This is a genomic window from Niallia oryzisoli (assembly GCF_036670025.1).
Classification (GTDB): Bacteria; Bacillota; Bacilli; order Bacillales; family Cytobacillaceae; genus Bacillus_BD; species Bacillus_BD oryzisoli.
Window position 1 is genome coordinate 5183700 of record NZ_CP137640.1, and the last position, 57671, is coordinate 5241370.

Here is a 57671-nt window from a genome sequence, read left to right on the forward strand (position 1 = left end):
CTCTCCGCTTCCTTCCTCATCTAAGGTCTTTTTTAGGTTGCGGATTATACCTTTATTTCTTATTATTTAAGAGATGTTTCTTTTTAACGTATTTAGAGGTTTCAGCATGTACAGTTCATCTATATTGAATTCATAGGATTTATTTTATGTTTGTAGATGAAGAAGCATGGTCTTGTTTATTGGAAGGTAGGGAATTTTATTGAAGTTTGTTATTTCTGGATTTTATGGACTTGGCAATACAGGAGACGAGGCGATTTTGGAGGCGATTATTTATAACCTGCGCGACCAGCTCCAAAACCCTGATATCACGGTATTTTCCTTATCACCGGAAAAAACCGCAAAAGAACACCAGGTTAAGAGCGTCTACAGAGGCTGGAAACAGCAGCTGAAGGAAAAGGTCCAAGCCTTGAAGAGAGCGGATCTGTTGATCAGCGGCGGCGGCGGTTTGCTGCAGGATACCTATCCGACGCGTTTTCTTTTCGGTCCCCTTCCTTATTATTTATTGATTGTCTTTCTGGCAAAGCTATGCGGGACAAAAGTGATGTTTTTCTCGCAGGGTATCGGACCGGTTAACTCAACCTGGGGAAAAATTCTCATGAAGGTATTTGCCAATATGGCTGATTTTGTCACGGTCCGTGATCAATATTCGAAGGATTTATTAAAAGAACTTGGTGTCCGCCGCCCTGAGGTTGTCGTGACTTCCGATATTGTGTTCGCTTTTCAGCCTAGAAAGGATACTGCCTGTATGGACAGCCTCCCGCCGCAAAACCGTGATTCGCTTGTTGCGGTATCTGTGCGCCCTTGGTTTGATCAGGTAAAGCAATTTGAACAAATCGCGAAGATACTTGATTCGCTTATCGAAGAACGCGGGGTTACACCTGTATTTGTTCCAATGGAAGGCCATCATGACGCGCAAGCCAGTGAAAAGGTATTGGCACATATGAAATACAGCAAACACTGTCATATCTTAGGCACTGATTTTTCACCAAACCAATATGTGAATTTTATCGGTGAATGCCAACTGACAATCGGCATGCGGCTCCATGCATTAATTTTTTCAACCATAAAAGGCGTGCCGCATATTGGTTTAAGTTATGATAAAAAGGTTGAAAGTCTATTAAAACGAAACGGAATGTGGGAGTTTTCAGCCATCCTCGAAGAAATGGACGTTGAAGAGCTCACAGAGAACGCACTGCATTTGTTGAACGAACGGCAGCAGTATAGTGAGATTGTCAGCCGGAATGCTTTAGAATTGAAACAGGAAGCGTTGCGAAATGTTGAACTGCTGAAAGATAGGTTTCTGTAATTGATTTAGGGGAATGACGGGTGAATTTGTTGGACATGCTGTTGGTTCTTTTATAAAAAGATGACTGGACCTGTGGTTCGATTTATTTTAAAAAATTAGTTGGACTTATCGTTCGATTTTTTTATAAAAAAAGTGGTTAGATATTTGTTCAATTTTTTATAAAAAAAGAACCCCTGCATGTTTCAGCTATAAAACGGAGGTAACAAAGGCATGAAAATTTTGATGGCCACAGCGTATGAATATCCACATATCGGCGGTTTATCGACCCATGTAACAACCTTGAAAGCTGGTTTAGAAGCTAGAGGACATGAAGTAGATGTTCTTTCCTTTTCCAATATCCAGCCGGTTGTCAGGAAGCTTTACGCACAAGGCCCGAGTTTTGTAATCAATAAAATTAAAAAGGGCCAGGGGATTTTGTGGACCCATCGTGTTCGGCAAAACTGTTTGAAATCGTTAATTATGAAAAATAAACATAAGAACTATGATATTGTTAATGCGCAGGATCCTTTTTCCACGCTGGCGGCAGTTGAAGCCGGCCTTCCTGTCGTATCAACCGTCCACGGCTATGCGACGTTTGAATCGATTAGTAAAGGGTCGATGATCGAAGGAAGTCCTGAAGCGAAGAAATTTCAAGAAACCGAGATTAAGGCATACACCAGTACGAGAAAAATTGTTACCGTCGACCAGCGGCTAAGAGACTATGTGAAGAATGTATCAGGTGTCGAGGGACTAGCGATTCGGAATTTCATTGACATCCATAGTTTTAAGCCTGATAAAAATAGAAAAAATGAACTACGCGTTCAATACGATGTATCTGTTGACGAGCATGTATTGTTTGTACCGCGAAGATTAGTGAAGAAAAACGGGGTGATCTACCCTGCACTAGCGCTTCCCGCTGTTTTAGAGAAATACCCAAATACGCGCTTAATTTATGCCGGGAATGGCAATCAAATGCCGGAAATCAAAAAAATTGTTGAGGAACATGGACTCGAGGAAAAGGTAACATTACTTGGGGATGTTCCGCATGAAAAAGTGAAGGACTATTTTGCACTGGCTGACGTCGTCATTGTGCCGAGCATCCATTCTGCCGGGGTTGAAGAAGCGACATCCATCTCCGCGCTTGAAGCGATGGGTTCAGGCACTCCGTTGATCGCCTGTGCTGTCGGGGGCTTAAAGGAAATCGTTAATCCTGGAGTCGACGGCCTGCTAATCGAGGAACAAAACGTGGAGCAAATGTCAGACGCCATCATTAAGTTGCTCGATCACCCGGATGAAGGCGCCGAAATGGCCAAAAAAGCCAGACTAAAAATCGAACAACAATACTCCCACATTGCTGCTGCAGAAAAGTATGAAGAAGTTTATATCGAAGCATTGAAATAAGAAAGAACGACGGTTTTAGCGCAGTACAGCGCGGGGTGTCTTTCCCCCGATGCTTTAATGTGGTGACGTGTTGGGGGACAGTCCCCCAGCGCTTTAATGTGGTGCTGTGTCGGGGGACAGACCCCCGGCGCTTTAATGTGGTGACGCACTAGGGGTTTTTCCCCAGTGCGTTAATTAAACAGAAAGTGAATGAATTTTATGTCAGGATTGAAGAGGACGGCTATTTGGATTACGTTGCTTGCACTGGTTTTGAAGCTTTCGGGGTTTTTGCGTGAGAGTATTATTGCCAGGCAGTTTGGGGCGAATGAGTATACGGATGGTTACTTGCTTGCCTTTTCTTTTATAACGTTAGTAATCGCGATGATTTCCGGAGGCTTTAATAACGTATTCCTACCGTTGTATGTGAAGAATCGGAAGGAACACGAAGCGGAGACGGAGAAAAATGCGAATGGGATTATGAACGCCACCGTCTTGATCTTTTTTGTCTTGACGATTGTGGGGTACTTTTTCGTTCCTGACTTTGTTCCGTTTATTTACGGAGCGATGACGCCGAATACAGAGAAAATTGCAGTTGAGATCACGCAATTCTTCTTTTTATTTTTAACAGCGATTGCCTTGAACGGCATTTTAGACTCCTATTTACAGGCAAGAAGAGTATTTGTCCCATCACAGATTTCAAAGCTGCTTGCAACTTTAATGGGTGCCGTGTTTGCCCTGCTTTTTTCCGATCAATGGGGAATTAACAGTTTAGCTTACGGATTTATCGTCGGTACACTAATGGGAACTGCTCTTCAGCTGTTTTATTTGCAAAAAAGTGAATTCCGATGGAGTCCTACTTTAAAAGTGGAAAAGGATTTCCGCTCTTCTTTTATCGTATTATTGATTCCTTCCCTGCTAAATTCAGTTGTCGGCCAAATCAACATGTTCGTTAATAAAATGTTTGCTTCTGGCACAATCGAAGGAGCTGTCACTTATTTAAACAATGCATCACTTTTAGTCAGTGTTCCGCATGCCATTTATGGAACCACGATTGCTGCGATTATTTTTACCTTATTATCCGAACAGGTTGAACAGCAAAAAAAGTTTCAGGATACCTTCTTCATGGGCATGCAGGTTTCGCTTGTCACGTTAATGCCTATCGCGGTCGGGCTGGGACTGGTTGGCCAAGCTGCTATATCTTTTGTGTATGAAGGCGGAGCTTTTACAAAAGCAGACACCCATAACACCTATTTGGCCATGCTTTACTATTTGCCAATGATTGTCACACAAGGGCTGCAATATATCGTCTCGAAATCGATGTATGCAAAGGGCAAAACCTCTACAGTGTTTCGAATCAGCGTGACCACCATCCTTTTGAACGTCTTATTGAATTGGATATTTGTCAAGCCATTTGGATATGCAGGATTGGCTTTAACGAGTTCTGTCGTGTCGGTGTATTTTCTAGCCGTGTCCACCATTGTTGTTTATCGAGACTTTGAACGCGGAGAAGCACGGAGACTAGCCTCGTTAATTATAAAAGTAATCATTCCGACTGCTGTTATGGCAGTGCCTTTAGTGATATTGAATGAGTTTACACCAATTGCGGATTGGCATTCGATCATACAGCTGGCAATCCTTATCCCGCTAGGAGTGGGGTTTTATGCGGTGGGACTATATGTCTTTTATCGCGAAGCCTTCCAACAACTGCTTCGTACAGTACGGAAGAGATAATTAAGAAAGACTGCTTTAGTATATTAAAGGAGTAGGGATTTAAAGCGCTGGGGGACAGTCCCCCAGCGCTTTAATGTAAAAAAGGGGCAAACCATAGGCTTGTCCCCTTTTTTAATAGTTATCTATTTTTTCATTTGCTCATATATAGATAGAATGTGAGTCCCGTAATTTGGATTCATCGCCCATGTCATGCTTAGGTCTTCCCAGTGCGGCGCTTTTCCTCGTTTTACCCATTTGAAACGCTGGTCAACGAGTTTCTCACCTTGTGGAATATCATTTGTCGACGCATATGCCATCAGATGCTGGATTTGAGCCGTAACGCCCTCTCTTACTGTCGTAAACTCATTTCCCTTCACACCATTACTTGTGACACCAAGGCCGCCATAATTATGCTGGTCTGGAGTTACCGCTGAACCTTCAAACTTAAACCATCCTGTTTCAAGAATAGACTGAGCGAACGCTACGTCACCGCGGACACCGTATATTTTACCTACATCAATAAAGGCTGCAGCAATTTCGTCTATGTCCTGGGCGTTCGGATTCTTTGCTTTTACAAAAGCAGCCATTTTCGCTGCAGATACCTCTGAAGTTCCCATGATGCCTAAATGACCCTCATGTGGATCAACTGGAGGCAGCTCCGGCTCCGGCTCAGGAGCGGGCTCTACTACTGGTGGTTCTTCTGCTGGAGGAACCGGCTGATTATCCAGCCCTTGTGCTATAAAATCCTCATGTGTATGTATCATACGTGATATAAAAGCAGCCGCTTCTGCGCGTGTAGCTGTCTTTTTTGGTTTAAATTCATATGTACCACTCTCAGTTTTATAACCTCTAACAATTTCATCATAAACTGTTCGTGCAACAGCGCGCTTAAATGTTTGACCAATTTTTGATTCATCTGAAAAATCAAGCGGTGCCTCTGTTCTTTTTACATCCAAATACTCTAATGCATTGTCTATCATTTGAGCCATTTGATCACGCGTAATCTTATCATTTATCCCGAAATTACTGTTATCGTACCCTTTTACAATCCCTGCTGAACTTGCACTGTAAATTTCATCAGCAAGCTCTGAGGTTTGCGGTACATCTGAAAACTTTGGAGTTCCTTCAGGCAGCTTAAGTGCACGCGCTAAAAGAGCAGCAAATTGGCCTCTCGTAACCTCTGTGAAAGGTTTATAATTTCCCTCTCCATAGCCCTGCATTATGCCGCGGTCCACTACCGAACGCATTTCTGTTTCTAAGGTTATCCCCGTTATGTCATCACTTGCCGAAGCTGATATTTCGGTAAAATAAAATAAACTGCTTGTCGCCAGCAAACAGCCAAGCAAACCAACCTTCTTCCTTTTCATTACTGTCCTCCCAACTTCTACAAACATTAGTAAAATATCACTACCATTCTACCATAAATTTCCCCATCTTTTTTGTCTACTTTCGTCGTAAACTATATATTTTTATCGAAAAATAAAAATAATAGACATGATTGATAGATAATAAAAGGTTTTGTGGGTGCTTTAACGCTGTAAACAAACGGGGGACTGACCCTCAGCGCTTTAGAGCGTTGAAGGATAGTCCCCCTTTTACTTGTAGTTTTATTTTTCTTTTGTATAACTGTTTATTGTGCAATTGGCATGTCTTTTACATGCAGTGAGTAGATATATGCTTCGTTGTAGTCGATGTGGTCGGATACAATTTTGTACCAGATAGAACCGGTTGGTTGTGTGGTTGATTCTAGGATGGCGACCGGCATGCCGAATTGTTTGTAGGTGAATTGAATATTTGAATCATCTTTGTCATCAGGTGTACTACGGACATTTAGACCGTTGCTGATGGTTTCACCAATTTTGTACCGTCCGAAATCTTTTCCGCCAAGGAATTTATCGACACGGTACATGTGACCGGCGATTTTTTGGCCCCAGTATGGATCGGAGGCATATTTTACATTAAAGCCTTGAGATTTATTTCCCAGCACTGCGCCATTTGCGTAGCTACCTAATGGATTAATGTAATTTTTATTTAAATATGCAGTTGCTAACGCATCTATAGAAGCATTCACGTTGTCAAAAAAGTCTGCTTCATCCGGATTGCTGTCTACTGCATTTAAGCCAAACAAATTGTTTCGCTCCTGAGCATAGGCACTCATGCCATATTTGCTTTCATGCATAGCGATGGACAGGATTAACAACCCATTTATTTTGTATTTCGATTCAGCTTCTTTTATATACGAGCCAAGACCTATAATTTTACTAATCTTAGTAGCATCCTTGTAATCCTTATATTTTACTGGATTGCTATTATAGGAAGCTTCAACTTCTGCCAAACGATTATTGATATAACTGTCAAGCTCCTCTGCCGTATAGTTTGTTACGGTTCGAGCTGGCAGATAGTTGAAATATTGATAGGCTGCCCCTACCTCTGTTCCATTCGCGTCGTAAAATACACCGCCATCCCAGCTGTAATAATGATTTCCAGCCGTTAAAAAGGATGGTGCTTTCCCGCTGATATACGATTCATAAGAATGGCCTGCAGGGTTGTATACGTAGTGATTTAAATTTCCGGCTTGATCGACCTCGTAATAGCTTCTGCCTTTGCTTTGCTGCTTAGGAATTAAGCTTACTTCCCGATGCTTCACATATGCAGTTGTTCCGGCAATGTTTATTTTTACATACTCATCTGTTGATTGCAGATATTCCAACTCTTGATTAGCATTTACATAAGTAATCGCATTGCTGAAATTTTGATCCTTGTAGATGTTTGTGATTTGACTACCAAACGCTGGACTCGAAATAACCATCCCCGCAGCCATTTTAACAACTTCATCATTACGTGTAACGACCTGGTCAGGGCTTGTTACCGCGTTATTTGCCTCAGCAAAACTCGAGTAGATGACCGGCCCTGGAACTAGATTTTGATTGGCATCAATCGTTGCGACATTGTATTCAGGGTATGCGGTTCGAAGCATGCGGTAAATAAAAGCAGCTGCTTCCGCACGTGTGGCTGTTTTTTTCGGGGCAAAATTATACACTCCGTTTTCAAGCGGAATCCCTTTGACAATTTCATCGTAAACCGCACGGGCAACGGCCTGCTTGAACGTGCCGCTAATATCACTGGCATCTTTGAAGCTTAATGGAGCTTCTTTTCTAGCAACATTTAAATAGACTAGCGCATTATCAATCATTTTGGCCATTTGGTCTCGGGTGATAAAATCACTCATTTTAAAGGTCCCATCTGTATAACCATTGACAATCCCAGCTGCGCTTGCGCTGTTAATTCCGGAAGCTAGTTTCGAACTGCTCGGAACGTCCGGAAATTTTGCCGGTCCCTCCGGTAGTTGCAAGGCACGAGAGATCAGGGCAGCGAATTGTCCCCTGCTTACATTTGTAAATGGCTGGTACGATCCATCATCATACCCATTCATTACACCCCGATCGATCATCGCCCGCATTTCTTTCTCCAATGTAATACCTGTAACATCATCAGCAGCGTAAGCAGTCGACTGCTGATTTAAATTAAACAAACTACTAGTCGCTAAAAGAAAACAAAGTAATCCTCCGACAAGTTTCTTTTTCATAACTCCCTCCTATTCTATGAACCTGACAAGCCCTTCTATCATTCTAACATATAAATAACTAGTATTAAGGAACCTGCAAGAATAGAGACAAGTTTATGAATGAATGTTGAGTGCTTTAACACTGTAAACTGCCGGGGGTCAGGCCCCCGGTGCGTTAATACGGCACACTACCGGGGGCCTGTCCCCCAACGCTTTACTGCACTACAACAACATAGCGATCGCCCTCTAACGCTCAGCTTTCGTTTCCTCCACAAATAATCGATAGTTTTCTATTTTTGGTTCTGGAAAATAGAAGAGGACTTTTTCAGTAGTAACGAGTGGGTTTGGATGATTAGAGGAGATATATGCATTGTAGCTGCTCCAAGGATAGCTTTCTGGCGAGAGAGCTAAACCAGATTCGACAGGATTCAAGTGAATATACTTACTCACTTCTAAGAAATATTGAAGAGAATCTATGAGACTAGCTTTATAGCGGCCCTGAAAAACATGACCAATAAACTCGTAGCGTCTATTAAAATAAATGGCATATTGGGTGTTAATCATACTCATAATTTGTTGGGGATGATGGTTGATGGTTTCTAATAGAAGATGAATGTGGTTTGACATCAGGCAATAAGAGTGGAGATGAAACGGATATTGGGAATGGGCTTCTTCAACAATGCCTAAATATTTTTTTCTATCCCTGTCATCATAAAATAATGCGGCACAACGATTGCCTCGGTCCGTAATATGATAAATTGCCCCGGGAAAATAAATTCTTGGTTTTCTTGACACAAAAACACACCTCCGAATAATGGAATTACATTTATACACGTCCATAATTCGACAAACCCTTTTGTTTTCCTTTGTTTTCCTTTATAAAACTCAAAAATATTTACATAGAAATATGCCCGTGCTTTAGTTCTTTAAAGGAGTGGGGGTCTGTCCCCCACCCCTTTACCGCGTTAAACGGACAAGGGACTGTCCCCCGGCGCGTTAATGCGCTGGGGTGGCAGTCCCTTGGTTTTGGGCCATGGCTTTGGATAGGAAGACGCTGAATTGGGCTCTGGTGATGTTTAGGTCTGGTTTGAAGGTGCCGTCTGAGTATCCTTTGGTGATGTTTTGTTCGGCCAAACTGTTGATTGAGTTGAAATAATGTTTCTGATCTGAGACGTCAGCAAAATGACTTGAGGCGGCATTCGGCAGTCCGAAGGCCCGCTGCAGAATGACGGCGACATCGCCTCTGATAATATTAAGATTCGGTTTAAACGAACCGTCCGAATATCCTTTGATAATTCCGTCATCCGTCGTACTGGTAATATAACCTGAAGCAAAATGCCCAGCAGGAACATCAGAAAACTTCGTAACTGTCTGCGCACCGGAATACTTTAGAGCCCTGCCGATCATCGTCACGGCTTCAGCACGGGTAATGGGCTTGTATGGATTAAAATTCCCGTCATTATCCCCGCTGATGATTCCCTTCATAAAAAGATCGCTTACTTCTTTTGTATACCAGGTATCATCCGCCACATCCGAGAATACATTCACCACTTCCTTACTCAAAGGCGGCTGAACCAATCCGTATCCGTACTCCATGTCCTTTCCAGGCGCACCTAAATCCTCAGCTGATTTTTCCATATGAACCTTGATTTGCTGTGAATTCAAAGTAGGATAGGCCTCCTTATACAAGGCAGCCATTCCGGCTACAAAAGGGGACGCCATGGAAGTACCTGTTGAGTATTCATACTCCAAAGCGCCCGTTCCATTATAGGTGCTGTAAATCTCTTCCCCAGGTGCAACAAAATCCAAATCCTGGCCAAAATAAGAAAATAATGACCGGGAAAAATGATTATTCTCCCACGTGACGGATCCAACGGCCAGCACCGAAGGATAACGGGCAGGATATAAAACATTTAAATTACGATAAAGCGCTGTAGGATAATTCCCTGAAGCTGCAACCGTGATAATTCCTTGACTTTGGGCCTTTTTTAACGCTTCCTCTAATAAATAGGATCCATTTTGGGACGTAATACTTAAATTAATAATATCCAATCCCTGATCCATCGCCCATTCAATCCCTTTTACCACATCGGACTGATTTCCTTCTCCGTTTTTATCAAGAACCTTTACCGCATAGATTTCGGCACCTGGCGCAACTCCGACTGCGCCGATGTCATTATCCTGGGCCGCAATAATTCCAGCCACATGGGATCCATGTCCATTATCATCATTATAAGAGGCTGCACCTTGAACAAAAACAGCCCCGCCGGCAATCCGGAGATCAGGGTGATCAACGCGGACACCGGTATCAAGAATTCCGATCTTAACGCCTTTCCCTGTGTAACCCGTCTGCTTAAAATCCGCTAAGCCCAGCGCATGGTAGCCCCAGCTCATTTCTTGAGCGGTCGTTTTCACTTCAGAGTCCGGCTCAATTAACTGAATATTGGCACGATCAAGAAGGTCATCCTCCCATTCAACCGGAATGGTGACAGAAGCGGCATCCAAATCCTCAAACACATGATGTACTTCAATCTCTTTATTTTCTAGTAAACTATAATCTATTTCATTTTGAAAAATAATAATAACCCGTTCAGTTAGCTGCTCACCGTTTGCTTTAAAAGGAATAAGCACTAGAAACAAGAATAGCAAAATCATAAAATATTTTTGCTTATACACGCCAATCCCCCTTTCTATCTATTTATCTACCAACTTTAGCTAATTATACACTATTCCTAGAGGCAATTGAGCCTTCTATGAAAATATCAAGCAAAATAATTTTAGTAAAATTTTTACAAAAAACACATACATCTTTTAACATATTCTGCTAAAATAATTTCCTGTCATTCGACTCCATTCAACATCCTCCATCCTATTTTTAGTAAAAAATTGACGGTTTCATATATTAATACGGAAGATACTAGTATCAGTGTTTAACTTTTGATAAACTGATAGATGATATTTGATGAGAGGAGCAGGAAAATGTCGAAGTACGGCAAAATATTATTAAGCGTCAGCATGTTTATTTTGGCTATTGTTGGTATGTTTGGCTTTCAAAATGGCCGCACCGTTCAGGCCCAAACTACCTTTGCTGACGTGCCCGATGATTATTGGGCGAAGGCTGAAATTGAGTACTTGTATCAACGTCAAATCATTAATGGTTATGAGGGGAATCTTTTTAAACCAACAGATCCTGTCACACGGGGCCAAGCGGCAAAAATGATTATTAATGCCATTCAAGAAACGGAGTATCACCCGGCGTCAGCCACATTTAATGATACTTCTGAAAATCTCTTCTCAGGCTATATTGAGCGCGCTGCCCAGCTTGGCATTATCAACGGTTATCCAACGGACAATACCTATCGACCTGATACGTATTTGACAAGAGGACAAATGAGTAAAATCATTGTTGAAGCATTTGACTTGGAAATATCTCAAAATTCACAAACAGTCTTCACAGATGTTCCTTCCACCTATCAGTTTGCTTCATATATTCAAACCCTTTATAATGAGCGTATTTCAAATGGGAATGGTAATGTTTTTGAACCAGGTAGAAATGTCACAAGAGCTGAATTATCTGCTTTTATCAGCCGCGCAATGGATGATCAATTCAAAATAACAGCACAGGAACCTGCACCTGAGCCAGCTCCAGTAACAGGATTAACGGGGGAAGTAACGGCTGATGTATTAAACATGCGTTCAGGTCCAAGCAGCAGTTATGGAATAGTTATAGCCATCCCGCAAAATGCAGTCGTTACTGTTAACAGCATCAATGGATTTTGGGCAAAAGTAACTTATAATGGTAAAACCGGTTATGTACATAAAACGTACTTAAAGTTGAAAAATACTTCCGGCAGTGTCCTGCAAAACAGGATTATTACGATTGATCCCGGACATGGCGGCACTGATCCAGGCGCAATGAACGGAAGTATCAAGGAAAAAGATATTGCTTTAACTGTTGCAAAGATATTAGAACAAAAGCTGAAGAATGCCGGTGCAAAAACGGTTATGACAAGAACGGGTGACACCTACCCAACACTTGACGGCCGTGTTCAAACATCCATTAACAACTATTCTGAGATGTTTGTCAGCATTCATAACAACGCAGCCACTCCAAGCGCTTCCGGAACAGAGACATACTATGACACGTCTGAAAATGATAACGGCGCCGAAAGCCGAGAGCTTGCGATTGAAATTCAAAAACAACTGATCGCCTTGATCGGAACAAAGGACCGAGGTGTAAAGGATAACGATTACCTCGTCATCCGCGAGCAGCATATTCCAAGCGTCCTTGTAGAACTAGCCTTTATCTCAAATTCTGACGATCTAGCCAAACTAACATCAGCAGAATACCAAGAATTATTTGCAGAAGCTATTTTCAGAGGAATCCAAAGCTACTATAGTAAATAATAACAAAAAGTCCCGCACAATCCATGCGGGACTTTTTGTTATCTTAAAATCAACAGAAAATATTACTCATCAACAAAGGGACAGACCCATCAGCGCTTTAAAGCGCTGGGGGTCTGTCCCCCAATGGTTTAATGCACTAAAGCACACACACCACTTACTTCTTATTTACATCCACAATTCTATCTTCAATTTGCGGGTTAACGGTTTTTAGTTTTGCCACATAGTCTCGCAGGTTTTCCCAGTCAGCATAGCCTAGGTCGGTGACAAGACCTTGTTCATAGACCTCTTTGAACACATCATAGCCATCTCCACCTTTTGCTGTAAAGGCATTCGTAGCAACGGCATAGCTTGCCTCAGGATCCAACGCTGTATAAGTACTGTTCTCATTCTTCACTTCCACTGCGACCACTCTGCTCCCCGCAGCCTTTGAACTATCATATGTAAATTTCATACCGGATACATGTAAAAATCCACCGCTCTCCTTTGGAGCCTGACTGACACTATGCTCGAGAGCTTCCACAATCTGCGCACCCGTCAATTCCATCGTTGCAAGTGTATTGCCAAATGGAAGCACCGTCAAAACATCCCCAAGGGTAATATCCCCCTTATCAATCGCTGCCCGGATTCCGCCGCCATTTTGCAGGGCAATGACAGTATCTGGATTATACTCCTTCGCTTTATCAAGCATTCCATCCGTAATTAAATTCCCTAATGCGGTTTCACTGTTTCGTACGCTGACAGTCGCACCTTCATCGGAAAGACGAGGATTTGGCAATTCAACGGCAGTCTCAGCACCTGTTGAAGTATTTTTTACCTCTGCAATCACATCTGAATACTCCTTCAGCATCTCAGCCGCCACAGCATCTTCTTCTTTATCTGCAATCTTGATTAATTCCCCCGCCTGTCCAACCACACGGCCATTTTCATCAAATTCAACATCCAACGTTCCCAGGTAATCATTATATTGATAGGCTTGGACTATAACTGTCGGGTCCTTCGCTGCCCCATTCTCGTCCTCAGCAACGACAACCGGCTCATCTAACTTTGTATGACTGTGACCGCCGACAATCACATCGATTCCATCTACATATTCAGCAAGCAGCTGGTCATTATCCTTTTCCGGATTGTCATCGAAGCCTAAATGTGTAACAGCAACGATTTTATTAACACCTTCTGCTTCAAATGCTGCGACAGTATTTTCCGCTTCTTCGATATAGTTTTCAAATTGAACAGAGCCCGGGCTTGATAGATCAACGGTTTCCTCTGTTGTTAGACCGAAAATCCCAACCTTCTCTCCCTCTACCTCTTTTATAATCCCGTTATAAATTGTACCTTCCTCGGGCTTGTCTGTGATTTCATTTTTAAAAAGACCTGCCAAATCACTGTCGCCAGTAAAATCAATATTCGCACTTACAAATGGGAACGAAGCACCGCTGATAAAATCAGCCAAACCCTTATGCCCTTCCGGTGTAGAGCCTAAATCGAATTCATGGTTTCCAAAGGTCATGACATCGTAGCCTACATAATTCATAAACTCTAAATCTGCCTGTCCATGAAACTCATTGAAATACAATGTACCAGAAAATACATCCCCGGCATCAATTAAAAGGGCATCCGGCTTTTCGGCACGCACTTCTTTAATCGCTGTAACCTTTTTAGCTACCTTATCTACATTGGCGTGGGTATCATTTGTATGCATGATAGAAAGCTCAAAGTTGTCGTTATCTTGGGCTTGGAATGCTTTGTATAGAAAAACTGCATAGTCACCGCGTTTAGCCGGCTGATGGACACCAAATTCAGTTTTTGAAATACCTTGAGTGATCTCATGAGCGAGCAGCGCCTGAACAGCCTGCTCATAACGTTCGGAGACATCTGTAAAAGGCAGCGTTGTTTTTTCTTGTAAATCAAAGCCTTTTTGGATCCAAATCGCTAATTCCCCGCGGGTAATGAGGTCTTGAGCTCCGAATGATTCTGTTGATTTCCCATTTGTAATGCCCGCCTCTTTCAGCGCATTCACAGCACCAACCGCACGTTCCGGTACATCCTTAAATCCTGAATCCGCGGCATTCTCTATGTCCAAACCCAATACATTCGCTAATAAAACAGCGGCATCCACACGTTTAATATTTTCATAGGTTCCAAATGAAGAAGCTGTTGTTCCCTTTGCTCCGGTTGAGATGAGGAACTCTACCGCCTCCTGATAACGCTCTGGTACGTCTGTGAATGGGTTTACTGCTGCCGCCCAAGGAGCAGCCGCTGATGTCACCACCGCAGCTGCTGCCGCAGTTGTCATAAATTTTTTATATAAAGCAGACTTATTTCTCATTCTTTACATCCTTCCTTTCGTTGCTGGTCTTTATTCTTCGAAAAATTCCCAGGACATGAGCTGGAAATTTGTTTCTTTTAAAATACTCAAGCCTAAACTATTAAATAGAATGACCTAGAGAAAGTATACTAGAGAACAAGACCTATACTCGTAAATTTTCAGTATTTTTACATAAATTTTAACTAGTTTACAAAAGTTTTGGAAAGGTTTTAGAAACGGAGAGAATTTGTATCACGAATGGGATTTGGAAAAGTGTTTAAGACAGGACGATTTGTATCTATTAATATGTTGTTTAAAACAAAAGGATCTTGTAAGTACGAATTAGTATAGAAGAAGTTTGTCCGCAGCTGCAAGTTACTTTGTTACTAAAAAAGCCCCGCAGAGACTTACCTCTACAGAGCTTATCATTTTATCGATTGATTTGTGCCATCTTAATTTTGGCACCAACGACTCTATCCGCTACACCTTCGTATAAAAGCTTTCCTTTTTCATCATAAACAGCCACATCCTGAATTCCAGCAGCTGGCAGTGCTGTTGTAACTGAAAACTCGCCATCCACAACATCAGCCTTTAATTCGATTGGTTCTGTTCCATTCGGCAGCGTAACAATTACTTTTTCCACACCTTCAGCTTTTCCTGTAATCGTAACGGTGTTGTCATCATTTAACAATCCAGCCACGTCGGAAACAAGTACATCCGGAAGCGTGACTTCAAATTCCTCTGCTTTTTTTATAAAAATAGCAAATTCACCGCGTGTGATCGGGTCATTGGCTCCAAAAGCAGTTTCACTCTTACCATTGGTGATTCCTGCATTGTATAAAGCTTTCACATAATCTGTGAAAGTGGCACTGACATCTGTGAATGGGTGTGCCTCGCCTTCAAGCGGAAGGTCATAGGCCATAGCAATGATTTTCGCCATTTCCGCACGTGTCAACGAATCATGTGGCGCAAAAGTATCAGCTGTTTTACCGTTGATAACACCAAGATCCTTTAACACATTAATGGCTTTCACTGCGCGTTCTGGTACGTCCGTAAAGCCGGAGTCTGGAGCACCAAAGTTCTCAAAACCTAATGCTGTTGCAACTAATACGGCAGCGTCGGCACGTTTGATCTGAGCGTGAGTACCAAATGTACCATCTGCTAAGCCCTTTGTTATATCATTAGCTACTAAATAATCTACCGCCTCTTCATATCGGTCAGATACATCTGGAAAACTTGCTGCTGAAGCTGCAGGTACAACAGCGGTTGCGACCATCGCAGCCGTCGCAGCTGCTGCTAGAAATTTACGATAAGAACGAAATTGAAAATTCATACTTGAATATCCCCCTAAGATGTGATTTTTCTTGCCATTTTCAACAGGAGAAACTTGTTAAAACTAGGCAAATTATCCTATCAGTCATTCTATCAAACCAGTAAGAATTTTCTATACTATTTTAAATAACTTAATAGTATCTTTACGTTCTTTACATTTTTAACAATTCCAATGTAAAAGAAAAGCTCGTACATGATAATTTTGGAAATCATTCCCTATTTTTATAGTCTTATTTTCTCATAAATTACTAGGAGGATTTTGTTACTTTACAGCGAATGTAATAACGTTATTTATTCAAAAAATCAGGTGGAATTCAATTGAGGAGTAAACGTACGAAACTCGGTTTATCTATTGCCATGGCTTTGTCTATGCTGGTCGCTCCAGTGGCTTCAGCGGAGAGTGTTGACACACAGAAAGTAGATTATCTTGCACTTGGAGATTCGCTTGCGGCTGGGCAGTCATATAATCAAACAATAGGAAAAGGCTACACGGATTATATTAGCAGCCAGTTAAATAAAATTGGCGTGTTGTCCAGCTTTAATAAGCAGTTTTCTGTGTCTGGATATACGACAACTCAGATTTTAAATGATATCCAAAATAATACGGTAAAAAATGGAGTTTCGATTCAAGAAGCGATTAAGAATGCTGAAATCATTACGATTGATGCCGGGGCAAACGATCTTTTACAACTAATAAATTTTGATCGTAAAGAGCTAAAAGTGACATATGATCAAGAAAAGCTTACTGCTGGAATGACTGCAGTGGGGCAAAATCTAACATCTATTTTTACAAAAATTAAAGAACTTAACCCGAAAGCAGAAATTTATGTGATGGGCTATTATAATCCATTTCCGATTCTGCCTAGCCAGTATAAAGAACAGTTTTTACCTTTGTTGGATGCATTAAACAAAATTATCGCTGATACAGGAAAACCGTTTGGCGCAACTTTTGTTTCTACAGCGGATTCCATTGCAAAGAATGCTATTAGCTACCTGCCGAATATTCAGGATATTCATCCAAACCAAGCAGGTTATCTTGCGATTGCCAATGACTTCTGGAAGTCAATTAATGTGGGGAAAAAAGCAAGCTTTAACGATGAAATTCCAGAAGTTGCACAAGATGAGATTAAGTATTTAGTAGAAAAAGGGATTATTGCAGGATATGTGAACGGAAACTTCGGTGCAAATGATCTGATTACACGTGTCCAAAGCGCGATCATGCTAAACCGTGCGATTGTATACAGCGATGATGCAGCGCCAAATCCAAACTATGCTGATGTAACAGAAAGCACTTTTGGCTATGATGTGATTGCAAAAATGACGCAGGAAGGCGTTTTTGCAGGAAACAATCAGTCATTCAATCCGGGAAATACTTTAACTCGTGCTGAAATGGCTAAAGTTTTAGTCCTAGCATTTAAATTGAAAGGCACTGGAAGCAAGAGCTTCAACGATGTCGGCAACGACTACTGGGCTGCATCCTACATCAGCACCCTTGCCGAAAATGGCATCACCATCGGCTACAGCAACGGATCATTCAAACCAAATGACCCAATCACAAGAGCCGAATTCTCCATCATGCTTTCTCGTGCATTGAATGACAGCTTTAAATAAATAAAAGGGTGATTTACCCCTTTAAAGCAGTAGGGGACAGTCCCCCAGCGCGTTAAAGCGCCGGGGGACTGTCCCTCACTTATGCACTGCGTTAAAGCAGCAGTGATGTCTTCTTTAATTAACAAATATCATTTTACCTCAAATTAATTAACAAAAATGATGTTTGTTAATTCAATTAATGTTTCTTCACCGTTCACAGCTTTAATGATTCCTACCTTTGGCGAATAATAGGTTACTATGCCATCTTGGTCTGTCACTTCGACAACTTCTAAGAAAGTACCTGCAGGTGTTGTGAGCGTCAAATCTGTTGCTGTAATTTCGTAGGAGGCCAGAATTTCATCTCCATACTCGATATCCCAAGTGTGACCAGTTTCAATAGGATTCGCAAGCATTAATCGGTATTCAGAATAAGGAGCACCCAGCTTATATCCTTCCTCATCCTGTCTTTCGACAACCTGATAGGAGCCTCCAAATTCGTCATTTACATTCCAAAGATTCCAGTCCGGATAGTCTTCACCGGCATAAACAAACGAGAAGTTGCCATTTTCATTAGAGTGGTATTGATAGATATTCCTCGTATCCTTTAGATAAGAATCCGGCAAACCCACTTTAAAGTCATCATTTAGTGCCCTTGCTAAGAAAGCGGAAAATTGAGCTCTTGTTACTTTATCATTCGGACGGAATGTGTTGTCTGGATAACCTTGTGTTATATTTTCAGCAAAAATTCTTTTTATATGCGGATAGCTTGCCATCGAAGACGATATATCTGTAAAAGGTGCATCTACTTCCATGTTCAGGTCGAAGGCTCTTGATAAGAAGATCGCCATTTGTCCCCGTGTGACTGTTTCATTTGGCCGATAGGTTCCATCAGGATATCCCTGAATAATTCCCTCCGCAACCGCTGAAGCAATATATCCGCTGGCAACCTGGTTTGCTCCCACATCAGAGAACTTCGTCGCCCGCTGCTCACCATTCAAATCCAACGCCCTGCCAATCATAATCGCAGCAGAAGCCCTTGTCACTTCTTCATTCGGTCGAATGGATCCATCAGGATAACCCTTTACGATCCCTTCAAATGCTAAATACAAGATTTCATCATAGAACTGATGGCTTGTATCGAGGTCTGAATACACAGGTGGTGTCGCACTTACACCCATGCCGCCACCCAAAGTTAACACAACCAACAAAAATAGCAGTCTTAGTTTCTTCAAAACTACATCATTCCCCCTCTTTGATTAAAAGGAAAAAATATCCTCCAGATTGATTATATTATAGAGATGAACATATAAATTAGATTTCTAACGACAATATTCTTATTTAGCGCATTAAAGCGGCGGGAGACAGTCCCCCGCCGCTTTAATGTGCTAAACAAACAAATTAGGACAAAACTGAAGGGAAGTATGCCGCTCCAATTTTATCCTTAATAAATTATTTATTGTTGATCTTCTATATCAAATAACTCTTTTACGTTAGATCCTTGAGATATCTCAAAAAGAAGCGTCTGATTCCACGCATTAGGGGACAGTCCCCCAGCGCATTAAAGCGCTGGGGGACTGTCCCTCACTTATGTACTGCGTTAAAGTAGCAGTACTTTCTATCTTTATTATTCAAATTAATTAACAAAAGGCACAATAACTCTTGTTACTTCAATTAATGTTTCTTCGCCTCTCACTGCTTTGATAATTCCTACATTTGGTGCGAAATAGGTGACCAAGTCTTCTTGATCTGTCACTTCTACAACATTTTTAAATGTACCCGCAGGAGTTGTAAGTGTCAGGTTTGTTGCTGTGATTTCGTTGGAAGCAAGAATTTCGTCCCCGTATTCTATGTCCCAAGCATGACCAACTTCTACAGGATTCGCAAGCAGCAGCCTATATTCAGAATAAGGCGCACCCAGCTTATATCCTTCCTCATCCTGTCTTTCAGCAACCTGATAGGAGCCTCCAAATTCATCATTCACATTCCAAAGATTCCAATCCGGATAATCTTCATCGGCATATACAAATGAGATGTTGCCATTTTCATTTGTATGGTATTGATAAATGTTGCTAGTATCCTTTAGGTAAGAAACCGGCAAATCGACCTTAAATTCATCGTTTAGTGCCCTTGCTAAGAAAGCGGAAAACTGCGCTCTTGTCACTTTTTCATTCGGACGGAACGTGTTGTCCGGATATCCTTGGGTAATATTTTCGGCAAGGATTCTTTTAATATGCGGATAGCTTGCCATGGAAGACGATATATCTGTAAAAGGTGCATCGACTTCAACAGTCAGGTCGAAGGCTCTTGATAAGAAAATCGCCATTTGTCCCCTTGTGACCGTTTCATTTGGACGATAGGTTCCATCAGGATATCCTTGAATAATTCCCTCCGCAACCGCAGAAGCAATATACCCGCTGGCAACCTGGTTTGCTCCAACATCAGAGAACTTCGTAGCGCGTTGTTCACCATTTAAATCCAGTGCTCTGCCGATCATAATAGCAGCTGCAGCCCTGGTTACTTCTTCATTCGGCCGAATCGTTCCATCTGGATATCCCTTAACGACACCTTTAAATGCTAAATACAAGATCTCATCATAGAACCGGTGGCCTCCATCGAGGTCTGAATACACCGGTGGGGTCAACGCACTCACACCCATGCCACCACCCAAAGTTAACACAACCAACAAAAATAGCAGTCTTAGTTTCTTCAAAACTTCATCATTCCTCCCCTCTAACCTAAAGGAAAAAATATCCTCCAGATTGATTATATTAAAGAAATTAACATATAAATTAGATTTTTATCGACAATATTCTTGTTTAGCGCATTAAAGCGGCGGGGGACAGTCCCCCGCCGCTTTAATGCGCTAAATATAAAACGGACAAAACCAGAGAGTTGTATGCCGCTCTGGTTTTGTCCTTTCATTTTTATCAGTTATTATTTATTTTCTATTTGAGTTAATTCTGTTACGGTATTCCCGTCATACACTTCTTTTATCCGGCCTACATTCGGAGCAAAATAAGTAATGAATCCATCATTTCCAGTTACTTCAACTACATTGTCGAAAGTACCGGCAGTGGTGGTGATGGTTAAACCTGTTGCGGTAATGACGTATTGATATTCGTATTCATAACCTGTACCCCAGGTTTGGCCAACATATACTGGATATTTTAAATCCATATAATATTCGGACTCGGGATATCCTAAGTAATACCCTTCGCTGTCTTGCCTTTCTAGCAATGAATAGTCATATTCATAGCCGTAACCATAGTCAGAGTAAACATCCCATAAATTCCAACCATCATATTCTTCATTCGGGTATTCCATATAATAACTTCCCATATAATCAGACTCATAATAGTACACTTTTGCTGGATCTTTTAAATAGCTCATTTGTGCAGGGATTTCAACTTTAAACTCATCATTCAATGCCCGTGCTAAGAATGCAGAAAACTGGGCTCTTGTAACCTTTACATCAGGACGGAATGTGTTGTCCGGATAACCTTGGGTTAAATTTTCCGCAATTATTTTCTTAATATGTGTATAGCTCTTCATAGATGGTGAGATATCTTTAAAAGAAGCATCAGATTCAACTGTCAGTTCAAACGCTCTTGATAAAAATATCGCCATTTGCCCTCTCGTCACTGTTTCATTAGGACGATACGTATTATTCTCAAAACCTTGAATAATTCCCTTTTCAACAGCCGACGCAATATAACCGCTTGCCTTTTGATCTGCTTTAACATCCAAAAACGCAGTATCCCGTTGTTTCCCATCTAAATCTAACGCTCTACCGATCATTATCGCTGCCGCAGCTCTAGTTACTTCTTCATCAGGACGAAATGTTCCGTCTGGGAAACCGGTAATAATCCCTTCACCTTCCAAGTAGACCATTTCATCATAAAAGCGCTTGCCTTCTTGAAGATCTGAAAATGTGGATGCCAGGGCACTTCCACCAAAACTGCTTAAGGCGAAAATAAATAACACAAATAACAAACTTACCTTTTTCAAAAGCTAATCCCCCTAAATAAAAAAATATTAAAATATAATTTTATACTATATCAAAATTCATTTCTATTAAATATAAAAATTATCTAGAAGCATTATTATATCAATAGTCCAACAAATGAATCATAGCAAAAGTTAAAGCCAAAAAACACGCGTAAATATTGCCTTTTTATCGGTGCATCTTTACCACATTAACGCAGTGGGGGACAGTCCCCCGCCGCTTTAACGCGGCGAGGGAACTGTCTCTTTCTTCTTCAGGGAAATGACATTAATCACCCTTATGAGAAGCTTTTTTAATTATTTTTTGTTAGAATTAAACTTAGATTTTCATCAAAAGGAATCCAGCTTCCTACAATATTATTGCAAGGAGAATCAAAATGAAGTTTGTGAAATGGATTATAATTCCGGTCGTTATTCTAATTGCTGTCGGGTTTGGTGTTTATCATTTTGGGAAAGACTATGCGATTGATAAGGTTACTGAAAAATTGGAGTCTACCGGCAAAATAGATGAAGTAAAAGAGATGGTTAAAAGTAACCCTGAACTTGTGTCATTTATAAAAGAGATTGAAACAAATCCTGAAGCTAAACAATATTTGAACAATCAAGCTTCAACGGAACAACTACCTTTTGATACAAAAGAAGAAGCAGTTGAAGTAGTCGTTGATCGAGTAGGTGTTACCAAATTAAACGATGTTGTACAAAGAGCACAAAATGGAACTGCCACACAAGAAGAAATCATCCAGGAATTATCAGGTGACTTCTCAGAAGAAGAAATCATGGCTCTCAAAATCATCGCATACAAAGAATTATATGGAAATCAATAAATCCATCCTTATTAAAAAAGGACTTTAATCCTTTAAAGGAAAAGGGGACAGTCCCCCAGCGCTTTAACGCGCCGGTGGACTGTCCCCTTTGTTTTGAATCATATTATTTTAGCAATTAGTTATTTACGCTAATGTTCTTTACTTGGTTATTATTTGCATCAGTTAACTCAGCATTGTTAAATTCAACAGTTACTTTATCAGTAGTTGTGATAGCGTTTTGTAATGCTGCGATTAGTTTTCCTGACTCGATTGAATTAGTAGTTGCAACAGTTGTACCATTGACTTTCACTGTGATTCCTTCTAATGCATTTGTATCTTTATCTAAGTCATTAGAAATGACTGATTCTGAGAAACTTACAACCACTTTATTGCTGCCATCAACAGTTAATGTATCCGCTGTTGGAGCAACGTTTTCTGTTAAACCTAACTCGGCTGTGTTTTCACCTTTTGCAAGAGTATTACCAAATGCATCTTCTAAATTAGAAGCGACAAAAGTGTAATTTCCATTTACTGATACAAATGATTCAGGTAGTGTAATTCTTACTTTGTTTTTGTTATCAATAAAATCAATATCAGTACCAGCTGGTAATGCCTTACCGCCGATTGTGTAGTTTGATGCTTCTTTTACTGAATCACTCATACCATCTTCATCTGTATTAGCGAAAACAATCTCAATAACATTATTTTCTTCAGAAATTGTTGTAGTGATCACTTCACCCGCTTCAACACCGGCTGCAGCTGGGCGCACGACACTAAAGTTCATAACATTTTTATTCACATTTTCGTATTTATCTGCTACTACATCTTTAGCTATTTCAATTACATATTTTTTATCAACTTGTAATTGAGTTTCATTATCTAAAGTTAGTTCTAATTTATTTAATACTTCTTCTCCATCCACTACAGGATGAACAGCAGATGTTACGTCTAAAGTTGTAGCGCTTTGGGTAATTCCATCAATTGTCTTAACTGTCAACGCATCGATAGTTTGCTCAGACACTTCTTCATTGAATTCAAGAACAATTTTTCCATCCTCTGTTGCAGTTGCACGTGCTAATGATGCAGCTGTTCTATCAGCAGTGAAAGTAGAATTAAATTTTACTTCTTTCATGGCATTTTCTTCATCTGTAAAACCATTTACAACAACTTCAGTAGTAAAGAAGTTTGTATTGTTTACAAAAAATGCACCATCATTGGCTTTTTGAACATCAATGACAAATGTTTTATTATCATCAGTTGTAATATTAGCTGCTTTTACTGGAGTACCACCAATTGTAACATTTCCTTTTGTTACTTCTTCAGAGAAAGTTAATGTTAATTTATTTCCATTCGTTGAAGTGGATACTGTTGGAACTGTTGAATCAACCTCTTCTGCTGGTACAGTAAATGATAATGTTAAATGCTCTGCTTTGTTAGCTGGAGATGCAGAATCCTTCGCACCTACGATATCAATTGTATAAGTTTTACCAACCTCTAAACCTTCCAAAGTAAATGAATCTGTGCCTACTTTAGGAGTTATTTGAACACCATTTACTGATACAGTTCCAATTGTTGATAATTCTTCATCAAAAGTAATTGTAGCATCTGCAGTAGTACCAGCTTCATTATAGTTATCAAATGAAGTTTCTACTACAGAAGGGGCAACAACGTCATCGAAAGTTAATAGAGAAACAAATTTTTCAGTTTTAACAGGTTTGTTGTCATCATCTTTATTATCTGTATCTAAAGGTAAAACTGTTACAACTGCATTGTCAACTTCTGTACTATTTAGTGTATAGATAACTGTTGTTCTATCTTCTGACAGCTCAGCTGCAACGATATTTTTACCTTCTAATGAGAAAGCAGCTTTTAATTCTGCAGCAGTTGTTCCTTCTGCAAGAGCAGTATTAAACTCAACAGCAATTTGCTTCGCATTTAGCGCATTTACACTATCAACAGCAGGAGTTACTTCTACCTTTTTAAGGTTTTCCGCATTATAAACCATCTTAGCAAAGTCACCGCGTTTAAGCTGATCGTTATAACCAAATCGACCATCTTCATAACCGCTTGCGATGCCTGCATCAGCGATTGCATCAACATACTGCGCTAATTTAGCATTTTCAGCTACATCAGGGAATTCTGTTTTTCCGTCGCCTAATTCAAGTCCATACGCATTGGCAATGTATTTTGCCATTTGACCGCGTGTGATTTTTTCATTTGGAGCAAAAATTCCATCTCCAAAACCACTTACGATATTTAAATCAGCTAATTTTACAATTGCTTCATATGCTTTTGAGTTTTCACCAACATCGGAGAAAGTATTGTCTGGGATATTTTTTCCGTCTAATAAACCAAGCGCACGTGCAATCATAATCGCACCTTCAGCACGAGTGATTACCTTGTTTGGTTGGAATGATCCATCCTCATAACCAGAAATTATTCCCTTTTCTACTAAAGCATTGATTGCCTCCTCATGACGATGTCCATCAATGTCAGTTAGGTTAGCAGCAAATGCCATAGGAGCAACAGCGCCAGCTACGATTGTTGTTGCAGTTGCAGTTGCTAGGAATTTTTTCATTGATTTTGAGTTTTTAGTCATTAATATGATTCCTCCAATGTGTTTGTTAGTTTTAGTTTTTAGTAGATTTAAAGCTTAATTAACTTGTTAAGTTTTTGTGTCAATCAAGCTATGAACCAATCATAACAGGAAAATAGACCTATGTTTTTGGAAGCTCTTGTCGCTCATCCTATTAGTTGGAATTAAATCCATTATCCCCCAAACAAATTGCATACAACCCTTGAAATAATAAGATTTACACTATATTTCCCTATTTGTACCATGTATTTTTTTAAAAAAATCTAATGGTGCAAATCCGACTTTCTTCTATATAGCATATTGCGATTATCCTAATGTATATATTCTTTGTCCATTTCATTTATTAATTGTTAGTTTCTGATTAAGAAGTTAATTATATAAAAAATCATTATAGGTACATAGGGCTATTAACCTAAAGATATTTTTGGTAAAATTATACTATATTAGTGTTTCGATGCTGCGAAGGAGAGGACACATCTATGTCAATAAAAAAGGGGATTAAGCTAAAATTTGCGATTAGTTTATTAGCGGTGTTTATCGTTTGCAGCACAACTATTGTGAACTGGTATTTATCTGTTCATGCATTAAAAGACACCTTAACTGAAAATTACCTTAAAAATAACTATCGTTATGCGAAAAAAGTTTCATTAAGTACAAGTGACCTATTTTTCAATATGCAACAAAATCTTGGGACCTTAGCCAAGATTCTCGGCAGCAAAGAATTTAGTCAGGAGGATTTAGATAGCTGGAAAGAAGCCAATGCCGGATATTTTAACTCTCTTTTTACTACAGACGAAACCGGTGTTGTGCAGTTAATGACCCCGCCGGCAATATCGAATAATAAAGGTGGTGTAAAGCCTGGAGTACAAATTACTTCAGATCTTATGAAGCAAGCTTTAAAGGAGCAAAAGCCGTTTGTCTCTGATCCCTATACGGCGCAGACCGGAAACTTAGTCGTTCTCATTTCCTATCCTATTTTTAATCAAACAGGGACATATCAAGGCGTTGTGGACGGAACCATTTATTTAGAAAGCGACAGTTCACTGAAACGGATCCTGAATCAGCACGAGTTTCATGATGAATCCTCTGTTTTTGTTGTTGATCGCTCCGGCAGGATTATTTATCATCCTGATTCCAGCCGCATTAATGAATCGGTTGGAGATCATCCACTTGTACAAGCTGTCCTTCAAGGAAAAAGTGGTTCAGCCGAAATCGTCAATAGCAGAGGAATTGAGTATTTTTCGGGATATGCCAATGTGGAGCAGACAGGATGGGGGATTATCGCGCAAACTCCTACATCTGTCATTGAACAGCCTCTTAAGGAACTAACCAAAAAGATAATTATTCGTTCCCTCCCGCTTCTATTATTAATCTATTTGCTCGCCTGGTTATTTACCAATCACCTCGCGAAACCAATTAACCGACTAGCGAGATATTCGGAGGAAGCGATTCAGTCGAATAAACCTGATTACTCGATTAAACATTTAGATATCAAGTCCCAAATATACGAGGTAAAGCAGCTATACCAGCATGTTCAGAAGCATTTTCAATTATTGAATACACAAATCCAACAGGACGGTCTCACTGGGTTAGGCAATCGCAGGTCATTTGATTTAGAAATAAGTGATTTGAATTTACGGAAAATATCGTTTGCATTGATTATGATTGATATTGATAATTTTAAAAAGATCAACGATAAGCACGGTCATTTAGTCGGTGATGATGTATTACGATTTCTTTCCTCAATCATGGCTGACGTGACCAGAAAAGAAGACCTATGCTACCGCTACGGCGGAGAGGAATTTGCCATCCTTTTGAGAGATAAAAAAGTGGAGGATGCCTACGCATTGGCAGAACGCCTGCGCCTAAAGCTTTCCTACACACCAAGCCCGGCCGGCTACCCAATGACCATTTCTCTAGGAATCTCCACCCGACGAAAAGAAGACAAATTTCCAGAAGACATCATCAAAAGAGCAGACAACGCGCTCTACCAATCCAAACGAACCGGCAAAAACAAAACGACGATTTATGAATAAAGTTAGGAAGCAGGGGGACGGTTCTTCTGCTTCTTTTTTGATGCTTACTCTATGAAAGGACAATCTGTTGTCTCGTTATCATAGTCAAACGGGTAAAAGAGAAAAAGCTCACAACCTTAAAAAAGGCTGTGAGCTTTTCTTGTATTTTTTCACTGAATCTGAGAAATTTATACACCGGTTTCACTTATTCAAAGTATTTTTTCTCAATGATTCCCACTTGTCTTATTGAGCAGCTCTATACAAGAAAAGAGCAAAGTCACCACGTTTTGCAAGATCACGGGTTCCAAATGTTGTGTCTGATGTTCCATTCGTTACATTGTTGTTTACAAGCGCTGAGACGGCTTCTTTATAACGATCCCCTACATCATTGAATGATAATTCATTTTCACCAGCCTTAAGTTCAAACGCTCTTTGAATCCAGATGGCAAGCTCACCACGAGTGATTTCACTCTGAGAATCAAGCGTAGTCTCTGTTTTTCCACTTGTGATACCTTCTGCCTTCAGTGCATTTACATGTTTGACGGCACGTTCAGGGACGTCTGTAAATCCAGAAGCAGGTGCGGAATCGATGTCAAGATCAAGCACCTCTGCAATCATAACAGCAGCATCTACCCGTTTAATGTTTGCTTGTGTTCCAAAAGTGTTGTCTGACATCCCTTTTACACCTTTAGAAACAACAAAGTTCACTGCATCCTGATATTTTGCCGAAACATCAGTGAAGGATGTGGACGGCAAATCGTCTACTTTTTTGATATAAGCGGAGGAAATGTAACCTTTATTTTTTTCATCAGCTGTTTTTACCGGCACCCAAACAAATTGGTTTTTACTATTCGTGTCTTGATCATAGAGAAAGTCTCCTGTAACAATCAAAGAAGTGTTCTCGGATAACGAGATGCCGCCTTGTGTACTAGGCTGTGGGCGTAAATTGGTATTTCCCACCGTTTCAACTTGATCTCCTGTTTTTAATGAATAAACAGAGTCATGAGTTTCCTTCAATGTATACTCTTCCGTTAAAAATTTAATATTTTCATCACTGGTAGGATCATATTCAAAATCAGCGGCGCTGAATGGAAAGTCACCCAATTGAGTTTCGCCTAAAAAGCTGTTTTTTTCTATCAGAGCAAAAACCTGTTCCTGATATGCGTCATGATTTACCTCATTCGTCGCTTGATAAAGCGGGCTGTTAACCGGTTTTGTTCCATTATAGGCCATCACCGGGAAATACCAGTTTTCAATAACTTGCTTATCGGCTCCTTTGATTTTTGGCAAGTCAGTACGTTCATACATACTATTTAGGATCTTAACACCAGCGTTAATATTATAGGCAATATCCATTTTCAATTTCTCTTTGTCATAGCCTGATTGATTGGTAATTTGCATGATACCAATCCCACCATCTTCAGAAACAATAGGATTCCCATTCTCATCAAATTGCTTCCAACCAGACTCTTTTTCTGCCACTGCTTTAACCACTTCAGGTGGAATCCCTGCCTTTAATGCAGCACTCGTCAATAATTTGTTAATTTCTTGCAAAGAAGGATTCACATGCTGATCCACTTCATTATAAGATGATGCAGATTTCAATGTTTGCCCTGTCTCTGCAGAAGCTACATCATAAAACAAACCTGTTGCTAAACAGGTAACAACCCCAACCTTTAAAACCGAAAACTTCATTCCACTATTCTCCTAACTCTTATTATACTAATCTATCTATATAGTACCATATCAAGTACACTTTTACCCTCTAAAGCAGCGGGGGACAGTCCCCCGGCGCGTTAAAGCGCTGGGGGACTGTCCCTCATCACTTTACATCGGTAAAATTAGAATCTAGTGTAAAAATTATTCTCTTATAAAAATATTATCCTTACACTTTATTGTGTGTTCCCTAAAAAGAACAATTAATCTATCATTATTACATATAGGTCTTTATAATCACTACTTATCCATATAAATTCTATCAATAAAAGGTATTTAAATATTCCGACAAATTACCCATGTGTTCTTTATTAAGAATATGTATAATAATATAAAGGATAAAAAGGAAAAGATAGTATTGAATGGAAACTGTGGTTGGTAAGCCATTGAGATATTTCTTCCTTTTTATTCTTTTTTTCTTGTTCACCTTCGTAATTAAACCAACAGCCTATCTACTAAATATAAGCTTTCCACCAATAATATATAAAAAAAGCCCGCAGAGATTTCTCCACGGAACTTTCAATCGTCACACAAGTCCATTCCTATTATTTTATATTGAAAACCTACTTCTCCTTCTATTTAAATTGGTCATCGATTGCTCTGGCCATGAAGGCAGAGAATTCAGAGCGTTTTAGTGATCGTTCGGGTTTGTAGGTGCCGTCAGGGTAACCGTTTGTGATCCCCTCTGCAAGAATTCTTTTAATATAAATATAAGATGCGCTGTTTTCACTTATATCTGTGAAGGTCAGTGGCACCTCTCGTTCTAGTTCAAAAGCTTTTGCCAAGAAAATTGCCATCTGACCTCTCGTCACTGGTTCATCAGGACGAAACGATTTATCCGGAAACCCTGAAATGATTCCCTTTTCTACAGCAGATGCAATATATCCGGATGCTTTTGACGCTTCTGGGACATCTGCGAAAATCGTATCCCTTTGGGTTCCATCAAGGCCTGCAGCTCTCCCAATCATAATCGCGGCTTGGGCCCGTGTTACCGTTTGTTCCGGACCGAAATTTCCATCCGGGAAACCAGTAATGATATTTTTCTCTAATAAATAAGCGATTTCTTGGTAAAAACGGTAATCCTCCCGAACGTCTCTCATGCCAGGGATTCCGATTGTGTACTCTGTTATCAGCTCTGTTCCAGGATAATAGAATCCAAGAATCTGCCCCACGGTTTGTCCGGCATCTGCCCGTTTCTTCGCTCCCCATTGACTTAAACCAACACCGTGACCGTCCCCTCGGCCTTGAACTTTAATGATATCCGTTGTATTTTCCGTTTTTTCTACTAAATAACTAAGCATCGTACGATTCCCGACCATTGCCCGAATTTTCGAAGCTGACCCGTTCATCACTTCGAATCTTTGCAGTATTAAACCACCGCTAGAATCAACAAGATCCTTTACTAAAAATTCAATGGTAATCGATCCTTTTGTTACCCGACCTCCGCTAGAAGGTGCGGAAAAAGACAATTCAGGAATGGAAACAATTTTCAATTCTTTCCCCATATAGCCATTATTCTTTAACCATGTTTTGATTTGATCAGTAATTACCTTATCCTTTTCATTGACAGTGCTCCACCATTGACGATAGTCTGAGAGACTTTTTCCAGTTAAATCAATTTGCCTTTTTTTCAATTCAAATGACCATTGTGTCTTTGGGTCAAAATCGTCAATTTTTACATTAAAATAAGGAACCTGGGTGCCTCCCCAGGCATTTGCATTTGATTCGGTCTTTCCGCCGTTACTGGCTGAGAAAACGGCATCGATCAGCTTTCCGTTATATTTTAGGACCTGGCCTTCCGTTTCCATGATGGCTGTGTCTGAATTCGGATAGCTTTGGAACCCTCCGTATACTTGGAAAGTAATCGTATCATCGATTATCCCAGTTGCATTATGTTTGAATGCATATGTCCTTGCCGCGACCGCCTGTGCCTTTAAAGCCTCCTTCGGCCACGTTGAAAACATCTCAGACGGCACAACTCCTCTTAAATATTCTTCCATTCTTATACTGTTGATCGGCCGGATAACTTCTTTCTTGTTCACCGTTTCGCGGACAAATTGAAAGGAACCGCTGTAAGGACGTTGGTTGATAAAAAGAAGGTTACCTTCAGCAGCCGGATTCAAGATTAACGAATCGAATTGTCCAATATAAGTCGACCCTTGATTTAATTTAATCTTTCCATTTTCAAGCTTTAATGTATACTGATTGTTGTTTTTCAATAAAGTTTTATGTTCAGATGTAACATAATCCCCTTGTACCCGGAGATTTACTTGGGTTTGATTACCCAAATAGTTATTAAGCTTCACCTGCATAACAGGCTCTGATGCAGCTTCACCATGAGGAATTGGAATGAGAGAAATAAACAAAACGAGGAATAGAAATGATGATAAAATTCTACGATGCAGCAAAAAATCCCCCCAAGAATAAAAAATGATAAAAGCAGGAAATGACAAAAATATTTCATTTATTACGATTGTATGACCTTTTTCTATCAATATCTTAAACTATCATTCTCTATTTGGCTTTAGAAAAATAATGGAAGCAGGCGGTTCTCTTGTTTCCTTTTAATCAAAAAAAAACCTGTTAAGAATTCTCTCTACAAGGCCATTTTATTTAATTACACGCACTTCACATGTTCTCCATCTGGAACTATAAACCATTTGATTCTTAATTGTAGTGCGAATCTAAAAAGGTATTGTTACGTGAGAAAATGATGAGGAAATAAAACCTATTTATATAAAAAAAACCCTGCAGAGTTCTCTCTACAGAGTTAGTAACTGTATCCAATCAAAGATTTGGAAGCATAAGAACCGTCCCCCTGCTTCTTATGCAGCTTTTCTTGTCCCTTTTGTATTTTGTTTTATAAAGATACCAAACGGTTTTCCGACTGGCAGGACGACTTGGCCGAAGTGCGCATTTAATACAGCTGCCGCTGAGCCGTAAAATGACAGCAAGGCAATTAGAAGTTCTGAGATGGCTGCGAACATATGGGAAAATTCATATGCGATGTGGAATGAACTTAAAGATAAGCCAATAAATAAGCAGTCTATTAAAACAAAAATAAAGAATAATACCTTATGTGTTTCCATAGCTCCAATGGTCATAAATACACTGAAGATTAAATAACCGATGAATGCAACACCAAGTTGTTTGGAGTCTGCATTGGCCAGCAGAATTTCACCGAAAGCGCCCATTTGAACCAACCAGGTTGTACCGACACCGAACCAAAACAATCCGAATGCACTAAAAGCAGTTGTTCCAAATACGTTATTATGCTTTGAATCTAACCAACCTGCGATCAATTGAGCAATGCCGCCTAAAAAGAAAGCCCATGGAAGGATTAAGGATGTTCCTTCAGTTAAGCCTAATTTTTGGGATGATGCAACAAGCGTTACCATCGCCAAACCAAAAAGACCAAGTGCTGATGGATCTGCTACTGTTACTTTTACCGAAGTATAATTTTGATTATTCATAATGATGCCAAATTCCTCCTTAGTTATATGCTTCCTAAGGATACATAAATCTACTTCGTTTGTCGATAGCTAAAAACGACATTTCCCTGGTGAGATTGACAAATAAATGACTCTAGTTACCAGTTTTACAAAGTAAGATGCACCATTTTTAAATTAATAAGCAAAAGAACCGTCCCCATGCTTCCGGAGCACGGGGACGGTTCTTTTGCTTCTATTTGACGTTCATTGCATTGTAGATGGCTGTGGTGTAGATGGAGCGTGATGCCTGGCTTGTTGCGTAGTAGCGGTCGCCGGCAAATACGGTTGTGGTGTCGATTTTGCTCATGGTAACTATTGCGTCATGAGCCCAGTAATCAGGACCAACATCGCTATATGGATGACTGGATGCTGCGGCAAATGCTTTGTCCTGTAAGTTAAACGCTCTTTCAACAATCACTGCCATTTGTGCTTTAGTCATGTTGTCATTTGGACGAAACGTTCCATCCGGAAAACCGTCAATAATACCAAGTTCTTTGATGACAGCAATATCTTTTGCAAATCTGTTTGTTTCCGGTACATCGCTAAAATAATTCAGGCTTGCTGGCTGCTTGTTTAATACTCTGTTAATAATCGCAGCAGCTTGTCCACGTGTTACATTTGCATCCGGACGGAAGGTACCGTCACCAAACCCTTGAATAACCCCTTGCTTAGTTAACGTTGCAATGGCGGTATAAGATGGGCTGCTTGTGTATACGTCATTGAATTCTCCAGAGGGACTACCTGTAATAACGCGTGTTGCGCCATAATATTTTGGTCCCCAATAGGTACTGCTCAATGAATCAATTTTGATTCCCTTACTACTCGTAGCACTGATAAATTCATTATTACCAATATAGACGCCTGAATGAGTAATGCCGGCTTTATTATAGGTTTTCTCAAAAAATACTAAATCTCCCGGCTGTAAATCCGCTTTGGAAACCTTTGTTCCAGCATTGTATTGATCAGCCGAAACTCTTGGCAAATTAATTCCTACTTTTTCAAAAACAAAGAGTATGAATCCGGAGCAATCAAACCCGCTTGGAGTCGTGCCCCCGTATTTATACGGAACTCCTATGTATGATTTAGCAATTCTTATTACATCTTCCTGCTGTGTTCCCGCTGCCGAAACAGACTGAAAGGGAAGAAGTGCTAAAAAAAGTCCAATCATTAAAATACGTGTAAAACGCTGTCTCATACTGCCACCTCATAACATTTTCTATCAAATTATCTCTAAAATTATCAAAATATGGTTTAAATGTTTCTGTAACCCTATTCTACCAGATAAAAATATGTTTTTATTTTACTATTTCATTACAAGACCACATGAATATTCACAAGATTATAATATTTCTTCAATAGATACGTCGAAAACCCTGCAGTAAAGCGCTTTCTATTTTCATTAAACAAGCTGTTGTATATACAGATACTTTCTTCCAGGAAGCATGGGGACGGTTCTTCTGCTTCCAAATTTAAATTACTGCTTGAAAAAGAAAACCCAGTCCGTTCTTATCAGTTATTTTTCAGGAACATCCTTTACTCTAAAAATTATAATTCTTTTAAATAGAAAGGATGTTTTCCCTTATGAAATCTATTCAACTATTCATTGCGATTCTTTTTGTCTAGCTCATGAGTTTTGATTTTGTTGCAAATAACCTTGTTTCAGCTGACGATTTTGATGACCGAGAATATGAACACTATAGTGAGCATGGTGAGGGACATGATGAGGATGAAGGGTCTTATGAAGAAATCGGTAAAATGGCTGGTTGGAGAACGGCCATTCTAATGGGGAGTGCCGGATTACTGCTGCCAATCAGAAGATCGACAAAAGTAATAATCAAAACACTTCCAAGTGCAAAGCAGCTGATTATATCCTTTTCAAAAACACTTGGAAAATCTCATATTATGATTGGCATTTTGGTATTGGCAGCAATCTTAGCACACGGAATTCTCATGTTTATTAATGAAGGCGAATTGGAATTGGAAGGTATGATTGGCTTGGGGTCAATTATTTTCATGGCAGTCGCTGCATTATTAGGAGTTTATTTAGCTAAAAACAAATCAACACGAAAGGTTCGAACCATTCATACCACGTTAATGGTGCTCGCTTGTTTAATCGGTGTATTTCATATTTTTATCTCATAATTCATAAGAGGCTGTCCCAAAACAAAAGTGTCAGACACCACTACACCATATCAAGTATCACTTTGCGTAAATTGGCAATGGATACTCCAATAAATGGTGGATACCTGACACATTATGGGACAGCCTCTCCTTTTTTGACGAAAAAAGCAGTTATTTGATTAATTGTTTATGTAGGAAGTCTCTAGTTTATGAAGAATTTATTAAATATTCAAAAATATACTTTTCATAAAGGAGGAGCGATATGTTAACATTTTACAATCCACAAGAAGGTACGGTAAAACAAATTAAACAGCTTTGTTATAAAGCTGATGGACAGTTAAAGTTATTTTGTCAGATTGGGCCTACCGACAAAGCGTTGGTTGAAAAATGTGATGAAATTGAAATCATTGCCCGGGTATATGATAACGGGAATCTCATTTTTGACTCCTCGTTGCTCCTTGGGACATCCTTAGGGAAGAACAGACCAGTTGGGCAGCGTATTTCTCCACTAGATGAAAGAAAACAAATCCTACATAGAAATTTGAGTGACCCTTCCATTGTTCACAGCAAGTCATTGATTTATTTTATCGAATGTGAAGAATACAACAAATTTGTTGAGGAAATTTCAAAGCTTCTATTATTAACAGCGTACAGGTCATTTAAATACTTTCAAAACCATGAAGAGCAATTTGCCGAGCAATTGAATTTTGTCAAGCAGGCTGTAAAGGAGATAAAGGAGAAGGAAAGCAAGCCCTATTCACCTTCAGGGCATCATTTGTAAAATAAAGCAGGGAACTTAACTGCCTTTCAAAGTCCTAAAACATCTTTACTTTCACTTTCCTTTTTTTCATTCATTAAAATAATAGCCCTGCAGAGGCTTCACCTTCAACAGAGCTACTATTGACAAATTCCAATCACAAGCAATAAATAACAAACCAGTTGACCTTATTTTTGTCTACCGAGAATATCTTCGGCAATTTCGCCAAGAATATCACCTAGAATTCCACCAAGTAAATTATTTCATGTTCCTTCCTCACCTTGGCGGGAAAAGGCCATCTGAAGAATCGGCTGGCTGATAATAGAAATATTCCAACTGCAGCTCCTTACCTGTGAACCCAAAGCTGTCATAAATCTGCTTCCCTTTCACTTCTTTAGAAAAACTCAAATCATATCGAATGGTGTCATTTTCCGGGAAATAATGTCCGCTCGACATCTCAAAATCGCTTTCCTTTAAAAAATAAAACTTTCTAGAGAAAAGTGTCTTTTCTCTCTGAATCAAGTCGATTTTGGTTATCTCTGAGTCTACCTCAGCAAATCTGGATTTGAATTTGCTCCTGCTGTTTATTATAAGGGCAACTATATTGCCCTTATCGTTATGTTTTTGTGCTCATAATTTTAGTATGTATAAGATAGAAAACTCGCTGGGTGGAATCCACTATCGTTATGGATCCAAGATAATATGTGGATACTTATCTTATATTTCATGGTACTAGTGATTGTTTTACTATTTTTCCATTTTCATTTTCGTTTTTTCAACATAATGAAAAAATAGCCTGGACAGAGGAACAGCTTTCCTCGCCCGCTTATCAACCTTTGTAATATTTTATTCCCAGTCTTGTTGCCCAGCCCTCACACCAGAATTGCTCATAAGGCGGTAAGGAATAACCCTTTGCTTTTAAGTAGTTTCGGTGATGATATCTTACTGCCGATGGGATGGTTACGAGAAAAGGCATAAGCGGGCCTAACAGTAAGTTTTGGAAACCATGTCCGTATTCGTGGGACTTTAACTGCGTATTAGCGTTTTTCTGGACAAAGAAGAAACCTCCGAAGTTCACTCCACCCCAATTTCTGGCGACTTCAAAATAGACGGCATAGCCAAATGTTTTCAGTTTGTATCCCCGGCATAGCAACACAAATGCAATAGCCGCTCCGATTAGATTTAACGGTAATCCCCAGGTTAGTTGGATGAACCAATATAAAAATTTGCGCATACCACCTTCTCATCTCCTTGTCTCCATGGTAGCATTTAATGCTTTTTATGAAAAAACAGGACAAAAAAACCTATCTTTCCCTATGTCCTTCCTAAAAAAGGAAGCAAAAGAACCGTCCCCCTGCTTCCAAAAGAACTGTCCCTTTGCTTCCTTTATTCTTTGTTTCTTCCTGCTTCTTTTAGCGCCTTTTTTAGTAATAGTTCGATTTGTGCGTTGACGCTTCGAAGTTCATCACTTGCCCATTTTTCAAGGGCATCGTATGTCTTTTGGTCGATTCGAAGCAAAAATCGTTTTTTCTCAGCCACATTGATTCACAACCTTAATAAATGGTTCCTGTATTAATAATCGGCTGATTTCCTTTTTCGGATACTAACGCCACCATTAAATTATTCACCATTTGTGCCTTTTTCTCTTCATCCAGCTCAACAATCTGCTCGTTGCTTAGCTGGTCAATAGCTGATTTTACCATGGAGACAGCCCCGTCCACAATCACCTTCCGTGCCGCGAGAACTGCCCTTGCCTGCTGTCTCTGCAGCATTGAATGAGCAATCTCACTTGAGTAGGCTAAATGCATAATTCTTGCTTCAATGATTTCCACGCCTGCGACCTGTAATCTTCTTTGTAAATCTTGAGTCAGGACATCCCCTACTTCATCTGAATGCTGACGCAATGAAATTTCATAATCGTTGTTAAAATTATCATAAGGGTACTGACTGGCAATATGTCGTAGACCAGTTTCACTTTGGGTATGAACAAATTCCTTGTAATCCTCTACATCAAAAACCGCCTTTGCTGTATCAAACACCTTATAAACAACGACTGCTGCAATTTCAATCGGATTTCCCTCAAGATCATTTACCTTCAATCGATCGCTGTTAAAGTTGATGACACGTAAGGAAACCGTTCTTCGCGATGTAAAAGGAACCGTGAACCAAAAGCCTTCCTTTTTAATAACACCCAAATAATTACCGAACAACGTAAATACCTTCGACTGGTTCGGCTGAATAATCGTAAATCCAGTAAGGGAAATGAGTAACACTAACAAAAGAATGACTCCTAAAACAAATGAACTAGGGCTTTCAGTTATAAAAAAGGATCTAGCCGAAAATACGAGTCCGACGATCAACACCAGCACGATAAACAAACCAACAAAACCATTCCATTTAAACATCTCTTTTTCCTTCATATCTATCACTCCTTGTGATATTTCCTTGATACTAATATGATATCACTTTAATATCGAAATGTGAAGGAATAAAAAGCCTAATTTCATTTTGGGTCAAGGGGACAGGCACCGCGACCCACCCATATTTCAGGGCTACCACGTCCAACTTAATTCTAGTAATGAACTCAGCGCCACCATGTCCCACCATTTTAATTGCTAGCAGAAACCTTATCCTCTATAGTAAAAAATAGGAGGAGATCAGGTATGAAGACATTCGAGTTAAAATCCGGCACAAAAGTGATGGTTGATGAGAATAGAATCATCATCGAAAGAACCGGTGGAAAAAGTGCAATGAAGGGATTATTAACTGGAAGAACGATGGGACAGATGTCGATCAAAACATCAGCATTAACAGGATTAATTTTCTTTGCTGATTACTTAGTCATTTGTGCATCCGGCCTTCCTACACCGAATGATTTTAAATTATCCAGCATCGCAGAAGTGAAACAATATCCTAATTGCATTGTTGGGAAAGAGCAGGAATTAGTTGAAATATATCAATACTTAACAGGATTTTTAAAATAAAAATTTTATCTAAAGAGGAACCTATACCGAGTATAATGAAATGAACGAAATCGGTATATAAAGGAGAAGTTTCGAACTGTGAAAATAGGACCGCGCGTCATTAAAACAGGAATTGCTGTTACGCTGGCATTATACATATGTTCCGTATTAAAACTAGAATCAGCCGTTTTTGCCGGCATGGCGGCAATCTTTACACTCCAGCCGTCCATTTATCGGACATGGAAGCAGGTTGGGGATCAGGTGAAAACGAATATTCTGGGCGCCTTCTTTGCTATGCTTGGCTTATATTTACTTGGCAACGATCCGATTTCAATCGGCCTGGTCATGATCATTGTGATTGGCATGTCCGTTAAATTCAAAATGGCGGAAACCATCTCTCTTACACTTGTAACCGTTCTTGCAGTCATGAGTGCGCCTGGTGATGAAGACTGGATGTTTGCCTTACAGCGTTTTGCGCTGACCTTTATTGGAATGGCCTCAGCCTTAGTCGTAAATATTTTCATCTCACCGCCAAATTATAAGAAAATGTATATCGAAAAAGTTAACAGTGTGTTTCAAAATATGTCGATCTTGATGCGGACAGCCATCTCGGATGAAATGACCGAGAAATCGTTCCATGAGCAAATGCGGCAGCTGGAAAAGGATATTTTAAAATTAGAGGAGCAGTATCGCTTGTTTGATGAAGAACGTGAAAAAATGGCCAAACTCAATCAGCTGGACCTACGTGAAATTGTCGTCTTTAGACAAATGTTTAAATCGCTGCAGCAGGGATTTATCGTGCTGGAGGATATTGACTCTTTCTATTTTAAAAGCAAGCCGACTGAGGAGGATAACCGGTTATTTGATCAGCAATTAGAACTGCTAATCAAATACCATGAGCTCTTTTTGCTAAAATACGACGGAATCATTAAGATGGATGATCCAAGACAGGATGAGGACAGGCTGAAGGATACAACGATTTTTTTAGAAAAAGTAATAGCCGCTTATCAGGACCATCATAAAATCCAGCTTACGATTATTGGTACGTCCATTTATAATTATGCTTACCAAATTGACCGTCTCGATCAACTGGTGGAGCAGTTTATGGCTTATAAGGAGAGAGCCACGGAAACGCGTGAACTCAACAAATCGTAATGGCTGGCTCTCTTGTTCCAAGAAATTTAATAACATTATTCGAAAAGCCCTGAAGTAATGAAACACTTCGGGGTTTATCATTATATCACCACAAAGCGCTGTCTCAAGTGTCCTTTTCCTTCTATCACAAACTGGGAGGCGGTGCCTGTCCCTCCGACCCATTCAAATATTCAAAAATAGATACATCATGAATCATTTTCTTTCATATTATAAAAATACGACTTAAAACTCTATCAACATTTCGGCAACTCTATTTCAGCTTTAATATTTAGAACAAGTTATCTGACATTTCGTCGACATGCTATAATAATACTAGGGGTGGAAAAAAATGGAGTGGTTTGGCAACAGCAGTAAGTCATTCGATTTTGATATGTTTTCCCGAAGTCATCTAATTGTAGTAGCTATTTTTCTCATTATTACAGTCGCTATTTTCCTAAATCGAAAGAAAATGAAGTCTGGAATCTGGAGAAAAATTGAAATCAGTGCGGCCCTCTCGTTGATATTATTTGAAATCACCTATCACGTATGGATGTACGTGAATCATGACTGGAAATTTAGCCGTTCCCTTCCGTTAGAACTTTGCAACATCAGCCTCATCTTATGTGTTATTTTACTCCTAACGAAGAAAAAATTAGTCTTTGAAATTTTATTCTTTACAGCTTTATTAGGTGCTTCACAAGCGATCTTAACACCTGCCCTATCATACGATTTTCCTCACTTTCGATTTTTTCATTTCTTCTATGCGCACATCATGGTCGTTTGGGTAACCTTATATTTTACTTGGGTAAAAGGATATCATCCAACCTTTCGTTCTGTTATCAAATTAATTGTCTTTATCAATCTTCTACTCCCTGTCATTTTAGCCATAAATAAGTGGACAAACGGGAACTACTGGTTTTTACGTCATAAACCTAAAGGTCCAAGTCTTTTTGACGCGCTCGGCCCCTACCCTTGGTATATTTTATCTTTGGAGGGACTGTTGGTTGTCTTGAGCCTGATTGCATGGCTTATTTTTCGGAAGTGGGAAAAAGAGCATCATAAGGATCATTCGCGATCTCCGGTGGCGTGAGTTTGGTTGGTAAATATTAAAAAGCTATGTAGATAGTAATTGTCTACATAGCTTTTTAATATTATTTGTCTGCTATTCCACAAAATACGACATAACTCGGGTTGTCACAGTGACGTTACCCTAGTCTTCAGATTTTAGATACAAAAGCACCACAAACGCCCCTATCTTAAGCATATTTCATCATTTTTTTATAGCTATTATGGTAAAATTATCTTACCTTGCACTATTTTCAAATTAAAAACATACTTATCCATATTACCCATTACCTATTCATGGACTAACTACTAAAGTATCATGTGATTGAAGCTTCTAAAGTAAGTTCAAATGTTTTTCAATTTGAAAGGATAAAAGAATTATAAGGGAGGAAACTGAGAAACGATACACTATTACTTATTTCTATAATTATTTTCATTGCTGCAGGGTCCAGTAATAATTCAGAAACGGCAGCTGGTGAAACAAAACCAAATGAATTAAAAGACACAGACAACGGTTGAAAAGGAGTAGTCAATTGGAAACAAATACAGAAAAAGAAAGCCGGACGATTTTAGTTGAAACAAAATCGAACGGAAGTGCTGTCACCGCATTAGTATTAGGAATTATTGGAGTAGTAGTAGGATTTATCCCATACATAGGCTGGTTTATGATCCCCGTTTGGTTATTAGCAATCATTTTTGGATTCATTGGGATGAGAAAAAAGTTCAGAAGAAAAATGGCTGTAACAGGATTGGCGTTAGGTATTTTAGGTGCCGTCTATAAAATTGGATTCTGGATCGTTGCTGCCGGCGGATTATTCGCAGCTATTGCCGGAAACGGCTCTGCGACAGAAACGGATAACACAGCAGCCGAGAGTACACCGATTGTTGAGACAGCAGGAACAGAGGAATCCGAACAAAAAGATGCTGAAAAAATAGAAGTTCCTTTCGTAGAAGGAGAAGATGTTGAGACTACCGAATCCATTTTAACAGAAAAAGGATTTACTATTGGGGAAATCATTGAGATGGACCATAAGGAGATTCCCAAAGGTGAAGTCATTGAAACAAAGCCTGCATACGGTGAATTGGCTACAAGCGAAACACCAATTGATATCTATGTAAGCGGCGGGACAGCAGAAGAGCTAACATTAGAGAATATGGAAACAAGAGAAGTCAAGGATGTTATTGACGGCAGAAAAGACCAAATCTTTGTCTTTGTCTACTTTAATGCAGAATCCCAACTCCAACAAATTGATGAGGGTGAAGAAAACCTATTAGTCAACTTGAATAGTAACTTAGCTAAATTCAACGAAAACGATATTGAAGTAATTGGAATCATTGATGAATCGACCGAGTTTACCGTGAAGGAAAAACTAATGGCACAAGGCTTTGATATCCCGTTCTACTTAAACACAGATGAAGCCTACAACCAAATCCACGATTTCTTCTTCACACCTGACATTAACGTGCAAAATGGAGCCGGAGAAATCATTACCGAAAATCTAAGCGGAGAGTCCTTCTTCTTTGATGAAATTACGGTTGATGATGTAGTGAACGAAATATTGGATAAAGCTAGGTAAAAGAGGAAGGGGGCAATGCAGCCCCCTTTTTTTATTTATAAAATTTCTCTGCAGCTTTTGCTTTCACCCCAAACGGAAGCAGCAGAACCTCCCCTTTGCTTCATAAAAACAGCATGTTTCATTATTCTCCCTATTTGAAAAAATGAACAAGAACCCCCATTTTAAACGAATGGTATTTCTTATTATAGTTAAATCTAATCTCTGAAGGAGTGATCGCATGTTAGTGAGATTATTAATGAATCTTTTTGCTTCAGGAATCGTGTTGAAAAGAAATCTGGATTGGCACAGAAAATTTATCGCCATTTCTATACCTATATTTATAATTGCCATGCTTTTACAATCGGAATATATGGTTCGCCGAATCAAGAAAAATACCTCGTCCCAGCAGCATTTGCTTGAATCGTAAAATCGGAGTTAAACCGTCTCTCATTCCTTAGAGAACCTAGGCCCTATTGCTGTGTTAAGTAGAGCCCATAGTCTGTTAAAAGATGGTGATAACAATGTATTGTCAATCAAATGATGAGCTAAACACTCTCGTGAATGAAGCAAGGAAAGTTACAAAAGACGGAAAGGTTGCCGATTATATTCCTGCCCTCGGCAAAGCGGATCCGAATAATTTATCCGTTGCCATTCATTATCCTGATAGTAACTGTATCTCTGCCGGTGATATCGAAAGGAAGTTTACACTTCAAAGTATTTCAAAGGTAATCAGCTTGGCATTCGTACTAATGGACAGAGGCTGTGAATATGTGTTTCAACATGTCGGAATGGAGCCGACAGGTGACCCCTATAATTCAATTGCAAAGCTGGAAACAATGGACGTTGCCAAACCATTAAATCCAATGATCAATGCAGGAGCATTAGCTGTAACCCATATGATTAAAGGAAGCAATGTGGTGGAAAGGTTTCAACGTCTAATCAGCTTTATTCAGTCAATGGCTGATAATCCTGACATTGGGTACAGCAAGGAAGTGGCTCAATCAGAATTCGAATCAGCAGATTTAAACCGTGCTTTAAGTTATTTTTTAAAACAGCATGGGATTATCGATGAGGACGTAGAGAAGCTGATGGATTTATATACGAAGCAATGTGCCATCGAAATGAATTGTCTGGATTTAGCAAGGATTGGTCTGGTGTTTGCCATGGACGGTACTGATCCTATAAACGGGAACCACATAATTCCTAAGGAAATTGCACGGATTTGTAAAACCTTTATGGTCACTTGCGGGATGTATAATGCTTCTGGTGAATTTGCGATTAAGATAGGGATTCCTGCTAAAAGCGGGGTTTCCGGAGGGATTATGGGAGCTGTGCCGGGTAAGTTTGGGATTGGTGTGTTTGGTCCGGCTTTGGATGATCGAGGGAATAGTATTGCGGGGATAAGGTTGTTGGAGCTGTTGTCTAATAAGTATAATCTGAGTATGTTTTGAAAATTTCAGGGTAGTGAAAAGGTTACTAAAAGCTCCTTTATCAGCAGTCCTTTTCACTACCTTACTTCAACTAAATATCCTCTATTAGAGTCCTATCCAGCTTAAAATGAATTCATATAATCAAACCATTCGCCAGTATTCTTGTTTACTGCGTACCATCCGCGAGTTACGTTATGGCTTGATACATCATCCTTCACTACATCATAAACATGAATAACATAATAATCCCCATCATCATAATCATATACTACACTTGCTGAATGAGGGACTTGCAGTGCCTGTCGAATGATTTGTTCTGCCTGTTCCGGAGTAACTCCTTGTGGTGTCTGTTCAACTCCTGAATAAAAGTATTTTACCGGATAACTGTCAAAGTCTGCCTTCCAATCAGCGATAGACTCTGGAAGCTTATTTTTATAGGCAGGATTGGTTGTATAATAATGGACAGTATCACCGTCTTTGATTACGGCGCCATAAAGGTTTCCATCATCTCCAATAATGACGATTCCTTCCATGATCGTATACAGTCCTCTAACTGCACCAGTGATTACTTTACCGTTCACTTCGGAATCATAAAGTTCCTCGCCATTAATCAATTGCATACTATTTACAAAGTCCTGATAATCAGCACCAGTCATTTGACGAAATTCCTCATCTAAGGATTGAGATTCAAGGACTCTAGGATATAGCGATGGTTGAGTATCAGCTGGATTACCTGTGAAGTCCCCGTCAAAATAGGTTCCCATTCCTCCATACTGGTAACAATCCATTGTTTGTTCTACCTGGATTGATTCCCCGTTATGAGTGAAGATCAATTTACAACTTGAATCTGTATCATTGTATTGTGCTGTCGTGCCCTGAATTTGGGCATTTCCTTCAATCCAACCGACATTGGCACCACTTGTTACATTTAAGGAGAAATGCAATGAGGATGAATTGCTATTTGTTATTGTTAAAAGTCCAGGATTAGCAAAATCCTCTCTTTTCCATTCTCCATCCCAATTTACTGGATCTGGAATAACCGGCGGGCTTACCTTAAAGCGATCATCAAGTGCCCTTGCTAAAAATGCTGAAAACTGAGCTCTGGTCATATCAAGATTAGGCTTGAATGTTCCATCTGTATAACCATTCGTGATACCTGCCTCTACAATTTTATAAATAGATTGATAGGCACTTGAAGTAGAAGACACATCATAAAAACGGATATCCGATGTTTCACTTAGTTTGAATGCCCGATCGATTAAAATAGCCATTTGCCCCCGTGTTAACGTGGCATTTGGGCGAAATGTACCATCTGGGAAGCCATTAATAATTCCCCACTCAACTGCAGATGTTATGTATCCGGATGCAAAATTAGCAGAATTCACATCTGTAAAAATTGTTGCTCTTTGCTTACCATCTAGCCCAAGTGCACGCCCAATCATCGTTGCAGCTGCAGCACGAGTTACTTTATCTTCTGGACCAAAACGGCCATCCTTATAACCTGTAATCACATTCGAGTTGGATAAATAGTCAATTTCATCGAAAAAAAGATGATTAGCAGGTACGTCCTTAAATGACGCAGCACTTGCTGATGGGACGAATAACACAAGTGTTAATAAAACACCAAAAAACAGAGATACATATTTTTTCACCAAAATTTCTTTCCTCTCCCTTACTAATAACATACTATTTTTATAGAAATACAGGAACATTATACCATATTACAAAATGTTTAAAAAACTTTAGTACTATCGATATAGTAATTTATGGCTTTAGTTTGAAACAAGCCCTTTATCGCCTCATTTTTACTAATTTCCCTAAGCAGGATACCGCTTCGGCGGAAGACCTTATACTGAAAAAGGCGAGAATAGTCTCATTAAGCTGACTATCCTCGCCACATTATGTTTGATCTACTTATTAGATTGATAGTGTTATACCCAACTTTGGAAGCAGAAGAACCGTCCCTCTGCTTCTATTGTTTAATTCTTCTTCAATTGTCATCCATATATATTTGATGACCGACGAAGGGTTATAAATCTACACTTCTTGCACCCAAAACGATTTTATTTTACTTGCAGAAGGATCTGATACAAAAACCATATAGAACTCCGAATTTTGAACGACTAAATGGTATTCATCATCATAAATTTCCTCGTTTAATTGCCAATTTCCAGATTCAGAGTATGTACTTATCACATCGCTAACATTCTCATAAAATGAAGAGGCTTTCCCTTCCTGAACACTGACTAGATGAACTTGATTTGTCGTTCTAGAAACCGTATAAACCGCATCACTATAATATAACATCATTTCACTCATTGTTGTTTTTACCGAATCTGGTTCGCCAAATTCTTGTTTTAACTGCTCTGGTGTATAGCCTAGATGTAAGGTTTCTCCAATATTATTCATCAAATCTGTGCTAATAATCGTTTCGCCTTGTACTGTGTTTCCGTTTTCTGAATCGGATACAGTGGTATTAGTGTCGTTGTTACTTTCACTTGTTGATTGCTCATCACTATCTTTTTTTAATTGCTCTTGTTTTTCTGTACCGGCTTCAGTTTTACCAGTTTCATAAGATTTATCAGATGATGCTTCATTTTCTTCTGTTCCTGAATTCACAGCCTCTTCCTTACTAGCAGTTGTTGTGCCTTCCTTTTGTTCACTGCTGCACGCTGTTATCAGGGCTACCGCCATGATTAAAGATAAAAACAAACCAAATTTTCTTATCATTAAACACTTTCTCCCCTTTTCCCTATTTTTTAATATTTGGTAAAGCTGTTTAATATGTTGAAAAAAATAAAAAAGCCCTGCTAAGATTAACTCTCCACAGAGCTACTTTTATTAATTATATGAATTACAAAATTAAGAGAACATCGTAACAAGTCCCCTTATTACCTATCTCCTTAAATTCTTAAACACTATTTTGTTATTAAATCAGTACTTACTAGCGTATTATGAATCATCTTAGCTGCTTCTGCTCTTGTAATCTGATTTTTTGGTTTTAGACTATTGTCAGCAAATCCATCAACAACACCATTTTTTACTGTTATCGCTACTGATTGAGTTGCCCAATCCCCGATCGATTGGTAATCTGTAAATTTCCCAACAACATTAGCCGCAGTTTTTTCATCCATAGTGACCTTGAGCTCAGTCAGCTTCATAGCCTGTGCAATAATGGCCATAGCTTGTTCTCTTGTAATTGAATCATTAGGTCGGAAAGTACCTTCTTGATAGCCTTTAATCAGCCCATACTTATAGGAGGTTAAAACAGGTTCATAGTACCATTTTGTTTCTGGAACATCAGTGAAGGATTGATCAGTTTCTTCGTATTTTAAACCCAACGCTCTGTTGATAATGGCGGCAAATTCCGCTCTCGTAATGCTCCTATTTGGTTCAAAGTGATTTTCATCCACACCATTAATGATCAACTTTGATGCCATACTATTGATATAATCCTTAGACCAATGATTTTCTACATCTTGAAATCCTATTTCATTATGAATGACTGTGTAAAAGCTATTTGTTCTGCTATTAATAACTACGAAATATTCTCCGTTCTTTTCAATAATCTTTGTTGGTACATGACTCATGGTTCCATCTGGAGAAATGACCACTGCAGTAGTGACCTTGCTGGCATCTACATCCTTTGACAGCTTAATCATTCTCTCAACATATCCGTTAAAATCCTTTACTTCGAACGACTGATTATTAACTTTCGCCTGTATTGTAAAAGAAATCGGTTTTACTAGTAAGGTTACTTCATGTTCTGTGGCAACCTGTTCAAGTACCTGGATATCACTTTCTGATGGTTCGGTTATTTTTACATTCATTTGAATTTTGTTTGGATCAGTTCCAGCTCCAAATTGATCAAGAATGTTATCGATATCTAGCTTACTGACAGGAAGGCTATAGGTAGCTCGATTTGTTTCAATTTGTAAGGTATTATCATTCGCTTTCATACTATTCAGCATCCCTAAACTTAGCTGCGTATTTAGCTCTTCAACATCCTCAGTCATTTTTACAGTTAAAACTTGTTCTTTTTCTAAACCAAGATCTTTTGATTCAAGGAAGGATACGTTCGCTTTTCCGTTTTGATTATCAACGCTGACTAGGTCCTCTGCGATACCGTCAACTATCGTATCTTGATTATTTCCAGGTGCTGGCTGAACTGCTCCGCCACCAGTTCCACCAGTGGTTGGTGGATTTTGAACAGGTTCTTCAACTGTTACATTAAAATCTATTTTCTTCACTTCCCCGGCTCCCCAATAAAGTTCCTCTTTTGCTTTTACTTGATTTAAAGCAATTGAACCCTGTTTACCGGTTAAGTAAAACTCGACATTTTTTCCGGAAAAACCGTCTCCGGTTATTAAAAGCTTGGATTTTGTTCCAGCTCCGCCGTATTTGCCCGGCTCACTGATCAGTATATTTCCCACAACTTTTCCATCAACCTTTGCTGTTACTTCAATGCCTGCAGCGGCTGGTTGCTGATTGATAGTAACATCCCCATAGGCTAACGCGGGAAATGAAGGGATTGACCCTTCAGCTGCAGCTGTTTGAAGCGGAAGGCAAAATAGGAATAGTCCAATCAGGAAAATAATAAATCTATTTTTCATTAATAATTCCGTTCCTTTCTTAGTTGAGGTTGCTAGAAAATGACAGAGAGGGATAGCTCCCATCTCTGCCGTTTTACCATTTCAATTGTTATTCAACGATTGTTGTATATACTTCATCTGTATCTTTTAAATAAACCCAATAACCGTCATAGGAATTCATTGAATAATTATAGTTCCACTCTGTAAGATCTAATACATTTGTTAGCCACCAACCGTTAGAAGGTCGCTGTTTATTGTTATTGTACAAATTAGGTGCATAAATTCTTGTTAAACCTTTGCCATTTTCATAGCGTAAATCACTCAATACATCTTTTAGATTACTATCAGTGCCAACGCCAATTAAATTCCATCCAGACGTCAGTGTCTTTGTGGCAAATGACTCTTGAGGTGACACTTCAGTTTTCCAATTAAAGTAAATTGTTGTTTCCTTATTTACTTTGATAAATACGGCACTTGCCGGATTTTGAAGCTCTTTTACAACATCTTCCTGTTCATTCAGCCAAGTATTGGTTTCTCCCTTCAATCCGAAAGATAACCATCCATCCACATCGTCCTCTGAAATAGAAAATTCATCGACTTGTTTTGGTGTTGAAATCAAGTTCCATCCCTTACCTAATACAAGACTCGCATCATATTCACCTTTTGTTTTAAATTCCGTTTTTACTTCAGTACTTTTCATGCCCTTTGTATTTTCAACTGCACCCTCCGGCATGATAAATGTGTAATATTGATTGTTTAAAAGTTTTTCTTTCGGTTTAATGATTAATCGATTGCCTTCAATTGTTTTCGTGATTGCAATTGACTGGTTAAGCTGATTTTTAAGTTGGATATCTTTATATAGTGATCCTTCCTTAATCTTTTCATTAAACTCAATTTCAATAGCAGATGCAGTAGATACATCATTTTGTCCTGTAGAAGGGGTTACATTGGTATCTGAAAATGCCTCATCAACTAATACCCATGCTTTTCCTTCAGTAAATTGCATTTTACTGTCGTCTTCTAGATAAAATTCCATCGACTCCTCTGAAGAAGTCTTTTTCCAATACCCTTTCCAAACCTTACCGTCTCGATAGTAATGAGCAGGACCGCTTCCGATCATGTCAACATCAATCAGCCATTCACTGCTATAGTATTGTGTATGAGGTACAAAGATTTGGATTACATTATTAACCTGAATCGATGAATCCTCTTCTGTTACAACCTTCTTGTTATTTTCATATTTTGTATATCGCTTTGCTTCAGCATCCCAGTTAAAAGCAGTTTCATAAGCACGGCCTTTAAAAGTCGTAACAACTTTATTCGCATCTGTGCCGCCTGTAATGGATCCTACTGGAAGCAGGTTGGTCGATAACGCACCCGTATCACCGTCACGATCTTGGATAGCATCTGTTAACCGCTTTGAATCTGTATATAAATTATGCGGAGCAACTCTATCTTTTGAACGATAGAAGTATTCACCTGAGCCATAAATCTCATCTATATTCATGATTGGAAGATTTGGAATCAGGGATAATGATTCACCACTGCCGCCAGCATGTGCAAAAGCCCCGCGATATCCAGCCGCAATATCAGTTAAACTCTTCCTAGCTGAACGAACTGGACCAATCTTATCAATATCCTTTGACGCATCGAATAAAGCTAAATACCTTGTAATACCAGGAGCCACAGCTAATTCATAAATCAATTCAGCATCACTAATCCCAGCCTGCGGACGGGCACCCTCTTGATTATCAATGACTACACTGTACACCTCTAATGGTTTTATAGAAGGGTCTGGTGTATTTTGAGGCAAGTAAGTCACCTTGAATCCATGGTCAAGTAATGTCTGAATGTCTTTAGCATTCTGAGATTCTTTTGATAGATCGAGATAGTTGTAGCTTAGATCGAATTCCAAAGGATTTGTTGTGTTTTGATAGTTTACATTTTGTGCGAAAGTGCTAATATCTGTGAGTTTATTCCATCTTACATCTAAATAAGATAGATTTGGTATGGTTGCAATAGGACCGATATCTCTTATGTTGTTATCGTATAATCTAAGCCAAGAGAGGTTATTTAATCCTGTTAAAGAGCTAATATCTGAAAGCCCAGTATCACTTAAATTTAGCTGAGATAGATTGATCAAATTACTTATTTGGCTAAGATCCTTAATAGAATTCCCACCTATATTGAGATCCTGAAGATTAACAAAATTCTCTAATCCTTCTAAGTTTGAGATATCTGAATATGGATAGGACAAAGTTTCAACTGGCAGGACGTCACTTCTTTTGATGTCTCCAGCAAGCCTTCCTACCTGATTTCTTATTAGGGTTTCAAGATTCTTATCTTCAATAGTGACTACCTCATCTGGATAAACAGTGACTTCAATGCTATCCTGATGACCGCCATCTTCAGTTGTAACAGTTATGGTAGCTGTTCCTTCAGAAACGGCTTTAACTGTTCCATTATTGTCAACTTTAGCAACTGCATCATTGCTGCTAGTCCATATAATTTTCGAATTGACATAAGCATTTTGTGGTAATAATGTTGCAGAGAGTTGTTTCTCTGCGAATTTATCTTTTACCAGGCCTAGTGTTGATATTTTTCCGTAATTCGAATTTATTTGGACACCAGTTGCTCTTGTTTTTTGTGACTCATAATAAACGTCTACACCTTTGGCTTTTATATTTTGGATAATATTTAAAGTCTCGGACCCTTCCTTAATGTTTAAATAATTCCCATTTAAATTTATCCACTTTGGTAATCCGCCATTGTTTAATAAAGTTTCTAATGGAGAAATATCTTCAATTTGGTTGTTTGTTAATTCAAGTGAATATAAATTAACAAGATTCTCTATCCCTTGTATATTTGAAATGTTCCTGTTGTACCCTTGTAAATCTCTAATTTCCGCTAAATCGCTTTTTTGAAGCTCTCCTGTTGCTTTATTAATTCTCTCCCTAATTAAAGCTTCTAAATTAGGATCGGGAAAATTCACTACTCCATCCGAAAAAACTTTTACCTTAATCGAGTCTTTATATCCGCCATCATCAGTTGTTACAGTTATAATAGACTCTCCTTCTGATACAGCAGTCACTAAGCCATCCTCATTAATTGTAGCAACTGCTTTATTACTACTTGTCCAGCTCACATTTCTATTTGTAGCATTATAAGGTTTAGGCTCCGCGTGTAAAGAGTATGTTTGATTTAATGATAATGTTAAGTTTTCTGGATATAGTTCTATACCACTTACCTTAACCAATTCTCTTTGTGGTATATAGCTTACATTTACACCATTATCCAATAAAGTCTGAATATCCAGAACGTTTTGTGTCCCTTGTGAAAGTTTCAACAAGTTGTTGCTTAAGTTAACTTTGGAATTACCCAACCCTCCATTATTACTGTTTTTTACTAACGCAGAAATATCTTCAATTAAGTTGTTTCCTAATTCTAAGTATTTAAGATTGATAAGGGATTCTAAAGAACCAATATCAGTTAATGAATTTTTCTGTAGATATAGGTTTTCTAATTTCAATAACGCACCTAATGAATCTATATCCTCAATCCTATTTCCACCAAGATCTAAGTAATATAAATTTACCAGATTGCTAAGAGGTTCAATATTTTTGATATTATTATATCCGAGATCTAAGTGTTCTAAATTTGTTAAATTTCTTAAGGGTTCAATATCACTTATATTATTACCACCTAAATATAATGATTTTAAATTTGTTAGAAATTGCAGCCCCTTTAGTGAGGAAATATTTTTGTACCCTGCATCTAAACTAGTAATGGATTCTACATCACTTCTCAAAAGATCCCCACTAATTTTACGCAGCTGTTCTCTAATAACCATTTCTAAGTCATAATCTTCAAAAACGATCTTTTCATCTTTTGTTTCACTATCAGATACTACGTGATTTATACTTTCATCACTCTTATTAGTTTCTTCCTTAACAGTTTGTTCAGTATCCACTTCATTAGCGAACGCAAATGCCTGATTCGTAAAAAGGGATGTTATTAAAACAATAACTAAAAATAAAGCAAACCTTTTCCGCATTAAAATTCCTCCATACCTGTTGTAAATAAATTTGATTTCTTTCGTTTTTTTATGACTCCTCTCCTAAGACAAATTAAATAGTTTCAAAGCTTCATAATAATAGAATTATAGTCTTATATTACCATATCATTAAAGAAATACGGTTCTTTAGCCTAAAAAAACAAAATTTTGTACACAAAAAGACACAACTAACCATTCTAGATAGCCGTTTTCTCATAATGCCTGTGGCAGGCCTAAAGCTATAATTAATAATAATAATTACCGTTTCAAATGACAATTAGTGGGTCGATGCATGTGTCCCTAGTCCCTTTTTAGTTTCATTTTCATATCTTATACATAAGTTTATTAAAGTAGGTGGTTCTGATTGGGACTTCGGGTTATTTAGATTTCTTGTCAAAGTTTGGTATTGGTGGTGCTCATCCTGGCGGAATTACTCTGACAAAGAAGATATTCGAGCCGGAGAAAATCAACAGCACTACTCATATTTTAGATGTTGGGTGTGGTACGGGACAAACAGCAGCATTCCTGTCATCCCAATATGGTGCAAAAGTGACGGGGCTGGATGTCAATCCGATCATGATAGAAAAAGCCAAAGAAAGAATGACGAAGCACCGGTTACCGGTGAAAATTATTCAAGCCTCGATTGAGCAATGTCCGTTACAGGAAAGTTCATTTGATTTTATACTGTCTGAATCTGTTCTTCTATTTGTTGATAAACCAAAGGCACTGAGGGAAGTATTTCGTTTATTAAAGATTGGGGGCAAGCTTATTGCAAATGAACTTACCTTAAGAAAACAGCTTCCAACTGCAAACCAAGAAGAGATTAAACAATTTTACGGTATCAATACCCTCCTTACTGAGAAGGATTGGGCGGAGTTATTTTTGCAATCTGGTTTTAAAAATCTCATGATTCGTAATGAAACAAATTCGATTAATCAAGTTCAGTCATTACCTGAAATTCAATTCTCAGACACAATTGAACCTGAACTTTACGGCGTATTTTATCAACATCTGATGATCATGGCAAAATATCAACAGACTTTTGACTATGGAATATTTTCATGTACGAAATAGAGCTTTCATAAGAAAGGCTTGCAGTGATCAATCAGCTGCAAGCCTTTTTCATATCCTTTTAAGTTAAATAAAGAATGGGAAAAATGGTCCAAACCTTCTGACTCCAAAGAACGGAAAGCCAAATAATCCAAACGGTCCAAAGAAAGGAAAAAACTGTCGACTTTCATCTTCTGAATGGATCGTCACATTCGTTTGAGTCACACTCGGCATAATTAGATATATCTTATCCTTGTCATAGCTGTGCAGAATCCCCTGATACACAGAGCCATCCTTTAATTCAATCTGAATAAACTGATATAAATGTTTTTTACACTTTTCATGATGATGATGATGATCGTGATGATGATGACCGTGGTGATGATCGTGATGATGATGGTGATCCCTTTCATCGTACATCATATTTGGCTGTGGCTGCATTGGATGCATTTCATTACCTCCTCTTTTCAATACAATTACAAAATATTCCTAGATTGTTGTTTGCGTTACACTGAAAAGATAAGAAATTGGTATTGAGACAGGCACGGAAAAGAGATCGGTAAAGTTATTTGATGATAAACGGTAAGAATATAAAGCTTTTTATGCCATGTAAAATGACTTATATAATAATGTAGTCCCTGCAGGTAATAATTTGCCAATATGTTATAATGAACATTATTTTATCTTATAGTAAAGAAGGCTCATTTATGCTTAGTATATTACTGGATTACAAATGGCAAATTTTGATAGTTTCTGAAACAACCGCTTGGATTGCAACGTTTTATATGCTCTATGCAAGATACTGGCTTAACTCCTCACTTCAATTCTATCTTACTGGGGCCGTTGCTATCGTCACAGGTTATTTTCCTCATATCATTATTGGCATATTGAATTATATCCATTTTCAAAAGTTAGATACTTTTACCCTAGTAATTATCCTTTTGTTTCTATTTGCCTTTACATTCGGAAAAAAAGTAGTTTTAAAGATGGATAAAGGCATACAAAATTGGGTAAATCATAAAAGGAAAATAGAAAAAATATAACTTTTTACTTATTTTTAATTTAAATCCCTTTAAAATGTTGTTAAGATAGAACTATATAACGAACAAAAGGGATGATCATGTGAAATTTGTAAAAGTTCAATCACACAAGGACCTAGAAAGTTATTGTAACATATGGCTGCCTGTGTGGATTGAAAGTGGTTATGAGTTAGAATCATACATAACAAAAGGAATTGAAAGATTTATTGTATACACTAATACTAGTGAAAAATTTGGTTGCTTCGAGTTAAATCCATATTATTTTGACTGTTCTCCAGTCAATGAAGCATTTCCGTTTCATCACTTCCCTATTCTAAAAAATAAAAGAGTAGTAGAGCTTGAAAAGTTGGTTATAGCAAAAACACAACAAGGATCAATTAAGAGATTGTTAGAGGTTTTTCAGTTTTTTACTGCTTATATCATTACAGAAAGACGATATGACTATATGATTGCTTTAATTAATCCAGAACTTTTTCATGTTTTAACTACGAGATTTAACTTGCCTCTTATTAAATTAGAAGGGAAAATGAATTCGGACAGGAACTATTTTCCTATCTTGTTAGAAGTAAAGGCATTAGAGGAAACTGTTTTTGGACAAAAGGCACTAAATAAATATGCACTGGCAGTCTAATTAAATGAATAAAGGGTAGGAAGGCAAAAGAGTATGCTCTTTTGCCTTCCTACCCTTTATTTAAATTTTATAATGTTACCTAAAGATTGGTTCTAACGTGTAATGTTCTAACCATTTAGTAAAAAATCTCTAACTTCTTCAATTGATAATCCTAGATCCTGAGCTTCCTTAATAAGTTCCAGCCATTCTTGATCAAGTACTTGCCCGTTTTCTAAAGAAACCACCTATATTGCCTCCTAAAATATGATCTATTTTAGGCAACTCAGCCATCATAGTATCACACCTTAGACCTGTAGCTTTGCGTCCCAATCTTTCGAGAGGTTTGCCCTTTTCTAATTAAAGCTTATATAATAAACACTATGCTAATATTGTTAACTATGTAAATAGTACCATGAATATCCAACACAAAATGATACAATAATTCCAAAAATTAAGACAAAACTCGACATAAAATGAAATAATAGAGGATTTAAATTGGGATGTTTCAAAGACCAGCACTCAGAACTCTTGTGGGAATAGCTATCTGGTGTAAGTAAATGCTGATAGAAAGTAGTCATTTCCTATCAGCTTTTTTTATGTAATAAAAGAAACTATCTCAAAAAAGACTAGGACAGTTCCACTACAACAGTTGTATGAATATTTAATACTGCTGATTACACCATTCTAAAGGAAGAAAGATTTAGTATATTAGTCCCGCTCTATTAATGTTTATTGTTAAATACCCTTAATAACACCTACCTAAAATACCAATTAATTAGTACTATTTTTCTATAATAGTATCAACTATAATAATATCATTGAATTTTTACTTCAAATGCAGAAGGGGAACAAACATGCGAACTGAAAAAAAGCAAAGTAAAAAGTGGCTGAAAACTATTGGTATTATACTAGCTTTAGTTGTTATTGGTGGAGGGGCTTATGCATTTTCGATTTATCAATCATTAACGAGTGCTGTTGACACGATGCACCAGCCAATTGATAGAGAAAAATCGAAAAAAAGAGCAGAAGAGCTCACTTTAACTAAAAAGGAACCTTTTTCTATTCTAATGTTAGGAGTGGATGAGCGTTCTGGTGATAGAGGCCGTTCGGACACCATGATTGTGTTAACCGTTAATCCTGAAAATAATTCAGTGAAGATGCTTAGTATCCCACGTGATACAAGAACGGAAATTATCGGACATGGGACAACGGATAAAATGAATCATGCCTATGCATTTGGCGGAGTTGAAATGTCTATCGATACGGTTGAAAATTTCTTAGATATTCCAATTGATTACTATATGCAAATTAATATGGAAGGTTTCAAGGACATCGTTGATGCTGTTGGCGGGGTAACTGTAAATAATGATTTAGACTTTACGTATGAAGGTGTTCATTTTACAAAAGGACCGATCAATCTAAATGGTGAAAAAGCTCTTAAATATTCGAGGATGCGCTATGATGACCCTAGAGGAGATTTTGGCCGCCAATTAAGACAGCGTCAAATCATTCAAGCCGTGTTAGTTGAAGGCGCAAGTCTTTCTACATTAACCAATTATAATGATATATTTACTGCCCTTGGAAAAAATGTGAAAACCAATATGACCTTTGATGAAATGGTTGATATTCAAAAGCATTATAAAGATGCTGCAAAAAATGTAGAACAAATGACGATTACTGGATCTGGTACTAAGATAAACGATATATATTACCTTATCGTATCTGATACTGAACAACAGAGAGTACAAAGTGAATTAAAAACACAATTAGGATTATAATTAAATTAGAAGGCAAAAAACTGCACCCCGATTGTTAGATACAACTAACTATCGGAGGTGTAATTTTTTTATGGTAAAATTTTTTGTTCAAAAGATGAGGTATATGTAGGAGTACGGGATTGTATTATTACAAGAAAGGAAGAAATCGAGTAGATGACTAGCCACTAGTTGGCTAGTCGACCTCTCACACCACCGTACGTACGGTTCCGTATACGGCGGTTCAACCCATATAAATAGGCGCTGATTAGGCGCCTATTAAAAAAATTTTATTCATCGTAAATCTATTCTTCTTCTTCATCCATAATTTCTTCAAAAGCTGCGGAGACTTTATCGAATTCTTTGTCACTGTCTATCGCTGTGAAGTCACCATCCAAGTCTACTTTCAAAACAGTGGATGGTGTTTGACACCCTTTTATTGCAATGGAACGGAAACTTCTATTGGTTTTTTTGGATTTTCCATTGTTCCTGTTGGAAGTACTGTTTTTAAATAGATTTCCTCATCGAATGGTTGTGTAGGAGGGTATAGGACCTCTACGATTTCGATGGATTCTCCAGGTTGAAGGGTTAGCTCTCGAATAGCAAGAGAACAATTAGCTGCCGTGGACCATTTTCCTCCTACTTTGACTGGGCCATCCGCTGTTTCAGTAACTAGCGCTGCATCCAGTCCCGGATCGCATCCAGAACCGCTTATATATGGGATGGGTTGGCTGCTCTTATTGGTGGCTTTTACTTTTACATACACTTTCTCATCTGATGGATCTGCAATAATATCAAATTGTACGCCATCCTTCTCGACCGACTGTTTCACAGAAAAATCCGGTTTATTGGTATGGAATTTAATGGCAACAGGCTCTGCTAATGGCTTTCCTGTTTTTGAGGTAAGACCTTCTTTAATAAATAGAGTATAAGTTTCGTCAAAATCATATAGATTCCATAATGGAAGATTAACAACTTTTAAATTATCATAAACAAGCGGCTCAAGTATTTCTGGTTGACTATCACCCTCGCGAACTACATAAATATAATCGTAGAGATTCTTTAAGCCATATTCGTCAAGTTCATAGTTCAACCTCATTATCCATTCATGGTCAATGTCAACCTCTGTCACCTCGGCCTCTTGATCCCAGCCTGATACCGATTCAACCGCGAATCCCGGATTGCTTCTAAAAGACGGCTCTAATGCACGGGCCAAAAAGGCAGAAAAGTGACCGCGAACTACACTATAGTCTGGTTTATAGGTAGCATCGCTAAATCCATTTACAATTCCGTTTGCATATGCATTTAAGATTGATGGATAGGCAATCATATTTTCCGAGATATC

The 57671-nt window shown here is 38.7% G+C and carries 44 protein-coding genes, 1 pseudogene and 1 riboswitch (1 of these 46 only partly in view); of the genes and pseudogenes, 19 read left to right on the forward strand and 26 right to left on the reverse strand.

The features are described from left to right. Nucleotides 1-199 precede the first annotated feature (199 nt). The 3 genes from csaB (at nt 200) to R4Z09_RS25895 (ending at nt 4396) form a co-directional block, all read left to right on the forward strand. The gene (gene csaB, locus R4Z09_RS25885) at nt 200-1306 is read left to right on the forward strand and encodes a polysaccharide pyruvyl transferase CsaB (RefSeq protein WP_338449565.1); all 1107 of its coding nucleotides are present in this window, start codon (nt 200-202) and stop codon (nt 1304-1306) included. A gap of 210 nt (nt 1307-1516) precedes the next feature. Continuing rightward, the gene (locus tag R4Z09_RS25890; protein ID WP_338449566.1) at nt 1517-2686 is read left to right on the forward strand and encodes a glycosyltransferase family 4 protein; all 1170 of its coding nucleotides are present in this window, start codon (nt 1517-1519) and stop codon (nt 2684-2686) included. A 198-nt stretch (nt 2687-2884) separates the two neighbouring features. Further along, entirely contained in the window at nt 2885-4396 is a 1512-nt protein-coding gene (locus R4Z09_RS25895; RefSeq protein ID WP_338449567.1) for an oligosaccharide flippase family protein, read from the forward strand. Between the two features lie 122 nt (nt 4397-4518). Here R4Z09_RS25895 and R4Z09_RS25900 read toward each other — a convergent pair whose 3' ends face one another. The 4 genes from R4Z09_RS25900 to R4Z09_RS25915 all read right to left on the reverse strand — a co-directional run bounded on the left by R4Z09_RS25900 (nt 4519) and on the right by R4Z09_RS25915 (nt 10616). After that, nucleotides 4519-5742 (reverse strand): S-layer homology domain-containing protein, encoded by a 1224-nt coding sequence (locus tag R4Z09_RS25900; RefSeq protein WP_338449568.1) that lies wholly within the window; start codon nt 5740-5742, stop codon nt 4519-4521. A gap of 263 nt (nt 5743-6005) precedes the next feature. Continuing rightward, nucleotides 6006-7961, reverse strand: coding sequence for an S-layer homology domain-containing protein (locus R4Z09_RS25905; RefSeq protein ID WP_338449569.1), 1956 nt, complete (start codon nt 7959-7961; stop codon nt 6006-6008). 225 nt (nt 7962-8186) lie between these two features. Beyond that, nucleotides 8187-8735 (reverse strand): transposase, encoded by a 549-nt coding sequence (locus R4Z09_RS25910; RefSeq protein WP_338449570.1) that lies wholly within the window; start codon nt 8733-8735, stop codon nt 8187-8189. A gap of 201 nt (nt 8736-8936) precedes the next feature. Continuing rightward, nucleotides 8937-10616 carry a S8 family peptidase gene (locus R4Z09_RS25915; RefSeq protein WP_338449571.1) on the reverse strand — a complete coding sequence of 560 codons (1680 nt, stop codon included), beginning with the start codon at nt 10614-10616 and terminating at the stop codon, nt 8937-8939. 303 nt (nt 10617-10919) lie between these two features. Here R4Z09_RS25915 and R4Z09_RS25920 point away from each other — a divergent pair, with 303 nt between their 5' ends. Continuing rightward, nucleotides 10920-12347: an N-acetylmuramoyl-L-alanine amidase gene (locus tag R4Z09_RS25920; protein WP_338449572.1), complete on the forward strand. Its 1428-nt coding sequence runs from the start codon at nt 10920-10922 to the stop codon at nt 12345-12347. Nucleotides 12348-12501: 154 nt separating this feature from the next. Here the strand turns inward: R4Z09_RS25920 and R4Z09_RS25925 are convergent, their stop codons facing one another. Continuing rightward, the gene (locus tag R4Z09_RS25925) at nt 12502-14673 is read right to left on the reverse strand and encodes a 5'-nucleotidase C-terminal domain-containing protein (protein WP_338449573.1); all 2172 of its coding nucleotides are present in this window, start codon (nt 14671-14673) and stop codon (nt 12502-12504) included. A gap of 409 nt (nt 14674-15082) precedes the next feature. After that, nucleotides 15083-15985, reverse strand: a complete 903-nt coding sequence (locus R4Z09_RS25930) for an S-layer homology domain-containing protein (RefSeq protein WP_338449574.1) — start codon at nt 15983-15985, stop codon at nt 15083-15085. Nucleotides 15986-16302: 317 nt separating this feature from the next. Here R4Z09_RS25930 and R4Z09_RS25935 point away from each other — a divergent pair, with 317 nt between their 5' ends. Next, on the forward strand, nt 16303-17595 hold the full coding sequence (locus R4Z09_RS25935; RefSeq protein WP_338449575.1) for an S-layer homology domain-containing protein: 1293 nt from the start codon (nt 16303-16305) through the stop codon (nt 17593-17595). 143 nt (nt 17596-17738) lie between these two features. On the opposite strand, the gene R4Z09_RS25940 is transcribed toward R4Z09_RS25935, so the two are convergent. The 3 genes from R4Z09_RS25940 to R4Z09_RS25950 form a co-directional block, all read right to left on the reverse strand. Further along, nucleotides 17739-18806, reverse strand: coding sequence for an S-layer homology domain-containing protein (locus tag R4Z09_RS25940; RefSeq protein WP_338449576.1), 1068 nt, complete (start codon nt 18804-18806; stop codon nt 17739-17741). A 401-nt stretch (nt 18807-19207) separates the two neighbouring features. After that, a complete protein-coding gene (locus R4Z09_RS25945) occupies nt 19208-20284 on the reverse strand; it encodes an S-layer homology domain-containing protein (RefSeq protein WP_338449577.1) in 1077 nt (358 codons plus the stop codon). A gap of 224 nt (nt 20285-20508) precedes the next feature. Continuing rightward, entirely contained in the window at nt 20509-21582 is a 1074-nt protein-coding gene (locus tag R4Z09_RS25950; protein WP_338449578.1) for an S-layer homology domain-containing protein, read from the reverse strand. A 374-nt stretch (nt 21583-21956) separates the two neighbouring features. On the opposite strand from R4Z09_RS25950, the gene R4Z09_RS25955 reads away from it, so the two are divergent. Continuing rightward, on the forward strand, nt 21957-22403 hold the full coding sequence (locus R4Z09_RS25955; protein ID WP_338449579.1) for a hypothetical protein: 447 nt from the start codon (nt 21957-21959) through the stop codon (nt 22401-22403). A gap of 115 nt (nt 22404-22518) precedes the next feature. Here R4Z09_RS25955 and R4Z09_RS25960 read toward each other — a convergent pair whose 3' ends face one another. Continuing rightward, entirely contained in the window at nt 22519-24981 is a 2463-nt protein-coding gene (locus R4Z09_RS25960) for an S-layer homology domain-containing protein (protein ID WP_338449580.1), read from the reverse strand. A 476-nt stretch (nt 24982-25457) separates the two neighbouring features. Between R4Z09_RS25960 and R4Z09_RS25965 the strand changes: the two genes are divergently transcribed. Continuing rightward, nucleotides 25458-27014 (forward strand): sensor domain-containing diguanylate cyclase, encoded by a 1557-nt coding sequence (locus tag R4Z09_RS25965; RefSeq protein ID WP_338449581.1) that lies wholly within the window; start codon nt 25458-25460, stop codon nt 27012-27014. Nucleotides 27015-27236: 222 nt separating this feature from the next. Here R4Z09_RS25965 and R4Z09_RS25970 read toward each other — a convergent pair whose 3' ends face one another. From R4Z09_RS25970 to R4Z09_RS25985, 4 genes are all read right to left on the reverse strand, one after another. Continuing rightward, nucleotides 27237-28688 carry an S-layer homology domain-containing protein gene (locus R4Z09_RS25970; RefSeq protein ID WP_338449582.1) on the reverse strand — a complete coding sequence of 484 codons (1452 nt, stop codon included), beginning with the start codon at nt 28686-28688 and terminating at the stop codon, nt 27237-27239. A gap of 596 nt (nt 28689-29284) precedes the next feature. After that, entirely contained in the window at nt 29285-31117 is a 1833-nt protein-coding gene (locus R4Z09_RS25975; RefSeq protein ID WP_338449583.1) for a SpoIID/LytB domain-containing protein, read from the reverse strand. Between the two features lie 417 nt (nt 31118-31534). Continuing rightward, nucleotides 31535-32182, reverse strand: coding sequence for an acetate uptake transporter (locus tag R4Z09_RS25980; RefSeq protein ID WP_338449584.1), 648 nt, complete (start codon nt 32180-32182; stop codon nt 31535-31537). 211 nt (nt 32183-32393) lie between these two features. Then, nucleotides 32394-33395, reverse strand: coding sequence for a C40 family peptidase (locus tag R4Z09_RS25985; protein WP_338449585.1), 1002 nt, complete (start codon nt 33393-33395; stop codon nt 32394-32396). 431 nt (nt 33396-33826) lie between these two features. Between R4Z09_RS25985 and R4Z09_RS25990 the strand changes: the two genes are divergently transcribed. After that, entirely contained in the window at nt 33827-34342 is a 516-nt protein-coding gene (locus tag R4Z09_RS25990) for a hypothetical protein (RefSeq protein ID WP_338449586.1), read from the forward strand. 241 nt (nt 34343-34583) lie between these two features. After that, nucleotides 34584-35102, forward strand: a complete 519-nt coding sequence (locus R4Z09_RS25995; RefSeq protein WP_338449587.1) for a hypothetical protein — start codon at nt 34584-34586, stop codon at nt 35100-35102. A 252-nt stretch (nt 35103-35354) separates the two neighbouring features. Here R4Z09_RS25995 and R4Z09_RS26000 read toward each other — a convergent pair whose 3' ends face one another. From R4Z09_RS26000 to R4Z09_RS26015, 4 genes are all read right to left on the reverse strand, one after another. Continuing rightward, nucleotides 35355-35534 (reverse strand): hypothetical protein, encoded by a 180-nt coding sequence (locus R4Z09_RS26000; RefSeq protein WP_338449588.1) that lies wholly within the window; start codon nt 35532-35534, stop codon nt 35355-35357. 373 nt (nt 35535-35907) lie between these two features. Continuing rightward, nucleotides 35908-36312 (reverse strand): hypothetical protein, encoded by a 405-nt coding sequence (locus tag R4Z09_RS26005; protein ID WP_338449589.1) that lies wholly within the window; start codon nt 36310-36312, stop codon nt 35908-35910. A 152-nt stretch (nt 36313-36464) separates the two neighbouring features. After that, nucleotides 36465-36617, reverse strand: coding sequence for a hypothetical protein (locus R4Z09_RS26010; RefSeq protein WP_338449590.1), 153 nt, complete (start codon nt 36615-36617; stop codon nt 36465-36467). 14 nt (nt 36618-36631) lie between these two features. Beyond that, nucleotides 36632-37498 carry an SPFH domain-containing protein gene (locus R4Z09_RS26015; RefSeq protein WP_338449591.1) on the reverse strand — a complete coding sequence of 289 codons (867 nt, stop codon included), beginning with the start codon at nt 37496-37498 and terminating at the stop codon, nt 36632-36634. Nucleotides 37499-37741: 243 nt separating this feature from the next. Here R4Z09_RS26015 and R4Z09_RS26020 point away from each other — a divergent pair, with 243 nt between their 5' ends. From R4Z09_RS26020 to glsA, 6 genes are all read left to right on the forward strand, one after another. Then, nucleotides 37742-38062, forward strand: coding sequence for a hypothetical protein (locus R4Z09_RS26020; RefSeq protein ID WP_338449592.1), 321 nt, complete (start codon nt 37742-37744; stop codon nt 38060-38062). A gap of 78 nt (nt 38063-38140) precedes the next feature. Continuing rightward, nucleotides 38141-39196, forward strand: coding sequence for an FUSC family protein (locus R4Z09_RS26025; protein WP_338449593.1), 1056 nt, complete (start codon nt 38141-38143; stop codon nt 39194-39196). Nucleotides 39197-39524: 328 nt separating this feature from the next. Next, nucleotides 39525-40265, forward strand: coding sequence for a TIGR02206 family membrane protein (locus tag R4Z09_RS26030; RefSeq protein WP_338449594.1), 741 nt, complete (start codon nt 39525-39527; stop codon nt 40263-40265). Nucleotides 40266-40773: 508 nt separating this feature from the next. Beyond that, nucleotides 40774-41817 carry a PASTA domain-containing protein gene (locus tag R4Z09_RS26035; RefSeq protein ID WP_338449595.1) on the forward strand — a complete coding sequence of 348 codons (1044 nt, stop codon included), beginning with the start codon at nt 40774-40776 and terminating at the stop codon, nt 41815-41817. Between the two features lie 217 nt (nt 41818-42034). Continuing rightward, nucleotides 42035-42223: a hypothetical protein gene (locus R4Z09_RS26040; protein WP_338449596.1), complete on the forward strand. Its 189-nt coding sequence runs from the start codon at nt 42035-42037 to the stop codon at nt 42221-42223. 94 nt (nt 42224-42317) lie between these two features. Then, nucleotides 42318-43247: a glutaminase A gene (gene glsA, locus R4Z09_RS26045; RefSeq protein WP_338449597.1), complete on the forward strand. Its 930-nt coding sequence runs from the start codon at nt 42318-42320 to the stop codon at nt 43245-43247. Between the two features lie 101 nt (nt 43248-43348). Here the strand turns inward: glsA and R4Z09_RS26050 are convergent, their stop codons facing one another. The 4 genes from R4Z09_RS26050 to R4Z09_RS26065 all read right to left on the reverse strand — a co-directional run bounded on the left by R4Z09_RS26050 (nt 43349) and on the right by R4Z09_RS26065 (nt 51872). Then, the gene (locus tag R4Z09_RS26050) at nt 43349-44878 is read right to left on the reverse strand and encodes an S-layer homology domain-containing protein (protein ID WP_338453362.1); all 1530 of its coding nucleotides are present in this window, start codon (nt 44876-44878) and stop codon (nt 43349-43351) included. Nucleotides 44879-45263: 385 nt separating this feature from the next. Further along, nucleotides 45264-45956 carry a hypothetical protein gene (locus R4Z09_RS26055; protein ID WP_338449598.1) on the reverse strand — a complete coding sequence of 231 codons (693 nt, stop codon included), beginning with the start codon at nt 45954-45956 and terminating at the stop codon, nt 45264-45266. A gap of 188 nt (nt 45957-46144) precedes the next feature. Then, nucleotides 46145-47839, reverse strand: coding sequence for an S-layer homology domain-containing protein (locus R4Z09_RS26060; protein ID WP_338449599.1), 1695 nt, complete (start codon nt 47837-47839; stop codon nt 46145-46147). Nucleotides 47840-47927: 88 nt separating this feature from the next. After that, entirely contained in the window at nt 47928-51872 is a 3945-nt protein-coding gene (locus R4Z09_RS26065; RefSeq protein ID WP_338449600.1) for a leucine-rich repeat domain-containing protein, read from the reverse strand. A 390-nt stretch (nt 51873-52262) separates the two neighbouring features. Between R4Z09_RS26065 and R4Z09_RS26070 the strand changes: the two genes are divergently transcribed. Beyond that, nucleotides 52263-52946 (forward strand): class I SAM-dependent methyltransferase, encoded by a 684-nt coding sequence (locus R4Z09_RS26070; RefSeq protein WP_338449601.1) that lies wholly within the window; start codon nt 52263-52265, stop codon nt 52944-52946. 63 nt (nt 52947-53009) lie between these two features. Here the strand turns inward: R4Z09_RS26070 and R4Z09_RS26075 are convergent, their stop codons facing one another. Continuing rightward, the gene (locus R4Z09_RS26075; RefSeq protein ID WP_338449602.1) at nt 53010-53372 is read right to left on the reverse strand and encodes a hypothetical protein; all 363 of its coding nucleotides are present in this window, start codon (nt 53370-53372) and stop codon (nt 53010-53012) included. Between the two features lie 257 nt (nt 53373-53629). Between R4Z09_RS26075 and R4Z09_RS26080 the strand changes: the two genes are divergently transcribed. Both R4Z09_RS26080 and R4Z09_RS26085 read left to right on the forward strand, forming a co-directional pair. Next, complete coding sequence (locus R4Z09_RS26080; protein WP_338449603.1) at nt 53630-53965, forward strand: hypothetical protein; 336 nt, start codon at nt 53630-53632, stop codon at nt 53963-53965. A 79-nt stretch (nt 53966-54044) separates the two neighbouring features. Further along, nucleotides 54045-54593 carry a hypothetical protein gene (locus R4Z09_RS26085; RefSeq protein WP_338449604.1) on the forward strand — a complete coding sequence of 183 codons (549 nt, stop codon included), beginning with the start codon at nt 54045-54047 and terminating at the stop codon, nt 54591-54593. A gap of 107 nt (nt 54594-54700) precedes the next feature. On the opposite strand, the gene R4Z09_RS26090 is transcribed toward R4Z09_RS26085, so the two are convergent. Further along, nucleotides 54701-54817 (reverse strand): anti-repressor SinI family protein, encoded by a 117-nt coding sequence (locus R4Z09_RS26090; RefSeq protein WP_338449605.1) that lies wholly within the window; start codon nt 54815-54817, stop codon nt 54701-54703. A gap of 29 nt (nt 54818-54846) precedes the next feature. Then, nucleotides 54847-54930: riboswitch (cyclic di-GMP riboswitch) on the reverse strand. Nucleotides 54931-55426: 496 nt separating this feature from the next. Between R4Z09_RS26090 and R4Z09_RS26095 the strand changes: the two genes are divergently transcribed. Beyond that, nucleotides 55427-56350 carry a LytR family transcriptional regulator gene (locus R4Z09_RS26095; RefSeq protein ID WP_338449606.1) on the forward strand — a complete coding sequence of 308 codons (924 nt, stop codon included), beginning with the start codon at nt 55427-55429 and terminating at the stop codon, nt 56348-56350. A gap of 281 nt (nt 56351-56631) precedes the next feature. Here the strand turns inward: R4Z09_RS26095 and R4Z09_RS26100 are convergent. Beyond that, nucleotides 56632-56736 (reverse strand): annotated as a pseudogene (locus tag R4Z09_RS26100) (DUF1292 domain-containing protein); the annotation flags it as partial. Between the two features lie 26 nt (nt 56737-56762). After that, nucleotides 56763-57671, reverse strand: partial view of an S-layer homology domain-containing protein gene (locus R4Z09_RS26105; protein ID WP_338449607.1) — the 3' portion only. 444 nt of this gene lie beyond the right edge of the window; only the last 909 of its 1353 coding nucleotides appear in the window; its start codon lies beyond the right edge, outside the window; its stop codon occupies nt 56763-56765.

Excerpts from the sequence above, each read along its gene's own strand:
- R4Z09_RS25890 (WP_338449566.1), top strand. The coding sequence starts at position 1,517 with ATGAAAATTTTGATGGCCACAGCGTATGAATATCCACATATCGGCGGT.
- R4Z09_RS25895 (WP_338449567.1), top strand. The coding sequence starts at position 2,885 with ATGTCAGGATTGAAGAGGACGGCTATTTGGATTACGTTGCTTGCACTG.
- R4Z09_RS25900 (WP_338449568.1), bottom strand. The coding sequence starts at position 5,742 with ATGAAAAGGAAGAAGGTTGGTTTGCTTGGCTGTTTGCTGGCGACAAGC.
- R4Z09_RS25905 (WP_338449569.1), bottom strand. The coding sequence starts at position 7,961 with ATGAAAAAGAAACTTGTCGGAGGATTACTTTGTTTTCTTTTAGCGACT.
- R4Z09_RS25920 (WP_338449572.1), top strand. The coding sequence starts at position 10,920 with ATGTCGAAGTACGGCAAAATATTATTAAGCGTCAGCATGTTTATTTTG.
- R4Z09_RS25925 (WP_338449573.1), bottom strand. The coding sequence starts at position 14,673 with ATGAGAAATAAGTCTGCTTTATATAAAAAATTTATGACAACTGCGGCA.
- R4Z09_RS25930 (WP_338449574.1), bottom strand. The coding sequence starts at position 15,985 with ATGAATTTTCAATTTCGTTCTTATCGTAAATTTCTAGCAGCAGCTGCG.
- R4Z09_RS25955 (WP_338449579.1), top strand. The coding sequence starts at position 21,957 with ATGAAGTTTGTGAAATGGATTATAATTCCGGTCGTTATTCTAATTGCT.
- R4Z09_RS25960 (WP_338449580.1), bottom strand. The coding sequence starts at position 24,981 with ATGACTAAAAACTCAAAATCAATGAAAAAATTCCTAGCAACTGCAACT.
- R4Z09_RS25965 (WP_338449581.1), top strand. The coding sequence starts at position 25,458 with ATGTCAATAAAAAAGGGGATTAAGCTAAAATTTGCGATTAGTTTATTA.
- R4Z09_RS25970 (WP_338449582.1), bottom strand. The coding sequence starts at position 28,688 with ATGAAGTTTTCGGTTTTAAAGGTTGGGGTTGTTACCTGTTTAGCAACA.
- R4Z09_RS25980 (WP_338449584.1), bottom strand. The coding sequence starts at position 32,182 with ATGAATAATCAAAATTATACTTCGGTAAAAGTAACAGTAGCAGATCCA.
- R4Z09_RS25985 (WP_338449585.1), bottom strand. The coding sequence starts at position 33,395 with ATGAGACAGCGTTTTACACGTATTTTAATGATTGGACTTTTTTTAGCA.
- R4Z09_RS25990 (WP_338449586.1), top strand. The coding sequence starts at position 33,827 with ATGAGTTTTGATTTTGTTGCAAATAACCTTGTTTCAGCTGACGATTTT.
- R4Z09_RS25995 (WP_338449587.1), top strand. The coding sequence starts at position 34,584 with ATGTTAACATTTTACAATCCACAAGAAGGTACGGTAAAACAAATTAAA.
- R4Z09_RS26000 (WP_338449588.1), bottom strand. The coding sequence starts at position 35,534 with ATGTCGAGCGGACATTATTTCCCGGAAAATGACACCATTCGATATGAT.
- R4Z09_RS26005 (WP_338449589.1), bottom strand. The coding sequence starts at position 36,312 with ATGCGCAAATTTTTATATTGGTTCATCCAACTAACCTGGGGATTACCG.
- R4Z09_RS26015 (WP_338449591.1), bottom strand. The coding sequence starts at position 37,498 with ATGAAGGAAAAAGAGATGTTTAAATGGAATGGTTTTGTTGGTTTGTTT.
- R4Z09_RS26020 (WP_338449592.1), top strand. The coding sequence starts at position 37,742 with ATGAAGACATTCGAGTTAAAATCCGGCACAAAAGTGATGGTTGATGAG.
- R4Z09_RS26030 (WP_338449594.1), top strand. The coding sequence starts at position 39,525 with ATGGAGTGGTTTGGCAACAGCAGTAAGTCATTCGATTTTGATATGTTT.
- R4Z09_RS26040 (WP_338449596.1), top strand. The coding sequence starts at position 42,035 with ATGTTAGTGAGATTATTAATGAATCTTTTTGCTTCAGGAATCGTGTTG.
- glsA (WP_338449597.1), top strand. The coding sequence starts at position 42,318 with ATGTATTGTCAATCAAATGATGAGCTAAACACTCTCGTGAATGAAGCA.
- R4Z09_RS26055 (WP_338449598.1), bottom strand. The coding sequence starts at position 45,956 with ATGATAAGAAAATTTGGTTTGTTTTTATCTTTAATCATGGCGGTAGCC.
- R4Z09_RS26060 (WP_338449599.1), bottom strand. The coding sequence starts at position 47,839 with ATGAAAAATAGATTTATTATTTTCCTGATTGGACTATTCCTATTTTGC.
- R4Z09_RS26065 (WP_338449600.1), bottom strand. The coding sequence starts at position 51,872 with ATGCGGAAAAGGTTTGCTTTATTTTTAGTTATTGTTTTAATAACATCC.
- R4Z09_RS26075 (WP_338449602.1), bottom strand. The coding sequence starts at position 53,372 with ATGCATCCAATGCAGCCACAGCCAAATATGATGTACGATGAAAGGGAT.
- R4Z09_RS26080 (WP_338449603.1), top strand. The coding sequence starts at position 53,630 with ATGCTTAGTATATTACTGGATTACAAATGGCAAATTTTGATAGTTTCT.
- R4Z09_RS26095 (WP_338449606.1), top strand. The coding sequence starts at position 55,427 with ATGCGAACTGAAAAAAAGCAAAGTAAAAAGTGGCTGAAAACTATTGGT.